Annotated in this window: 52 protein-coding genes and 1 tRNA gene (1 of these 53 running past the window's edge); 19 read left to right on the forward strand and 34 right to left on the reverse strand. The window is 51.8% G+C overall.

Annotation, left to right across the window (positions count from 1 at the left end; all coding sequences use genetic code 11):
* Positions 1-133 precede the first annotated feature (133 nt).
* From tdcA to cyuA, 9 genes are all read left to right on the forward strand, one after another.
* Positions 134-1,072 carry a transcriptional regulator TdcA gene (gene tdcA / locus OQV04_RS00700; RefSeq protein WP_000104211.1) on the forward strand — a complete coding sequence of 313 codons (939 nt, stop codon included), beginning with the start codon at positions 134-136 and terminating at the stop codon, positions 1,070-1,072.
* Positions 1,073-1,170: 98 nt separating this feature from the next.
* The gene (tdcB, locus tag OQV04_RS00705; RefSeq protein ID WP_174784841.1) at positions 1,171-2,160 is read left to right on the forward strand and encodes a bifunctional threonine ammonia-lyase/L-serine ammonia-lyase TdcB; all 990 of its coding nucleotides are present in this window, start codon (positions 1,171-1,173) and stop codon (positions 2,158-2,160) included.
* 21 nt (positions 2,161-2,181) lie between these two features.
* A complete protein-coding gene (gene tdcC / locus OQV04_RS00710) occupies positions 2,182-3,513 on the forward strand; it encodes a threonine/serine transporter TdcC (RefSeq protein ID WP_000107723.1) in 1,332 nt (443 codons plus the stop codon).
* Positions 3,514-3,538: 25 nt separating this feature from the next.
* On the forward strand, positions 3,539-4,747 hold the full coding sequence (tdcD, locus tag OQV04_RS00715) for a propionate kinase (protein ID WP_001397428.1): 1,209 nt from the start codon (positions 3,539-3,541) through the stop codon (positions 4,745-4,747).
* A 33-nt stretch (positions 4,748-4,780) separates the two neighbouring features.
* Positions 4,781-7,075 (forward strand): 2-ketobutyrate formate-lyase/pyruvate formate-lyase, encoded by a 2,295-nt coding sequence (gene tdcE, locus OQV04_RS00720; RefSeq protein ID WP_000861750.1) that lies wholly within the window; start codon positions 4,781-4,783, stop codon positions 7,073-7,075.
* Positions 7,076-7,088: 13 nt separating this feature from the next.
* A complete protein-coding gene (locus OQV04_RS00725) occupies positions 7,089-7,478 on the forward strand; it encodes an enamine/imine deaminase (RefSeq protein ID WP_000719990.1) in 390 nt (129 codons plus the stop codon).
* 71 nt (positions 7,479-7,549) lie between these two features.
* Positions 7,550-8,914, forward strand: a complete 1,365-nt coding sequence (tdcG, locus tag OQV04_RS00730; RefSeq protein ID WP_032288294.1) for an L-serine ammonia-lyase — start codon at positions 7,550-7,552, stop codon at positions 8,912-8,914.
* A gap of 274 nt (positions 8,915-9,188) precedes the next feature.
* A complete protein-coding gene (locus tag OQV04_RS00735; protein ID WP_032281633.1) occupies positions 9,189-10,520 on the forward strand; it encodes an amino acid permease in 1,332 nt (443 codons plus the stop codon).
* 27 nt (positions 10,521-10,547) lie between these two features.
* On the forward strand, positions 10,548-11,858 hold the full coding sequence (cyuA, locus tag OQV04_RS00740; protein WP_000460514.1) for a cysteine desulfidase: 1,311 nt from the start codon (positions 10,548-10,550) through the stop codon (positions 11,856-11,858).
* A 133-nt stretch (positions 11,859-11,991) separates the two neighbouring features.
* Here the strand turns inward: cyuA and yhaL are convergent, their stop codons facing one another.
* Positions 11,992-12,156 carry a protein YhaL gene (gene yhaL / locus OQV04_RS00745; RefSeq protein ID WP_021577985.1) on the reverse strand — a complete coding sequence of 55 codons (165 nt, stop codon included), beginning with the start codon at positions 12,154-12,156 and terminating at the stop codon, positions 11,992-11,994.
* Positions 12,157-12,178: 22 nt separating this feature from the next.
* Entirely contained in the window at positions 12,179-12,880 is a 702-nt protein-coding gene (locus tag OQV04_RS00750; protein ID WP_000633576.1) for a pirin family protein, read from the reverse strand.
* A gap of 104 nt (positions 12,881-12,984) precedes the next feature.
* Here OQV04_RS00750 and yhaJ point away from each other — a divergent pair, with 104 nt between their 5' ends.
* Positions 12,985-13,881, forward strand: a complete 897-nt coding sequence (yhaJ, locus tag OQV04_RS00755; RefSeq protein ID WP_001041009.1) for a DNA-binding transcriptional regulator YhaJ — start codon at positions 12,985-12,987, stop codon at positions 13,879-13,881.
* A 50-nt stretch (positions 13,882-13,931) separates the two neighbouring features.
* Here yhaJ and OQV04_RS00760 read toward each other — a convergent pair whose 3' ends face one another.
* From OQV04_RS00760 to exuT, 13 genes are all read right to left on the reverse strand, one after another.
* A complete protein-coding gene (locus OQV04_RS00760; RefSeq protein ID WP_001198807.1) occupies positions 13,932-14,288 on the reverse strand; it encodes a DUF805 domain-containing protein in 357 nt (118 codons plus the stop codon).
* A 241-nt stretch (positions 14,289-14,529) separates the two neighbouring features.
* Positions 14,530-14,895: a DUF805 domain-containing protein gene (locus tag OQV04_RS00765; RefSeq protein WP_000384145.1), complete on the reverse strand. Its 366-nt coding sequence runs from the start codon at positions 14,893-14,895 to the stop codon at positions 14,530-14,532.
* A gap of 292 nt (positions 14,896-15,187) precedes the next feature.
* Positions 15,188-16,174 carry a glutathionyl-hydroquinone reductase YqjG gene (yqjG, locus tag OQV04_RS00770; protein WP_032281632.1) on the reverse strand — a complete coding sequence of 329 codons (987 nt, stop codon included), beginning with the start codon at positions 16,172-16,174 and terminating at the stop codon, positions 15,188-15,190.
* Positions 16,175-16,243: 69 nt separating this feature from the next.
* On the reverse strand, positions 16,244-16,636 hold the full coding sequence (locus OQV04_RS00775) for a DoxX family protein (protein ID WP_274446666.1): 393 nt from the start codon (positions 16,634-16,636) through the stop codon (positions 16,244-16,246).
* Between the two features lie 185 nt (positions 16,637-16,821).
* Positions 16,822-17,121 carry a YqjK-like family protein gene (locus OQV04_RS00780; RefSeq protein ID WP_000096086.1) on the reverse strand — a complete coding sequence of 100 codons (300 nt, stop codon included), beginning with the start codon at positions 17,119-17,121 and terminating at the stop codon, positions 16,822-16,824.
* Entirely contained in the window at positions 17,111-17,515 is a 405-nt protein-coding gene (locus OQV04_RS00785; RefSeq protein ID WP_000785722.1) for a phage holin family protein, read from the reverse strand. Before OQV04_RS00785 ends, OQV04_RS00780 begins: the two co-directional genes overlap by 11 nt.
* A 2-nt stretch (positions 17,516-17,517) precedes the next feature.
* The gene (locus OQV04_RS00790) at positions 17,518-17,823 is read right to left on the reverse strand and encodes a DUF883 family protein (RefSeq protein WP_000031415.1); all 306 of its coding nucleotides are present in this window, start codon (positions 17,821-17,823) and stop codon (positions 17,518-17,520) included.
* 37 nt (positions 17,824-17,860) lie between these two features.
* Positions 17,861-18,229, reverse strand: a complete 369-nt coding sequence (yqjC, locus tag OQV04_RS00795; RefSeq protein ID WP_032281631.1) for a DUF1090 family protein YqjC — start codon at positions 18,227-18,229, stop codon at positions 17,861-17,863.
* A 146-nt stretch (positions 18,230-18,375) separates the two neighbouring features.
* Positions 18,376-18,759: an EnvZ/OmpR regulon moderator MzrA gene (gene mzrA / locus OQV04_RS00800; RefSeq protein WP_001166761.1), complete on the reverse strand. Its 384-nt coding sequence runs from the start codon at positions 18,757-18,759 to the stop codon at positions 18,376-18,378.
* A 3-nt stretch (positions 18,760-18,762) separates the two neighbouring features.
* Positions 18,763-19,425, reverse strand: coding sequence for a DedA family general envelope maintenance protein YqjA (yqjA, locus tag OQV04_RS00805; RefSeq protein ID WP_000422149.1), 663 nt, complete (start codon positions 19,423-19,425; stop codon positions 18,763-18,765).
* 21 nt (positions 19,426-19,446) lie between these two features.
* Positions 19,447-19,530 carry a protein YqiM gene (gene yqiM, locus OQV04_RS00810; protein WP_211180508.1) on the reverse strand — a complete coding sequence of 28 codons (84 nt, stop codon included), beginning with the start codon at positions 19,528-19,530 and terminating at the stop codon, positions 19,447-19,449.
* Positions 19,531-19,769: 239 nt separating this feature from the next.
* Positions 19,770-20,546, reverse strand: a complete 777-nt coding sequence (exuR, locus tag OQV04_RS00815) for a transcriptional regulator ExuR (RefSeq protein WP_000406488.1) — start codon at positions 20,544-20,546, stop codon at positions 19,770-19,772.
* Positions 20,547-20,675: 129 nt separating this feature from the next.
* Positions 20,676-21,974 (reverse strand): hexuronate transporter ExuT, encoded by a 1,299-nt coding sequence (gene exuT, locus OQV04_RS00820; RefSeq protein ID WP_001226465.1) that lies wholly within the window; start codon positions 21,972-21,974, stop codon positions 20,676-20,678.
* 482 nt (positions 21,975-22,456) lie between these two features.
* Between exuT and uxaC the strand changes: the two genes are divergently transcribed.
* The 3 genes from uxaC (at position 22,457) to OQV04_RS00835 (ending at position 26,005) form a co-directional block, all read left to right on the forward strand.
* A complete protein-coding gene (gene uxaC / locus OQV04_RS00825) occupies positions 22,457-23,869 on the forward strand; it encodes a glucuronate isomerase (protein WP_000187442.1) in 1,413 nt (470 codons plus the stop codon).
* A gap of 14 nt (positions 23,870-23,883) precedes the next feature.
* On the forward strand, positions 23,884-25,371 hold the full coding sequence (uxaA, locus tag OQV04_RS00830) for an altronate dehydratase (protein WP_001199376.1): 1,488 nt from the start codon (positions 23,884-23,886) through the stop codon (positions 25,369-25,371).
* 82 nt (positions 25,372-25,453) lie between these two features.
* Complete coding sequence (locus tag OQV04_RS00835) at positions 25,454-26,005, forward strand: YgjV family protein (protein WP_000128136.1); 552 nt, start codon at positions 25,454-25,456, stop codon at positions 26,003-26,005.
* Positions 26,006-26,009: 4 nt separating this feature from the next.
* Here the strand turns inward: OQV04_RS00835 and sstT are convergent, their stop codons facing one another.
* From sstT to OQV04_RS00860, 5 genes are all read right to left on the reverse strand, one after another.
* Complete coding sequence (sstT, locus tag OQV04_RS00840) at positions 26,010-27,254, reverse strand: serine/threonine transporter SstT (protein ID WP_000211655.1); 1,245 nt, start codon at positions 27,252-27,254, stop codon at positions 26,010-26,012.
* Positions 27,255-27,809: 555 nt separating this feature from the next.
* Positions 27,810-28,775, reverse strand: a complete 966-nt coding sequence (gene alx, locus OQV04_RS00845) for a TerC family membrane protein Alx (protein ID WP_001098805.1) — start codon at positions 28,773-28,775, stop codon at positions 27,810-27,812.
* A 282-nt stretch (positions 28,776-29,057) separates the two neighbouring features.
* On the reverse strand, positions 29,058-30,044 hold the full coding sequence (locus tag OQV04_RS00850; protein WP_032281640.1) for a Gfo/Idh/MocA family protein: 987 nt from the start codon (positions 30,042-30,044) through the stop codon (positions 29,058-29,060).
* 78 nt (positions 30,045-30,122) lie between these two features.
* On the reverse strand, positions 30,123-30,815 hold the full coding sequence (locus tag OQV04_RS00855) for a SanA/YdcF family protein (protein ID WP_032281630.1): 693 nt from the start codon (positions 30,813-30,815) through the stop codon (positions 30,123-30,125).
* Positions 30,816-30,891: 76 nt separating this feature from the next.
* Positions 30,892-31,395, reverse strand: a complete 504-nt coding sequence (locus tag OQV04_RS00860) for a M48 metallopeptidase family protein (RefSeq protein ID WP_001295542.1) — start codon at positions 31,393-31,395, stop codon at positions 30,892-30,894.
* Between the two features lie 84 nt (positions 31,396-31,479).
* Here OQV04_RS00860 and rlmG point away from each other — a divergent pair, with 84 nt between their 5' ends.
* Complete coding sequence (gene rlmG, locus OQV04_RS00865; RefSeq protein WP_024250066.1) at positions 31,480-32,616, forward strand: 23S rRNA (guanine(1835)-N(2))-methyltransferase RlmG; 1,137 nt, start codon at positions 31,480-31,482, stop codon at positions 32,614-32,616.
* Between the two features lie 110 nt (positions 32,617-32,726).
* On the opposite strand, the gene fadH is transcribed toward rlmG, so the two are convergent.
* The 7 genes from fadH to ebgR all read right to left on the reverse strand — a co-directional run bounded on the left by fadH (position 32,727) and on the right by ebgR (position 45,044).
* Complete coding sequence (fadH, locus tag OQV04_RS00870; RefSeq protein ID WP_032288293.1) at positions 32,727-34,745, reverse strand: NADPH-dependent 2,4-dienoyl-CoA reductase; 2,019 nt, start codon at positions 34,743-34,745, stop codon at positions 32,727-32,729.
* Positions 34,746-35,270: 525 nt separating this feature from the next.
* Positions 35,271-37,622 (reverse strand): alpha-glucosidase, encoded by a 2,352-nt coding sequence (gene ygjK / locus OQV04_RS00875; RefSeq protein WP_032281627.1) that lies wholly within the window; start codon positions 37,620-37,622, stop codon positions 35,271-35,273.
* A 16-nt stretch (positions 37,623-37,638) separates the two neighbouring features.
* On the reverse strand, positions 37,639-38,709 hold the full coding sequence (ygjJ, locus tag OQV04_RS00880; protein WP_032281626.1) for a protein YgjJ: 1,071 nt from the start codon (positions 38,707-38,709) through the stop codon (positions 37,639-37,641).
* Between the two features lie 133 nt (positions 38,710-38,842).
* The gene (locus OQV04_RS00885; protein WP_001285446.1) at positions 38,843-40,276 is read right to left on the reverse strand and encodes an amino acid permease; all 1,434 of its coding nucleotides are present in this window, start codon (positions 40,274-40,276) and stop codon (positions 38,843-38,845) included.
* Positions 40,277-40,338: 62 nt separating this feature from the next.
* Entirely contained in the window at positions 40,339-40,788 is a 450-nt protein-coding gene (locus OQV04_RS00890) for a beta-galactosidase subunit beta (RefSeq protein WP_001219954.1), read from the reverse strand.
* Positions 40,785-43,877, reverse strand: a complete 3,093-nt coding sequence (gene ebgA / locus OQV04_RS00895) for a beta-galactosidase subunit alpha (protein ID WP_274446665.1) — start codon at positions 43,875-43,877, stop codon at positions 40,785-40,787. Before ebgA ends, OQV04_RS00890 begins: the two co-directional genes overlap by 4 nt.
* Before the next feature lie 183 nt (positions 43,878-44,060).
* On the reverse strand, positions 44,061-45,044 hold the full coding sequence (gene ebgR / locus OQV04_RS00900) for a transcriptional regulator EbgR (RefSeq protein ID WP_032281624.1): 984 nt from the start codon (positions 45,042-45,044) through the stop codon (positions 44,061-44,063).
* Between the two features lie 218 nt (positions 45,045-45,262).
* Between ebgR and OQV04_RS00905 the strand changes: the two genes are divergently transcribed.
* Positions 45,263-45,595: a tRNA-binding protein gene (locus OQV04_RS00905; RefSeq protein ID WP_000450588.1), complete on the forward strand. Its 333-nt coding sequence runs from the start codon at positions 45,263-45,265 to the stop codon at positions 45,593-45,595.
* Between the two features lie 41 nt (positions 45,596-45,636).
* Here the strand turns inward: OQV04_RS00905 and ygjG are convergent, their stop codons facing one another.
* Positions 45,637-47,016, reverse strand: coding sequence for a putrescine aminotransferase (gene ygjG / locus OQV04_RS00910; protein ID WP_001297164.1), 1,380 nt, complete (start codon positions 47,014-47,016; stop codon positions 45,637-45,639).
* A 417-nt stretch (positions 47,017-47,433) separates the two neighbouring features.
* On the opposite strand from ygjG, the gene aer reads away from it, so the two are divergent.
* Complete coding sequence (aer, locus tag OQV04_RS00915; RefSeq protein WP_032281623.1) at positions 47,434-48,954, forward strand: aerotaxis sensor receptor Aer; 1,521 nt, start codon at positions 47,434-47,436, stop codon at positions 48,952-48,954.
* Positions 48,955-49,060: 106 nt separating this feature from the next.
* Here aer and nfeR read toward each other — a convergent pair whose 3' ends face one another.
* A complete protein-coding gene (nfeR, locus tag OQV04_RS00920) occupies positions 49,061-49,684 on the reverse strand; it encodes a DNA-binding transcriptional regulator NfeR (RefSeq protein ID WP_000018005.1) in 624 nt (207 codons plus the stop codon).
* A gap of 287 nt (positions 49,685-49,971) precedes the next feature.
* On the opposite strand from nfeR, the gene nfeF reads away from it, so the two are divergent.
* Positions 49,972-50,736 carry an NADPH-dependent ferric chelate reductase NfeF gene (gene nfeF, locus OQV04_RS00925; protein ID WP_032281622.1) on the forward strand — a complete coding sequence of 255 codons (765 nt, stop codon included), beginning with the start codon at positions 49,972-49,974 and terminating at the stop codon, positions 50,734-50,736.
* Between the two features lie 53 nt (positions 50,737-50,789).
* Here the strand turns inward: nfeF and OQV04_RS00930 are convergent.
* A tRNA-Ile gene (locus tag OQV04_RS00930) sits at positions 50,790-50,865 on the reverse strand.
* 124 nt (positions 50,866-50,989) lie between these two features.
* Between OQV04_RS00930 and mug the strand changes: the two genes are divergently transcribed.
* Positions 50,990-51,496 (forward strand): G/U mismatch-specific DNA glycosylase, encoded by a 507-nt coding sequence (mug, locus tag OQV04_RS00935; protein WP_032281621.1) that lies wholly within the window; start codon positions 50,990-50,992, stop codon positions 51,494-51,496.
* A 78-nt stretch (positions 51,497-51,574) separates the two neighbouring features.
* On the opposite strand, the gene rpoD is transcribed toward mug, so the two are convergent.
* The 3 genes from rpoD to rpsU form a co-directional block, all read right to left on the reverse strand.
* Positions 51,575-53,416, reverse strand: coding sequence for an RNA polymerase sigma factor RpoD (gene rpoD, locus OQV04_RS00940; RefSeq protein ID WP_000437371.1), 1,842 nt, complete (start codon positions 53,414-53,416; stop codon positions 51,575-51,577).
* Between the two features lie 194 nt (positions 53,417-53,610).
* Entirely contained in the window at positions 53,611-55,356 is a 1,746-nt protein-coding gene (dnaG, locus tag OQV04_RS00945) for a DNA primase (RefSeq protein WP_000918827.1), read from the reverse strand.
* A gap of 110 nt (positions 55,357-55,466) precedes the next feature.
* A complete protein-coding gene (rpsU, locus tag OQV04_RS00950; RefSeq protein WP_001144069.1) occupies positions 55,467-55,682 on the reverse strand; it encodes a 30S ribosomal protein S21 in 216 nt (71 codons plus the stop codon).
* 237 nt (positions 55,683-55,919) lie between these two features.
* Here rpsU and tsaD point away from each other — a divergent pair, with 237 nt between their 5' ends.
* Positions 55,920-56,933: a tRNA (adenosine(37)-N6)-threonylcarbamoyltransferase complex transferase subunit TsaD gene (gene tsaD / locus OQV04_RS00955; RefSeq protein WP_001264365.1), complete on the forward strand. Its 1,014-nt coding sequence runs from the start codon at positions 55,920-55,922 to the stop codon at positions 56,931-56,933.
* A 42-nt stretch (positions 56,934-56,975) separates the two neighbouring features.
* Here the strand turns inward: tsaD and ttdT are convergent, their stop codons facing one another.
* Positions 56,976-57,671 carry the final stretch of an L-tartrate/succinate antiporter gene (ttdT, locus tag OQV04_RS00960; protein ID WP_032288291.1) on the reverse strand. Its footprint extends 768 nt past the window's final position, so 696 of the gene's 1,464 nt are visible here — the last part of the coding sequence; its start codon lies off the right edge, out of view — the gene reads right to left on this strand; its stop codon occupies positions 56,976-56,978.

Here is a 57,671-nt window from a genome sequence, read left to right on the forward strand (position 1 = left end):
TTTAAAGGTATTTAATTGACATGACGATACCCTGGAAAGTATTGAAAGTTAATTTGTGAGTGGTCGCACATATCCTGTTCATTTCATTTTGATACACTTCATGCCGTCAATGAGGTAATTAACGTAGGTCGTTATGAGCACTATTCTTCTTCCGAAAACGCAGCACCTGGTAGTCTTTCAGGAAGTCATTAGAAGTGGTTCTATCGGCTCGGCTGCAAAAGAATTAGGGTTAACTCAACCGGCCGTCAGTAAAATCATTAACGATATTGAAGATTATTTTGGTGTGGAATTAGTGGTGCGGAAAAATACCGGTGTAACATTAACACCTGCCGGTCAATTGTTACTCTCCCGTTCCGAATCCATTACCCGTGAAATGAAAAATATGGTTAATGAGATAAGCGGTATGTCTTCTGAGGCGGTGGTGGAAGTCTCATTTGGTTTTCCTTCATTGATTGGTTTTACTTTTATGTCAGGGATGATCAACAAGTTCAAAGAGGTGTTCCCGAAAGCGCAGGTTTCTATGTATGAAGCGCAACTGTCTTCGTTCTTACCGGCAATCCGCGACGGTCGACTGGATTTTGCGATTGGTACGTTAAGTGCAGAAATGAAGCTTCAGGATTTACATGTTGAGCCGCTGTTCGAGTCCGAGTTTGTGCTGGTAGCCAGTAAGTCCCGAACATGCACCGGCACCACCACGCTGGAGTCGTTGAAGAACGAACAGTGGGTGTTGCCACAAACTAATATGGGGTACTACAGCGAACTGCTTACTACGTTACAAAGAAATGGCATCAGTATTGAAAACATCGTTAAAACCGACTCAGTCGTGACAATTTATAATCTTGTTCTCAATGCTGATTTCTTAACTGTAATTCCTTGTGATATGACGTCACCTTTTGGTTCTAATCAATTTATTACTATTCCGGTTGAAGAAACATTACCTGTGGCACAATATGCCGCGGTATGGTCGAAAAATTATCGTATTAAAAAAGCAGCATCGGTTTTGGTGGAATTAGCCAAAGAGTATTCATCTTATAATGGGTGTAGACGAAGGCAATTAATAGAAGTTGGTTAGTTATTTGTTTTTATTTAAACATAAATAATCCACCTGTCTGTCTTGCAGGTGTCGGTTACGGTTACCTACATATTTAATTCAGGCGAAGAGGTTTTATAATGCATATTACATACGATCTGCCGGTTGCTATTGATGACATTATTGAAGCGAAACAACGACTGGCTGGGCGAATTTATAAAACAGGCATGCCTCGCTCCAACTATTTTAGTGAACGTTGCAAAGGTGAAATATTCCTGAAGTTTGAAAATATGCAGCGTACGGGTTCATTTAAAATTCGTGGCGCATTTAATAAATTAAGTTCACTGACCGATGCGGAAAAACACAAAGGCGTGGTGGCCTGTTCTGCGGGCAACCATGCGCAAGGGGTTTCCCTCTCCTGCGCGATGCTGGGTATCGACGGTAAAGTGGTGATGCCAAAAGGTGCGCCAAAATCCAAAGTAGCGGCAACGTGCGACTACTCCGCAGAAGTCGTTCTGCATGGTGATAACTTCAACGACACTATCGCTAAAGTGAGCGAAATTGTCGAAATGGAAGGCCGTATTTTTATCCCACCTTACGATGATCCGAAAGTGATTGCTGGCCAGGGAACGATTGGTCTGGAAATTATGGAAGATCTCTATGATGTCGATAACGTGATTGTGCCAATTGGTGGTGGCGGTTTAATTGCTGGTATTGCGGTGGCAATTAAATCTATTAACCCGACCATTCGTGTTATTGGCGTACAGTCTGAAAACGTTCACGGCATGGCGGCTTCTTTCCACTCCGGAGAAATAACCACGCACCGAACTACCGGCACCCTGGCGGATGGTTGTGATGTCTCCCGCCCGGGTAATTTAACTTACGAAATCGTTCGTGAATTAGTCGATGACATCGTGCTGGTCAGCGAAGACGAAATCAGAAACAGTATGATTGCCTTAATTCAGCGCAATAAAGTCGTCACCGAAGGCGCAGGCGCTCTGGCATGTGCTGCATTATTAAGCGGTAAATTAGACCAATATATTCAAAACAGAAAAACCGTCAGTATTATTTCCGGCGGCAATATCGATCTTTCTCGCGTCTCTCAAATCACCGGTTTCGTTGACGCTTAATTAATTCGTTGAGGATAGGATATGAGTACTTCAGATAGCATTGTATCCAGCCAGACAAAACAATCGTCCTGGCGTAAATCAGATACCACATGGACGTTAGGCTTGTTTGGTACGGCAATCGGCGCCGGGGTGCTGTTCTTCCCTATCCGCGCAGGTTTTGGCGGACTGATCCCGATTCTTCTGATGTTGGTATTGGCATACCCCATCGCATTTTATTGCCACCGGGCGCTGGCGCGTCTGTGTCTTTCTGGCTCTAACCCTTCCGGCAACATTACGGAAACGGTGGAAGAGCATTTTGGTAAAACTGGCGGCGTGGTTATCACGTTCCTGTACTTCTTCGCGATTTGCCCACTGCTGTGGATTTATGGCGTTACTATTACCAATACCTTTATGACGTTCTGGGAAAACCAGCTCGGCTTTGCACCGCTGAATCGCGGCTTTGTGGCGCTGTTCCTGTTGCTGCTGATGGCTTTCGTCATCTGGTTTGGTAAGGATCTGATGGTTAAAGTGATGAGCTACCTGGTATGGCCGTTTATCGCCAGCCTGGTGCTGATTTCTTTGTCGCTGATCCCTTACTGGAACTCTGCAGTTATCGACCAGGTTGACCTCGGTTCGCTGTCGTTAACCGGTCATGACGGTATCCTGATCACTGTCTGGCTGGGGATTTCCATCATGGTTTTCTCCTTTAACTTCTCGCCAATCGTCTCTTCCTTCGTGGTTTCTAAACGTGAAGAGTATGAGAAAGACTTCGGTCGCGACTTCACCGAACGTAAATGTTCCCAAATCATTTCTCGTGCCAGCATGCTGATGGTTGCAGTGGTGATGTTCTTTGCCTTTAGCTGCCTGTTTACGCTGTCTCCGGCCAACATGGCGGAAGCCAAAGCGCAGAATATTCCAGTGCTTTCTTATCTGGCTAACCACTTTGCGTCCATGACCGGTACCAAAACAACGTTCGCGATTACACTGGAATATGCGGCTTCCATCATCGCACTCGTGGCTATCTTCAAATCTTTCTTCGGTCACTATCTGGGAACGCTGGAAGGTCTGAATGGCCTGGTCCTGAAGTTTGGTTATAAAGGCGACAAAACTAAAGTGTCGCTGGGTAAACTGAACACTATCAGCATGATCTTCATCATGGGCTCCACCTGGGTTGTTGCCTACGCCAACCCGAACATCCTCGACCTGATTGAAGCCATGGGCGCACCGATTATCGCATCCCTGCTGTGCCTGTTGCCGATGTATGCCATCCGTAAAGCGCCGTCTCTGGCGAAATACCGTGGTCGTCTGGATAACGTGTTTGTTACCGTGATTGGTCTGCTGACCATCCTGAACATCGTATACAAACTGTTTTAATCCGTAACTCAGGATGAGAAAAGAGATGAATGAATTTCCGGTTGTTTTGGTTATTAACTGTGGTTCGTCTTCGATTAAGTTTTCCGTACTCGATGCCAGCGACTGTGAAGTATTAATGTCAGGTATTGCCGACGGTATTAACTCGGAAAATGCATTCTTATCCGTAAATGGGGGAGAGCCAGCACCGCTGGCTCACCACAGCTACGAAGGTGCATTGAAGGCAATTGCATTTGAGCTGGAAAAACGGAATTTAAATGACAGTGTGGCCTTAATTGGCCACCGCATCGCTCACGGCGGCAGTATTTTTACCGAGTCCGCCATTATTACCGATGAAGTCATTGATAATATCCGTCGCGTTTCTCCACTGGCACCCCTGCATAATTACGCCAATTTAAGTGGTATTGAATCGGCGCAGCAACTATTCCCGGGCGTAACTCAGGTGGCGGTATTTGATACCAGTTTCCACCAGACGATGGCTCCGGAAGCTTATTTATACGGCCTGCCGTGGAAATATTATGAAGAGTTAGGTGTACGCCGTTATGGTTTCCACGGCACGTCGCACCGCTATGTTTCCCAGCGCGCACATTCTTTGCTGAATCTGGCGGAAGATGACTCCGGCCTGGTTGTGGCGCATCTTGGCAATGGCGCGTCAATCTGCGCAGTTCGCAACGGTCAGAGTGTTGACACCTCAATGGGAATGACGCCGCTGGAAGGCTTGATGATGGGTACCCGCAGTGGCGATGTCGACTTTGGTGCGATGTCCTGGGTCGCCAGCCAAACCAACCAGAGCCTGGGTGACCTGGAACGCGTAGTGAATAAAGAGTCGGGATTATTAGGTATTTCCGGTCTTTCTTCGGATTTACGTGTTCTGGAAAAAGCCTGGCATGAAGGTCACGAACGCGCGCAACTGGCAATTAAAACCTTTGTTCACCGAATTGCCCGTCATATTGCCGGACACGCAGCTTCATTACGTCGGCTGGATGGAATTATATTCACCGGCGGAATAGGAGAGAATTCAAGTTTAATTCGTCGTCTGGTCATGGAACATTTGGCTGTATTAGGCGTAGAGATTGATACAGAAATGAATAATCGATCTAACTCTTTTGGCGAGCGAATTGTTTCCAGTGAAAATGCGCATGTCATTTGCGCCGTTATTCCGACTAACGAAGAAAAAATGATTGCTTTGGATGCCATTCATTTAGGTAAAGTTAACGCGCCCGCAGAATTTGCATAATTTAGTTGAAGTATTGTAGAGAGATTATTTTTCATGAAGGTAGATATTGATACCAGCGATAAGCTGTACGCCGACGCATGGCTTGGCTTTAAAGGTACGGACTGGAAAAGCGAAATTAATGTCCGCGATTTTATTCAACATAACTATACACCTTATGAAGGCGATGAATCTTTTCTCGCCGAAGCGACGCCTGCCACCACGGAATTGTGGGAAAAAGTAATGGAAGGCATCCGTATCGAAAACGCAACCCACGCGCCGGTTGATTTCGATACCAATATTGCCACCACAATTACCGCTCATGATGCGGGATATATTAACCAGCCGCTGGAAAAAATTGTTGGCCTGCAAACGGATGCGCCGTTGAAACGTGCGTTACACCCGTTCGGTGGCATTAATATGATTAAAAGTTCATTCCACGCCTATGGTCGTGAGATGGACAGTGAATTTGAATATCTGTTTACCGATCTGCGTAAAACCCATAACCAGGGCGTATTTGATGTTTACTCACCGGATATGCTGCGCTGCCGTAAATCTGGCGTGCTGACCGGTTTACCAGATGGCTATGGCCGTGGGCGCATTATCGGTGACTATCGCCGCGTAGCGCTGTATGGCATTCGTTATCTGGTGCGTGAACGCGAACTGCAATTTGCCGATCTCCAGTCTCGTCTGGAAAAAGGCGAGGATCTGGAAGCCACCATCCGTCTGCGTGAGGAGCTGGCAGAGCATCGTCATGCGCTGTTGCAGATTCAGGAAATGGCGGCGAAATATGGCTTTGATATCTCTCGCCCGGCGCAGAATGCACAGGAAGCGGTGCAGTGGCTCTACTTCGCTTATCTGGCGGCAGTGAAATCGCAAAATGGCGGCGCGATGTCGCTGGGGCGCACGGCATCGTTCCTCGATATCTACATTGAGCGCGACTTTAAAGCTGGCGTACTCAATGAGCAGCAGGCACAGGAACTGATCGATCACTTCATCATGAAGATCCGTATGGTGCGCTTCTTGCGTACGCCGGAATTTGATTCGCTGTTCTCCGGCGACCCAATCTGGGCGACGGAAGTGATCGGCGGGATGGGGCTGGACGGTCGTACGCTGGTGACCAAAAACTCCTTCCGCTATTTGCACACCCTGCACACTATGGGGCCGGCACCGGAACCTAACCTGACCATTCTTTGGTCGGAAGAATTACCGATTGCCTTCAAAAAATATGCCGCGCAGGTGTCGATCGTCACCTCTTCCTTGCAGTATGAAAACGACGATCTGATGCGTACTGACTTCAACAGCGACGATTACGCGATTGCCTGCTGCGTCAGCCCAATGGTGATTGGTAAGCAAATGCAGTTCTTTGGTGCACGCGCTAACCTGGCGAAAACGCTGCTGTACGCAATTAACGGCGGGGTGGACGAGAAGCTGAAGATTCAGGTCGGGCCGAAAACAGCACCGTTGATGGACGATGTGCTGGATTACGACAAAGTGATGGACAGCCTCGATCACTTCATGGACTGGCTGGCGGTGCAGTACATCAGCGCGCTGAATATCATTCACTACATGCACGACAAGTACAGCTACGAAGCTTCGCTGATGGCGCTGCACGATCGTGATGTCTATCGCACCATGGCGTGCGGCATCGCGGGCCTGTCGGTGGCAACGGACTCCCTGTCTGCGATCAAATATGCCCGCGTGAAACCAATCCGTGACGAAAACGGCCTGGCGGTGGACTTTGAAATCGACGGTGAATATCCGCAGTACGGCAACAACGACGAGCGCGTAGACAGCATTGCCTGCGACCTGGTTGAACGTTTTATGAAGAAAATTAAAGCGCTGCCAACCTATCGCAACGCCGTCCCTACCCAGTCGATTCTGACTATCACTTCTAACGTGGTGTACGGCCAGAAAACCGGTAATACGCCGGACGGTCGTCGCGCCGGAACACCGTTCGCGCCGGGCGCTAACCCGATGCATGGTCGTGACCGCAAAGGTGCCGTGGCCTCATTGACGTCGGTGGCGAAACTGCCGTTCACCTACGCTAAAGACGGGATCTCGTACACCTTCTCAATCGTCCCTGCGGCGCTGGGCAAAGAAGATCCAGTACGTAAAACCAACCTTGTCGGCCTGCTGGATGGGTATTTCCACCACGAAGCGGATGTCGAAGGCGGTCAACACCTCAACGTCAACGTAATGAATCGGGAAATGCTGCTGGATGCCATCGAGCACCCGGAAAAATATCCTAACCTGACAATCCGTGTCTCTGGCTACGCCGTGCGCTTCAACGCACTGACCCGTGAACAGCAGCAGGATGTTATTTCACGTACCTTTACCCAGGCGCTCTGACGCCGGAGGATGTATGAAAAAGATTATCGAAACGCAACGTGCCCCAGGCGCAATCGGCCCTTATGTTCAAGGCGTTGATTTAGGCAGCATGGTCTTCACCTCCGGTCAAATTCCGGTTTGCCCACAGACCGGTGAGATCCCGGCTGATGTGCAAGATCAGGCGCGTTTAAGCCTCGAAAACGTCAAAGCGATCGTGGTTGCTGCCGGGCTGAGCGTGGGCGATATCATCAAGATGACCGTGTTCATCACCGATCTGAATGATTTTGCCACCATCAACGAAGTCTATAAGCAGTTCTTCGATGAGCATCAGGCGACCTACCCGACCCGGAGCTGTGTACAGGTCGCGCGTTTGCCGAAAGATGTGAAGCTGGAAATTGAAGCTATCGCAGTACGTAGTGCGTAAAGCCTCGTGAGCGGGACGGTCGTAAGGTCGTTCCGCTCCACTTCACTGAACGGCAATCCGAGGGTGTGGATATGATTAGTGCATTCGATATTTTCAAAATTGGGATTGGTCCCTCCAGTTCGCATACCGTGGGGCCAATGAATGCCGGAAAAAGTTTTATTGATCGGCTGGAAAGTAGCGGCTTATTAACCGCGACGAGCCATATTGTGGTCGATCTGTACGGGTCGTTGTCACTGACGGGCAAAGGCCATGCCACGGATGTCGCCATCATCATGGGACTGGCAGGAAACAGTCCGCAGGATGTTGTCATTGATGAGATCCCTGCATTTATAGAGTTAGTAACGCGCAGCGGGCGGCTGCCAGTGGCATCTGGTGCGCATATTGTTGATTTTCCTGTAGCAAAGAACATTATCTTCCATCCCGAAATGTTGCCTCGCCATGAGAACGGAATGCGGATCACTGCCTGGAAGGCACAGGAAGAGCTATTAAGTAAAACCTATTACTCTGTCGGCGGCGGGTTTATTGTCGAAGAAGAATACTTCGGCCTGTCGCACGATGTCGAAACGTCCGTACCTTACGATTTCCACTCAGCAGGTGAACTGCTGAAAATGTGTGATTACAACGGCCTGTCTATTTCTGGCCTGATGATGCACAACGAGCTAGCGCTGCGCAGTAAAGCGGAAATTGACGCCGGTTTTGCCCGTATCTGGCAAGTGATGCATGACGGTATTGAACGCGGGATGAACACTGAAGGCGTGCTGCCTGGTCCGCTCAATGTGCCGCGCCGTGCCGTAGCGCTGCGTCGTCAACTGGTTTCCAGCGATAACATCTCTAACGATCCGATGAATGTCATCGACTGGATCAACATGTACGCGCTGGCGGTTAGTGAAGAAAACGCAGCTGGCGGGCGCGTGGTAACGGCACCGACTAACGGTGCGTGCGGCATTATTCCGGCAGTGCTGGCTTATTACGATAAGTTCCGTCGTCCGGTAAACGAGCGGTCAATTGCCCGCTATTTTCTTGCAGCCGGGGCTATTGGCGCGCTGTATAAAATGAACGCCTCCATCTCTGGCGCGGAGGTCGGCTGTCAGGGGGAGATTGGCGTGGCCTGTTCAATGGCGGCGGCAGGGTTAACTGAACTACTGGGCGGCAGTCCGGCGCAGGTATGCAATGCGGCGGAAATCGCGATGGAGCATAACCTTGGACTGACCTGCGATCCGGTTGCCGGACAGGTACAAATCCCGTGCATTGAACGTAATGCCATTAATGCCGTGAAAGCAGTAAACGCCGCGCGGATGGCGATGCGCCGCACCTCGGCACCGCGTGTTTCACTCGATAAAGTGATCGAGACGATGTATGAAACCGGCAAAGATATGAACGATAAATACCGCGAAACATCACGCGGAGGACTGGCCATTAAAGTGGTCTGCGGCTGACATTGCTGTCAGCTTTCATCCTTGGGTGCACAAATGTGCACCTTTTTTTTGTGATCTGCCGCAAATAGAGAATGAATATTCTCTTGCGATTAATTTAGTAGAAAATTCTTATCCATCTCCGTTATTTCAAAGTCTTGATTGTGAAGATTTTCTCTGACCTCGCGCGTATCATTTCTTTATTCTAATAACTCGCCTGCAAAAACGTAGACCGCATATCGCCTTGATGCGGCTCGGAAAAAAATAATAAGCCCTACAAAATATTGAGCGAGAAATTATGGAAATTGCATTGAATAAAGGCGTCATTGCAGACGCTTCGACCCCGGCGGGTCGTGCTGGAATGAGTGAGAGCGAGTGGCGAGAAGCGATCAAATTCGACAGTACTGACACCGGCTGGGTGATTATGAGTATCGGGATGGCGATTGGCGCGGGGATTGTTTTTCTCCCGGTGCAGGTCGGTTTGATGGGATTGTGGGTATTTTTGCTCTCATCGGTGATTGGTTACCCGGCAATGTATCTGTTTCAGCGATTGTTTATTAATACGCTGGCAGAATCACCAGAATGTAAAGATTACCCGAGCGTCATTAGCGGTTATTTAGGTAAAAACTGGGGCATCCTGTTAGGTGCACTCTATTTCGTAATGCTGGTGATTTGGATGTTCGTCTATTCCACCGCCATCACCAACGATAGTGCTTCCTACCTGCATACCTTCGGCGTGACGGAAGGGTTGCTGTCAGACAGTCCCTTTTATGGTCTGGTACTGATTTGCATTCTGGTGGCGATCTCTTCACGCGGCGAGAAATTGTTATTCAAAATTTCGACTGGCATGGTGCTGACCAAGCTGCTGGTGGTCGCGGCGCTGGGCGTGTCGATGGTGGGAATGTGGCATCTGTATAACGTCGGTTCGCTACCGCCGCTGGGGCTGCTGGTGAAAAACGCCATTATTACGCTGCCGTTTACCTTGACGTCGATTCTGTTTATCCAGACGTTAAGCCCGATGGTGATCTCTTATCGCTCGCGGGAAAAATCAATTGAAGTGGCGCGGCATAAAGCATTGCGGGCAATGAATATCGCGTTTGGCATTTTGTTTGTCACAGTCTTTTTCTACGCCGTGTCGTTCACGCTGGCGATGGGACATGACGAAGCGGTAAAAGCCTACGAGCAGAATATTTCCGCGCTGGCGATTGCCGCACAGTTTATTAGCGGTGACGGCGCAGCGTGGGTGAAAGTGGTCAGCGTCATTCTCAATATCTTTGCTGTCATGACTGCATTCTTTGGCGTCTATTTAGGCTTTCGCGAAGCAACGCAAGGGATCGTAATGAACATCCTGCGTCGCAAGATGCCTGCCGAGAAGATTAACGAAAATCTTGTTCAGCGCGGCATCATGATTTTCGCCATTTTGCTGGCCTGGAGCGCCATCGTACTGAACGCACCGGTGTTGAGCTTCACCTCTATCTGTAGCCCGATTTTCGGCATGGTAGGGTGCCTGATCCCGGCGTGGCTGGTTTACAAAGTACCGGCATTGCACAAATACAAAGGGATGTCTCTGTACCTGATTATCGTCACTGGTTTGTTGCTTTGTGTTTCTCCGTTCCTGGCATTTTCTTGATTTACCTGAAATTTTAAGGTTTTTAATATGTTTGATTCGACTTTAAATCCGTTATGGCAGCGTTACATCCTCGCCGTTCAGGAGGAAGTAAAACCGGCGCTGGGATGTACTGAACCGATTTCACTGGCGCTGGCGGCGGCGGTTGCTGCGGCAGAACTGGAAGGTCCGGTTGAACGTGTAGAAGCCTGGGTTTCGCCAAATCTGATGAAGAACGGTCTGGGCGTCACCGTTCCCGGCACGGGAATGGTGGGGCTGCCGATTGCGGCGGCGCTGGGGGCGTTAGGTGGAAATGCCAACGCCGGGCTGGAAGTGCTGAAAGACGCAACTGCGCAGGCAATTGCCGATGCCAAAGCACTGCTGGCGGCGGGGAAAGTCTCCGTTAAGATCCAGGAACCTTGCAATGAAATCCTCTTCTCACGCGCCAAAGTCTGGAACGGTGAGAAGTGGGCGTGTGTCACTATCGTCGGCGGGCATACCAACATTGTGCATATTGAGACGCACGATGGTGTGGTGTTTACCCAGCAGGCGTGTGTGGCAGAGGGCGAGCAAGAGTCTCCGCTGACGGTGCTTTCCAGAACGACGCTGGCTGAGATCCTGAAGTTCGTCAATGAAGTCCCGTTTGCGGCGATCCGCTTTATTCTCGATTCTGCGAAGCTAAATTGTGCGTTATCGCAGGAAGGTTTGAGCGGTAAGTGGGGGCTGCATATTGGCGCGACGCTGGAAAAACAGTGCGCGCGCGGTTTGCTGGCGAAAGATCTCTCTTCATCCATTGTGATTCGTACCAGCGCGGCATCCGATGCGCGTATGGGCGGCGCTACGCTTCCGGCTATGAGTAACTCCGGCTCGGGTAACCAGGGGATCACCGCAACAATGCCTGTGGTGGTGGTAGCAGAACACTTCGGAGCGGATGATGAACGGCTGGCGCGTGCGCTGATGCTTTCTCATTTGAGCGCAATTTACATCCATAACCAGTTACCGCGTTTGTCTGCGCTGTGTGCCGCAACGACCGCAGCAATGGGGGCCGCCGCCGGGATGGCATGGCTGGTGGATGGGCGTTATGAAACCATCTCGATGGCGATCAGCAGTATGATCGGCGATGTCAGCGGCATGATTTGCGATGGTGCGTCGAACAGCTGCGCGATGAAGGTTTCGACCAGTGCTTCGGCTGCGTGGAAAGCGGTGTTAATGGCGCTGGATGATACCGCCGTGACCGGCAATGAAGGGATCGTGGCGCATGATGTTGAGCAGTCGATTGCCAACCTGTGTGCGTTAGCAAGCCATTCGATGCAGCAAACGGATCGGCAGATTATCGAGATTATGGCGAGCAAGGCCAGATAAACGCCAGGTTTTGGGTATCGTGCCGGATGCGATGCTGGCGCATCTTATCCGGCCTACGGGTTGTTTAATTCGTTAATGTTGTTGGATTTTGTAGGCCGGATAAGGCGTTTTCGCCGCATCCGGCAACCTGTCTTTACGCGGTAGCTTCATCCTCGGCTAAACGCGTTTCAGCATCCGCGACGATGGCTTCCAGCTCGCTCAACATCTCTTCATAGCCAAAATTTTTGGCGGTGCGAGCAGGTTCTTTCGCCACCACGGGCTTCGCTGGCTGGCGCTTTTTGGCCGATTTTTTACTCATCATCATCTCCCTGTAAAAACAACTAGACAGGCAAATCTATCAGCAAAGCGCGCAGTGGGGAATCGGCAACCAGCGTAATGTTAGCCTCGTCACGAATAAACGCCCCATCACCGCAGGTCAGCGCCGCTTTCTCTTCATGATGCGTAAGCGCATGAAATTTCCCATGAATCGATTGCAAATACGCGCGTGGCCCATGCAACTGGAAATTCGCACTTTCGCCTTTGTCGAGCACGATATGGTGCAGCCACACTTGCTGGCGTAATTGCAGGCTTCCCATCGCACCCTCTGGCGAGGCGATTAATTGCTGCTTGCCCATATTAAGCGCCAGTTTTTGAATCAGCGGATTCTCTCGCTGCGGGCAGGCGTCCAGCCAAAGCTGCATTCGTGTTAACGGTTTGTCTTTGCTGAGATTGTGTTCGCTGTAGCTGACACCCGGCTGGGTAGAGAGCAGCAACGCCTCACCGGCGCTGGCCTGAACATGATTGCCTTCGCTGTCGCGATACTCTGCTTCTCCATCCAGAATCACATTTAAAATATCGACTTTGGGATAGGTTCGCGGCTGAAAGGCGGCACCTGGGGCCAGCACTTCCTGGTTAAGCACACGCAGGGAGGCATAGCCTAACAATTTCGGGTCGAAGTAGTGTCCAAAGGAAAAAGTATACCGGGCCTGCAACCATCCGTAGTCTGCTTGTCCACACTGCCTGGCAGTTCGGGTAGTAATCATAATTCTTGACCTCTCTTTACTTCCTTTTATGGTAAGGGGCTGGACGCTACATTGTTAGCCAGATATTCTGCCCGGTATGTTCAAATTTCCTGAATGAGAACGAAATGGCCAAAGAAAGGGCATTAACGCTGGAAGCACTACGGGTTATGGATGCGATCGATCGCCGGGGCAGTTTTGCGGCGGCAGCGGATGAGCTGGGACGCGTGCCTTCCGCACTTAGCTACACCATGCAAAAACTGGAAGAAGAGCTGGATGTGGTGCTGTTTGACCGCTCGGGCCATCGCACCAAATTCACCAATGTCGGGAGGATGTTGTTGGAGCGAGGGCGCGTTTTGCTGGAAGCCGCAGATAAACTGACTACTGATGCGGAAGCTCTCGCGCGCGGTTGGGAAACGCATCTCACCATTGTGACCGAAGCGCTGGTACCGACACCTGCCTTTTTCCCGTTAATCGACAAACTGGCGGCAAAAGCCAATACCCAACTGGCAATCATCACAGAAGTGCTGGCGGGGGCGTGGGAACGGCTGGAGCAGGGGCGGGCGGATATTGTTATCGCGCCGGATATGCATTTTCGTTCCTCGTCGGAGATCAACTCGCGCAAGCTCTATACGTTAATGAACGTCTACGTTGCCGCGCCTGATCACCCGATTCATCAGGAGCCGGAACCGTTATCTGAAGTGACGCGTGTGAAATATCGTGGAATTGCGGTGGCGGATACCGCTCGTGAGCGCCCGGTGTTGACTGTACAGCTGCTGGACAAACAGCCGCGCTTAACGGTGAGCACGATTGAAGATAAACGTCAGGCATTACTGGCGGGGCTTGGCGTGGCGACGATGCCGTATCCGATGGTCGAAAAAGATATTGCGGAAGGGCGGTTGCGTGTCGTCAGCCCGGAATCGACCAGCGAGATCGATATTATTATGGCCTGGCGTCGTGACAGTATGGGGGAAGCGAAATCCTGGTGTCTGCGGGAAATTCCCAAACTTTTTAACGGAAAATAATATTTATTATTGTTAATAAAAAGGGGCGAAATATCGCCCCAATTCTAAGATTAATTTGAACCAAACTTCGGATCGTTTCCGTAACGATTGCTGCCAGAAGTACCTTCTGTGCAGAAAAAAACCAGAAGCACGAGCCAACCAATAAACGGAACAAAAAAGAGCAAGGCCCAGGCACCTGAACGGTCGGTATCGTGTAAGCGACGGATAGCAAGCGCAAGGACGGGAAGGAAGGTTGCCAGCAAATAAAGCATAGACAGATATGGAAGCTCCAGACCTAAAATCAATTGAATGACATTGATAATAGCGCCGACGATGGCGTTAATCAGAGTAAACATCCAGTACTCTTTACGACGTGCGCGACCAGAGAAACCAACATAATTTTTTAATACGGATAAATACCACTGCATAAAAACATCCCTTTAATTAAAAGTGACGAAAGTCTATTCCGGGTATTGTGTAAATGCTATTCGTATCTTTCTTTTTCGGATGTTATAAAGGTTTTGATATTTAAGATAAATACATGGTTATTTTTTATAGGTAATTTATATAACGACATTGAAATATTTTAAATAAACATTAGTAAATTATTCATTCATCAACATGATGATAAAAGCCGGATGAGTCAGACATCCGGCGAGCAGATTTGTTTTAAGGTTCCAGTTTTGGATCAGGTCCAAAGCGGTTTTCGCCTGGCGTACCCGCCTGGCAGTTAAAGACGATGATAATAAGCCAGCCGATAAACGGGATTAAGAATAGCAGTGCCCACCACGCCGAGCGGTCGGTGTCGTGCAGGCGGCGGAACTGAACTGCCCACCACGGTAAAAACACCAGAATACCGTAGATTGTCGTCAGGATGCCTTCGCCACCAGCGCGTTGCCAGCCTAACATTTTATCCAGCAGCCCCAGCACGAACGTAAAGATGATGTTGACCAGAATAAACATCCAGTACTCTTTGCGCCGCGCACGACCCCGGAAACCGACATAATTTTTTAGTACTTTCAGATACCAGTCCATTTTTGCCTCAATTTTGCTCAATCACTTGTTTTTAAAGCAGCAAATTAAGAATAGACGTGAATGAAATGGCAGTAAATATTCGTTCAAGGAATTAATAAAGTGCTGTGAAGGCGCGCTAAGACTGATGACAAGCGCAAAATCGCCAGATGCGCTACGCTTATCTGGCCTGCGCGGTCATTGCAACATATTGAATATAAATGTTTTGTAGGTTTGATAAGGCGTTCATGCCGCATCCGACATGAACAACATGCACTTAGCTAATTATCAGAGGCACCTCGTAAGGTGCCTTTTTTTAACCGAAGCGAACATCTCGTCCATGCGGTTCATCGAGATCCTGCCACGGACCAATTGAAATAATCCCCGTAGGGTTGATGGTCTTATGGCTGCGGAAGTAATGATTACGGATGTGATCGAAATTGACTGTTTCGGCAATTCCCGGCATCTGGTAGATATCACGCAGGAAGCCATACAGATTAAGGTAATCGCTGATGCGGTGCTTATCACACTTGAAGTGGGTCACATACACTGGATCAAAACGGACCAGCGTGGTCCACAGGCGAATATCGGCTTCGGTTAGCTGGTTGCCGGTCAGGTAACGATGCTGACCTAAAATCTGTTCCAGTCGCGCCAGCGATTCAAACACTTTCTCCACCGCTTCGTCGTAGGCTTGCTGGCTGGTGGCAAAACCAGCTTTATACACGCCGTTGTTAACGGTGTCATAAATCCAGCCGTTAAGTTCGTCAATTTTCGTTTGCAGGGCTGGTGGGTAGTAATCACCCGCTTTCGCGCCCAGCGCATCAAACGCGGTATTAAACATGCGGATGATTTCTGCTGATTCGTTGCTGACGATGGTGTGGTTCTTTTTGTCCCACAGCACGGGAACAGTAACTCGTCCGCTGTAGTGTGGATCGGCGTGGAGATAAAGCTGATACAAAAATTCATGTTGATAGAGCTTGTCTCCGGTTGCTCCCGGAAAACTATCATCAAAGGTCCAGCCGTTTTCCAGCATCAGCGGGTTCACTACGGAAACGGAAATAAACGGTTCCAGTCCTTTGAGTTTGCGCATGATCAGCGTGCGGTGCGCCCACGGGCAGGCGAGTGAAACATAGAGATGATAACGATCTTTCTCTGCGATAAAACCGCCTGTGCCAGTGGGGCCAGGAGCGCCATCGGCAGTGAGCCAGTTACGAAATGCGGAAGCTGAACGTTGAAATTTACCGCCGGTAGATTTGGTATCGTACCAGGTGTCATGCCAGACGCCGTCAATCAGTTGACCCATTTTTCTCTCCTCCAATAGCAAAAACGAGGAGCTTCCTCCTCGTTTTTTATCGTTAAGTATAGCGCGTGCTTACCACTTTTTACTCAGCAGGCGGTCGATGCTATACGCGCCCGGACCGGTAATTGCCAGCAGCAAGAATCCGCCAGAAATTGTCAGGTTTTTCATGAACATCAGCGAGTTAACGCCTTCAGCAAAGTTGCTGTGAAATAAAAATGCCGTCAGCAGCGTAAAGCCCGCAGTAAACAGGGCAGTGGTGCGAGTCAGGAAACCGAACAGGATTGCCAGACCACCACCAAACTCAAGCAGAATCACCAGCGGCAGCATAAAACCCGGGACGCCCATCGCTTCCATATATTGTTGGGTACCCGCGTAACCAGTAATTTTTCCCCAGCCTGCGGTAATAAACAGAATCGGCATTAAAATGCGCGCTACCAGTACACCAACATCTTCTAATTTTTTCATCATACTCTCCACTGCGCCACTCAGGCTGCTGATTGTTTTTTTGTGCAAGGGCGCGGTATTAGCGTCGTTGCTGTCGATGGAGAGAATCATAAACGTGGTGAATGATGATTGTTAGCAAGGAAAACTGTCAAAAATCTTCAAAAAATTTGATGGGTAAGGCCGGAATGGCTCCGGCCAGAGGGAAGTTAACCGCGAAGCTGTTGCTGCTTGAGGGTCGTTTTAACCAGACGCCAGGCGCTCCATACGCCAAAACCGCGTCTGGCCCAGCGGACCAGCATATTAGGATGGCGAATCGTCCAGATCGCCATCACGCTACTGCCAACCAGCGCCCAGGAGCGCAGACTTAGCAGCATATTCCAGCGACGATCGTAAGCGCCTGTTGCCTCCAGCCATTCACGACGACTGGCAGAAAGATCCAGCCGTTGTTGCTGGATCTGGCTAAGCAGTTGCGCCTTACGTCGTTCACGTTCGACTTTACTGCTCACGGGACTCCTCCTCGAGCAGCTGCCGATCGTTTGCCAGCTCATGGCGTGTATGGCGCAGCAAGGTGGATTTACGCGATTTACGTAACGTCCAGATACCGCCAATCAGTGCCAGTAGCAGCAACACCACGGTGGTGGCAATCATCGCATTCAGGCGATATTGCGGATCAACCGCCCAAATAATTAGCACCATCAGGCTCATAAGACCAAATGCAGCGAAAAGCATCGTCAGGCCCAGCATCAGTAAAAGTTGAAAGAGATTCGCTTTTTCCTCTTCCAGCTCCACCACCGCCAGCCGCAGACGTGTTTCCACCATTTCAACCATGATGGAAACAATTCGCTGCCCGATGCCCAGAACGCTTTTACCGGGCCCTTGCGCGTGATGAGTGTCCGCCATAATTAACGACGCGACAGCAGAACGCCGAGCACTACACCGATTGCAGCGCCAATGCCCACGCCCGTCCATGGATTTTCACGCACATACTCATCGGCACGCGCCGCCGCGACACGGGTTTGTTTGGCGATGGCATCACCGGTTTCACCCAGGCGATAACGGCTCTGTTTCAGTGCCTGCTCCGCTTTGCTACGAATCTTACTCAACTCTTCTTTCGACTTCTCGCCAGATGAGCTAAGCACCTCTTCCAGCGTATCGGAAAGGGATTTCAACTCAGCACGCAGATGTTCCGTAGTGTGTTCTTTCGACATAGTTTTCTCCAGGTGAGTAAGTAGTGACTATTGTGAGTTAGTAGTCGCGCGCTTCCAGCATTTTCAGCTCTTCCTGCGCTTCTGCCAGTTTCCGTTCGCGTTTGGCAATCTTATCGGCATCGCCTTTTTGCTTCGCCTCGGCTAAATCTTGCTGGCGTTCCGCCACCTCATCTTTCTGCTTTGCGATTTTCTTCTGATGATCGGCACGCAGCTGGCTATCTGAACAGTTGGCCCGGACTTCACTCAGGGCTTTATTCAGACCGTCAATACGATTCTGGTTTTGGTGTTTTTCGGCATAGCTGATCTCCTTAAGGATATTTTGCTCCTTTTCCTGACACAGGGTAGTGGCATAACTACCAGCACTAAGAGCAAAAAGAGAAACAGCTAAAGCGATGCGGTATTTCATTCTTGAACCTTCCATTGTGATTCGGACCTATTACAAAGGAACGATTGTCCAGACAACGAAGCGGTAGTGTTAACCACCGCCTCATTAATCATAGACAGTTACGGTGAAATCACCAAAGTGAGTGATCTGTTTCGGATAACAGGAAGTTATCCGAAGCGATGAGAGTTATCCCGTAGCCGGGTCAGCCACTGCATAGCCTGACTGTTATTGTCCTGCTGCGCAATGATGTAGCCTTGGGGCAATGTTCTGTCGAGGACCGCTTTTGCAGCGGCGCTCTGGTCGCTGGAGTCAAAGGTAATTAACAGAGTGTCGTTTTTGGGGGTGATACTTTTGAAAGGAATGCCATGAGCGTCAAGGTGATGCCAGATTGAAAAACCGTCTGGCATCGTTGTGCCTTGATGAACGGCACGAATCGCCAGCGTAGACTCTTGCTGGCGAACCGCGGACCAGGCCAGCAACAGCGTGCCGACCAGAAGTAAAACAGCGCCGGACCAGGCTAGCTGGCGAAGCGACATGCGAGGTATTTGCATCCCTTACCCCCGATTTCCATATTTCTTTTTCCATAACACGACCAGAGAACCTGCCAGGCCAAACACCAGCAGCACCACCGGGAGCAGCATCAGGCATGACATCAGCTGGTCCTCGTACTTTAAAAATACCGGCGTTTTGCCGAGCATGTAACCCAGAGTTGTCAGGATCAATACCCACAGCAGACCGCTCATCCAGTTGAAAAACTGAAAGCGCGCGTTATTCAGCCCTGATAACCCGGCAATCGTCGGCAGCAGTGTTCTGACAAACGCAATAAAGCGACCAATTAACAGCGCCGATAAACCGTGTTTATGAAAAAGATGGTGTGCGCGTTGATGATAATGCGCGGGTAAATGAGATAGCCAGTTTTGTACGGTGCGGGTATTGCCCAGCCATCGCCCCTGAATATAGCTGACCCAGCAGCCGAGGCTGGCGGCAACGGTCAGCAGCAGAATCGTTTGCGGATAGCCCATCGCGCCTTTCGCAATCAACACGCCGACCAATACCAGTAAACTGTCGCCCGGTAAAAAGGCCGCCGGAAGCAAGCCGTTTTCAAGGAACAAAATTACAAACAAGACAAAATACAACATGCCAATCATCGATGGATTGGCCAGGGTTTCAAAATCCTGCGCCCACAGGGCTTGCAGCAATTGGGTCAAAAGTTCCATTCATTATTCCTGGTGAATCGGTTAACGCCACGCTGGTTTTAAAAGATGCACTACCGCAATGTTATTGCTGTTTTGGTATGTTCTGCGGGTTTGATACATCAACACAGCCTGAACTATTCCCTGTTAAATCGTGAGATAAGAAAGCATTCAAAAACATAAATTCAAATTGAATCTAATTGTAACAAAGGTCAACGTTGTTCGTTATCAAAATTACATGTCCGTGGAGTCTGATTTTGCTGAATGCAGGGGAGGGTGGCGAGAGGATTTACACAGGCTGACACTTTATACTTTTCGCTTACCGACGAGACAAACAGGCGCATTGCAGCGCCTGTCGGACAGGAATTTCATTTACTGCCGCTGGTGGCTGTATCGAGATGCACCACCGGGTTTTCGGCGAATAGATAGCGGTCGGCATTGAACTCGAAGTCGTCGCTGGTTTCGTTGAATAACATGATCTTGGTGTTTTCCAGGTGCTGCCACATTGCCAGCTTAGCAGCATGAGGATCTTTGCGAATCAGCGCCTTGAGGATTTGATCGTGGTCATCACACCAGTTATCGACGGTACGGGAATCAATGTGTTCGTGCAGTTTTTTCCAGTACGGGTTATGGCTACGCTGGGTCCACATTTTTTCAACGATAGCCGCCAGGGCGGAGTTCTGCGTCGCCAGGGCTACCTGAATATGGAACTGCAAATCCCACTCGGAATCACGGAAGCATTGTTCGCCGCGCGCCTGCTCCTGGATGGCCATCAGTTTCATGATGTCCTGTTTCGTTACCTGAGTTGCTGCGAACTCGGCAATATTACTTTCGATGAGTTGGCGAGCCTGGAGTAACTCAAACGGACCGTAATTGGCGAATTCCATATTATTGTCCGCCGCCTGCTGATGGCGCGGCTGGTTGGAAACCACGTGAATACCTGAACCTTTACGCACTTCGACATAGCCTTCAACTTCCAGCATGATGATGGCTTCACGAACTACCGTACGGCTGACGTTCTTTTCATCGGCAATAAAGCGCTCAGCAGGCAGTTTATCACCCACCAGATAGACGCCCTGTTCGATGCGCTCTTTCAGGTCAGCGGCAAGTTGTTGATACAAACGGCGTGGTTCAGTGATTTCCATATGCGCTCCAGGCATGATACGGCAGACTATATTTGTTATACCACTTTTGCGAGTTTAGCTCTACTCGCAGTGATGAAAAAGCCGCCTGAGAAGGCGGCTTTGAAGGGAAACTAAAACTTACACGAAGCGTTAATGTTGCGGTGCGGGATCGTTATGTGTTTCCTGCGCCACCTCAATCGCCGGTTTGTTCTGCAATACGGTCCAGATAACCAGCGCACCCAGCAGGTCAAATACTGCCAGAACTGCGAACAGCGGGCTGAAGCCGATGGTGTCAGCCAGTGCACCGACAACCAGCGCAAACAGCGTACTTGCCAGCCATGCGGACATCCCGGTTAAACCGTTCGCCGTTGCCACTTCGTTACGACCAAACACGTCGGAAGAGAGCGTAATCAGCGCGCCAGACAGTGCCTGGTGGGCAAAACCACCGATACACAGCAGCATAATTGCGACATACGGGTTGGTGAACAGGCCGATCATACCCGGGCCAATCATCAGCACTGCACCCAGCGTTACGACCATCTTACGGGAAACGATCAGGTTCACACCAAACCAACGCTGGAACAGCGGCGGCAGGTAACCACCGAGGATACAACCGAGGTCAGCAAACAGCATCGGCATCCAGGCGAACATCGCGATCTCTTTCAGGTTAAAGCCGTAAACTTTAAACATGAACAGCGGGATCCACGCGTTAAAAGTACCCCAGGCCGGTTCTGCCAGGAAACGCGGCAGCGCGATACCCCAGAACTGACGGTTACGCAGGATCTGACCAACGGACATTTTCTTCGCCGTGCTCACCTGGTGCTGGGCTTCCTGACCATTAATAATATAGTCGCGTTCTTCATCGGTCAGATGCTTCTGGTCGCGCGGATGTTTATAGAAAATCAGCCATGCCATTGCCCAGATAAAGCTCAATGCACCGGAGATGATAAATGCCATCTGCCAGCTGTGCATCACGATTGCCCATACCACCAGCGGCGGCGCAATCATCGCACCAATCGAAGAACCTACGTTAAAATAGCCTACTGCGATGGAACGCTCTTTCGCCGGGAACCATTCGGAGCTGGCTTTCAGACCCGCCGGGATCATCGCTGCTTCCGCGGCACCGACCGCACCACGAGCAACAGCCAGGCCACCCCAGCTACCTGCCAGCGCGGTTGCACCACAGAACACGGCCCACAGCACAGCAAACATTGCATAACCGATTTTCGTACCCAGCACATCCAGTACATAACCCGCTACCGGTTGCATGACCGTATAAGCAGCAGAATAGGCTGCGATGATATAGGAATACTGTTGGGTGGAGATGTTTAACTCTTCCATCAGAGTTGGCGCAGCTGCCGCCACAGTGTTACGCGTCAGGTAACCAAGCACGGTGCCGAGCGTCACCAGTGCGATCATATACCAACGTAACCCTTTAATTTTACGCATGTAAAACCTCATCGTTTTGTTATATCCGCAGGAAGCGCGGCCATCATCCCGCCAGAGGCTGAAGATGTTAGTTACGACCGGGTAACCGAAAAAAAACCGGCACGCCCCGAACGTTGCCATGAAAGTTTCGTGCTAATTCGGCTTCCGTACCGGTTAACCCGATTCATCTAACAAATGAGTGAATCGGCAATTTGCATTCCGTCGACTTATGATTTGCGACGGCAGAAAGATAACTTGTCATACAACTTTAAAAGGTGAGAGCCATCACAAATGTGCGAATATTTGTAGGGACATTACCTGACGACAGTGAGGCCAGTACTGGCGCGGCCTGCAGCGAGATTTACCACTTTAAGAGTAATTTTTTTAACTACGTTTATTGATCTAACTCACGAAAATATCTTCGGACTCTGGAAATTGGTGTGATAACTTTGTCAGCATCGCACCATAAGCAAGCTAGCTCACTCGTTGAGAGGAAGACGAAAATGACTCCGTTTATGACTGAAGATTTCCTGTTAGATACCGAATTTGCCCGCCGTCTGTATCACGACTACGCAAAAGACCAGCCGATTTTCGATTACCATTGCCATTTGCCGCCGCAGCAGATTGCTGAAGACTATCGTTTTAAAAACCTGTATGACATCTGGTTGAAGGGCGATCACTACAAATGGCGCGCTATGCGTACCAACGGTGTGGCTGAGCGTCTGTGTACTGGTGATGCGTCTGACCGTGAAAAATTTGACGCCTGGGCGGCGACTGTTCCGCACACTATCGGCAACCCGTTATACCACTGGACGCACCTCGAACTGCGTCGTCCGTTTGGTATCACTGGCAAATTGCTTTCTCCGTCAACTGCCGATGAAATCTGGAACGAATGTAACGAACTGCTGGCGCAGGATAACTTCTCCGCGCGCGGCATCATGCAGCAGATGAACGTGAAAATGGTCGGCACCACCGATGACCCGATCGATTCTCTGGAGCATCACGCAGAGATCGCCAAAGACGGCTCTTTCACCATCAAAGTGCTGCCGAGCTGGCGTCCGGACAAAGCCTTTAACATCGAACAGGCGACCTTTAACGACTACATGGCGAAGCTGGGCGAAGTTTCCGATACCGACATTCGCCGCTTTGCTGACCTGCAAACTGCCTTGACCAAACGTCTGGATCACTTCGCCGCTCACGGCTGTAAAGTGTCTGACCACGCGCTGGATGTGGTGATGTTTGCTGAAGCGAACGAAGCGGAACTGGACAGCATTCTGGCGCGTCGTCTGGCTGGCGAAACCCTGAGCGAGCACGAAGTGGCACAGTTCAAAACTGCGGTACTGGTGTTCCTTGGTGCCGAATATGCACGTCGCGGCTGGGTACAGCAGTACCACATTGGCGCGCTGCGTAATAACAACCTGCGTCAGTTCAAACTGCTGGGGCCGGATGTAGGCTTTGACTCCATCAACGACCGTCCGATGGCGGAAGAGCTGTCTAAGCTGCTGAGCAAGCAGAACGAAGAAAACCTGCTGCCGAAAACCATTCTCTACTGCCTGAACCCGCGCGATAACGAAGTGCTGGGCACCATGATCGGTAACTTCCAGGGCGAAGGTATGCCGGGCAAAATGCAGTTCGGTTCCGGCTGGTGGTTTAACGATCAGAAAGACGGTATGGAACGTCAGATGACCCAACTGGCGCAGCTCGGTTTGCTGAGCCGCTTTGTCGGTATGCTGACTGACAGCCGTAGCTTCCTGTCATACACCCGTCACGAATACTTCCGCCGCATTCTGTGCCAGATGATTGGTCGCTGGGTGGAAGCGGGCGAAGCACCGGCGGACATCAACCTGCTGGGTGAGATGGTGAAAAATATTTGCTTTAACAATGCGCGTGACTACTTCGCCATTGAACTGAACTAAGGTCTGGGGTTGATATGCAATACATCAAGATCCATGCGCTGGATAACGTCGCGGTCGCTTTAGCGGATTTGGCTGAAGGCACAGAAGTCAGTGTCGATAACCAGACTGTTACGCTGCGCCAGGATGTTGCTCGTGGACATAAATTTGCGTTAACGGATATCGCAAAAGGGGCCAACGTCATCAAATATGGCCTGCCGATTGGTTATGCATTGGCGGATATTGCGGCGGGGGAACACGTTCACGCCCACAATACGCGCACGAATCTGAGCGATCTGGATCAGTATCGCTATCAACCTGATTTTCAGGATCTGCCTGCGCAAGCGGCAGATCGTGAAGTGCAGATCTATCGTCGCGCTAACGGCGATGTCGGGGTGCGTAACGAGCTGTGGATCCTGCCAACCGTGGGCTGTGTCAACGGCATCGCGCGGCAGATCCAGAACCGTTTTCTGAAAGAGACCAACAACGCTGAAGGTACCGACGGCGTGTTCCTCTTCAGCCACACCTACGGCTGCTCACAGCTGGGCGACGATCACATTAATACCCGCACCATGCTGCAAAACATGGTGCGCCACCCGAACGCAGGCGCAGTGCTGGTGATTGGCCTGGGCTGTGAAAACAACCAGGTTGCCGCATTCCGTGAAACGCTGGGCGATATCGATCCTGAACGCGTTCATTTCATGATCTGCCAACAGCAGGATGATGAGATCGAGGCCGGGATCGAGCATTTGCATCAGTTGTATAACGTGATGCGCAACGATAAACGCGAGCCAGGCAAACTCAGCGAACTGAAGTTTGGTCTGGAGTGCGGTGGTTCTGACGGTCTTTCTGGTATTACTGCTAACCCGATGCTGGGGCGTTTCTCTGACTACGTGATTGCTAACGGCGGTACTACCGTACTGACCGAAGTGCCGGAGATGTTTGGCGCAGAGCAGTTGCTGATGGACCATTGCCGCGACGAAGCAACGTTTGAAAAACTGGTCACCATGGTCAACGACTTCAAACAGTACTTTATTGCCCATGACCAGCCGATCTACGAAAACCCATCACCGGGGAACAAAGCGGGCGGTATCACCACGCTGGAAGACAAATCACTTGGCTGTACCCAGAAAGCGGGTTCCAGTGTCGTGGTTGACGTGCTGCGTTACGGCGAGCGTCTGAAAACGCCAGGGCTGAACTTGTTAAGTGCGCCGGGTAACGATGCCGTAGCGACCAGCGCCCTGGCGGGTGCGGGCTGCCATATGGTGCTGTTCAGTACTGGTCGTGGCACGCCGTATGGTGGATTTGTGCCGACGGTGAAAATCGCCACCAACAGTGAACTGGCGGCGAAGAAAAAACACTGGATCGACTTTGACGCGGGTCAGCTGATCCACGGTAAAGCGATGCCGCAGTTGCTGGAAGAATTTATCGACACCATCGTTGAGTTTGCCAACGGTAAGCAAACCTGTAACGAGCGTAACGACTTCCGCGAACTGGCGATCTTCAAAAGCGGCGTAACGCTATAAAGTCGAAATGAGTTGTTAATAAAAAACGGCGTTTCATAATGTGAAGCGCCGTTTGTTTTTCCATACCTGCTAAGGATTTATCATGACCGCGTATTGGCTGGCCCAGGGCGTGGGTGTCATCGCCTTTCTGATTGGTATCACAACATTTTTCAATCGTGACGAACGTCGCTTCAAAAAGCAGCTTTCGGTCTATAGCGCCGTTATTGGCGTACATTTTTTTCTTCTGGGCACCTATCCCGCTGGTGCCAGTGCCATCCTTAATGCCATTCGTACATTGATTACCTTACGCACGCGCAGCTTATGGGTAATGGCGATTTTTATTGTGCTGACTGGCGGAATTGGCCTCGCGAAGTTCCATCATCCTGTCGAACTATTGCCGGTTATCGGTACGATTGTCAGTACCTGGGCGCTGTTCCGCTGTAAAGGGCTCACCATGCGCTGCGTGATGTGGTTTTCAACGTGTTGCTGGGTGATTCACAACTTCTGGGCGGGGTCGATAGGCGGCACGATGATTGAGGGTAGTTTTCTGCTTATGAATGGCCTGAATATCATTCGTTTCTGGCGGATGCAGAAAAGGGGAATTGATCCGTTTAAAGTAGAGAAAACCCCTCCCGCCATAGACGAAAGGGGTTAAACAATTAATTACGCAGGGCGCTATTTGCCAGACGATCGTCTTCTGCCTGGCAAGCTGCCGCAGTGAATAGCACGTCAGTTGAAGAGTTCAGCGCGGTTTCGCAAGAGTCCTGCAATACGCCGATGATAAAGCCGACGGCAACCACCTGCATGGCGATATCGTTCGAAATACCGAACATATTACAGGCCAGTGGGATCAGCAGCAGAGACCCCCCCGCCACGCCGGATGCGCCACAGGCACACAGAGAAGCCACTACGCTCAACAGCAGCGCTGTGGGCAGATCGACCGGGATACCCAGCGTATTAACCGCAGCCAGCGTCAACACGGTAATGGTGATTGCTGCGCCTGCCATATTGATGGTGGCACCCAGCGGAATAGAAACGGAATAGGTATCGCGATCCAGATTCAGCTTTTCACACAGCGCCATATTCACCGGAATGTTCGCCGCAGAGCTGCGGGTGAAGAAGGCATACACGCCGCTTTCGCGCAGGCACAGCAGCACCAGCGGGAACGGGTTACGACGAATTTTCCACCACACCAGCAATGGGTTAACCACCAGCGCCACCAGTAACATACAGCCAACCAGCACGACCAGCAGTTGCGCGTAGCCCCACAGTGTGGAGAAACCGGTGGTTGCCAGGGTAGAAGAAACCAGCCCAAAAATACCGATCGGTGCGAAGCGAATGACCAGTTTCACCATAAAGGTGACGGCATTCGACATATCGTTGACCAGGTTTTTGGTGGTTTCGTTACCGTGACGCAGTGCGAAACCGAGGCCAATTGCCCACACCAGGATCCCGATGTAGTTACCTTTCAGCAGCGCGTCAATGGGGTTGGAAACCATGCTCATTACTAGTCCGCGCATCACTTCGACAATGCCTGACGGCGGCGAAATATCACCCGCGCTACTGGACAAGTGCAGGGTAGAAGGGAAGGCAAAGCTGAAGACTACTGCGGCCAGAGCTGCAGAGAAGGTGCCCAGCAGATAGAGGAACAAAATAGGACGGATATTGGTTTTCTGCCCGTGCTGGTGGTTAGCAATAGATGCCATTACCAGCATCAGCACCAGGATGGGGGCAACAGCTTTCAGTGCGCCGACGAACAAAGTACCTAACAGACCAACAGCTTCCGCCGCGGGTTTTGAGATCCATGCCAGAAGAATCCCCAGAACAAGGCCGACCAGGATTTGTTTTACCAGGCTGCCATGAGCCAGACGCCGGAATAGCCCCGGTGAACGTTGCGTAGTCATTTTTCGATCCTTTCATTGTGTTGTCGCACATCCCTGGTGCGTTCTGTCGACGCATCTTTCAGGATGTAACAAAGTGTTTGCAAGGTCGAGTATAAGGAAAGTTACAGCTTCGGGAAGCGAAAAATGCTGGATTTTAAAGGGAGGTCATGTTTTGCAACTTAATGGTTACATTTATTTGACATAAACAGAGGGAAGGACTGGCTACTAAGGCTGATTAGATAACATATGGGCAAAACTATTTGGAATATGAGAACGGTTGCGCTCCTTTAATGTGTTATGCCATATAAAGTCACTGGCGCAGGGAGCGCGCAGGGGGCGGCCAATCGCCGCCGCCCCTTGCACCCCCAGGCTCTGGCGAACAAAATCGCCGCTGCGCGGTTCCCTCAGCTTATCCCTTGCGGCTACCGGGTCGGGCGCAAGGGAACGCTTCGGCGATTTTGACGCCACCAACACCCGTGCGGTCTTTTTGTAAAGAGCTATAAGCCGATTACATAATTAATAGCTCACCTTTGTCTGGAATGAGTTATCTCTAGTAATGGCTTAATATACAGCGGATCATTCTCCCCGCTGCTTATCATGCCGATAATTCACCCAGGCGTTGATAATAAACGTCATCACCAGGATGCCAAACACCACGCCCAGCGAGACGGCGATTGGAATATGGTAGAAGTCGACAATCAGCATCTTGATACCGATAAACACCAGAATCACCGCCAGGCCATATTTGAGCATCGAGAAACGCTCTGCTACGCCCGCCAGCAGGAAATACATCGCACGCAGGCCGAGGATCGCAAACAGGTTTGAGGTCAGCACAATGAACGGGTCAGTGGTCACGGCGAAGATAGCCGGAATGCTATCCACGGCAAAAATCACGTCGCTCAATTCCACCAGAATCAGTACCAGCATCAGCGGTGTGGCGTACAGCAATCCATTCTTACGCACAAAGAAATGCTCATTGTCGATGGTGTCGGTCATACGCAAATGACCGCGTAGCCAGCGCACCAGCGGCTTGTCGCCAATGCCTGATTCATCTTCATGGGCGAGCGCCATCTTCACGCCGGTAAATAGCAGGAAGGCACCGAAGATATACAGGATCCAGTCGAACTGCGAAATCAGCCAGCTGCCTGTGAAGATCATGATGGTACGCAGAACAATCGCCCCGAGCACGCCATACACCAGCACGCGACGTTGTAATGCCGCCGGAACGGAGAAATAGCTGAACAACATCAGCCAGACAAAGACGTTATCGACCGCCAGCGATTTCTCAATCAGATAACCCGTGAGAAAGGCCAGTGCCTGTGGATCGGCAACGGCGCGACCTTCGGTTTGCACCAGATACCACCAGAAAGCGGCGTTAAACAGTAACGACAGCGTCACCCAGACCAGCGACCAGGCCGCAGCCTGTTTCATGGTCATGGCATGTGCCCCACGACGCCCCTGCAACAACAGGTCGATAGCCAGCATAATGGCGACAACAACAGCGAATCCGCCCCATAGCAACGGCGTGCCGACAGTATTCATAGAAGTTCCTTACACATAAAAAAACGGCCAACGTCGGAAGACGTCAGCCGCTGCTTTTTATGCATAGACCTCGCCTTCCGGCAAGGTCTCACTTACAACAAAAAAGGAATACGTCTGCGTATTCCTTTCGGGTTGCCCGGTGACCGGATGTGGTTTTTCACACATCGTAATGACGATCAACCGGCAATGAAGTTACTCCCCTTTGCAGGTAACAAAGTATGACAGACCATTCAGCCAGTCAATGGTCTGTTACATACCTTTTACACTGTTTTACTTTGGCAATTATAGTTTTACGCTATCTGCCGGAAAAATCACCCCAGTCTGGCGGCGGATCTCGGTCAGCAGTTTGGCGGTGATGCGACTGACCGCCAGCCCTGGATGATCCACCAGATGCTCATCCACCAGGGTAGCGAACAGCTCTGCTTCGTAGAGCATGGTATTAATATGCTGCGGCTGGGTGAGATCCTGCATCTGGCTGCCACGCGGCACGAAGCACACTTTCTGGCATTCAGACAGTTTTTCAATCACCAGCGATCCCGCTTCGCCCTGAATCTCGCTTGCCAGGACAGAATCACTGACCTTTGAGTGCTGCAAGGTGACGCTGAAATCACCGTAATCCATCACCACCACGCCGTGGGCATCTACACCACTTGCCAGTAAACTGGCGGTTGCCTGCACGCTTTTCGGCTCACCAAATAACGCTACCGCCGACGCCAGGCAGTAAAAGCCGATATCCATAATTGAACCGTTAGAGAATGCCGGATTAAAGGTGTTGGGATTCTCACCATCCAGGTAACGTTGATACCGCGAGGAATACTGGCAATAGTTGAAAAAGACTTTCCGCAGTTTGCCTACTTTCGGCAGCGCCTGGCGCAGCAAATGAAAGTTCGGCAGGCTGGCTGTTTTAAATGCCTCAAACAGCACCACCTGATTTTCCCGCGCACAGGCAATGGCGGCATCCACTTCCGCCAGATTCGACGCCAGCGGTTTCTCGCAAATCACATGAATTTTGTGACTAAGGAAAAGTTGTGCCTGGGAAAAGTGCAGGGAATTCGGGCTGGCAATATACACCGCGTCAATGGCATCGCTTTCCGCCATCGCTTCCAGCGAGGTAAACAGATGCTCGACAGAAAAATCATTGGCGAAGTGCTGAGCCTGCTCAAGGCTGCGGGAATAAACGGCGGTTAACTTGTATTTACCGCTCTCATGGGCGGCCTCGACGAACTGGCGAGTGATCCAGTTCGTACCAATCACAGCGAAACGTATCATAACGCGTGGATACTCCATAAAGGGATTCTGTCGTCAATGTAGCACGCCTTTTTCATCTTCGACGTGCGCAGATACGCATTATTCTTTCGCCGGACAGCCATGCTCACTAAACGGCCCAATCATGATCAATGGCCCGAGATATTTCGGCTGGCGATGGAGGATTTTGGCGTCAATCACCGCGCTGACACGAGCGAGTTTCTCCCGCAGTTGAGTATAAAAACCATGCTTCATATTGAGGTCTGGCGCGTTAAACCCGATAGCGTCGATACCGTACTGTTTTGCCAGCCAGATGGCGCGTTGGTTATGAAATTCTTGCGAGATAATGGTGATATGGTTTTCCCCAAACACCTTTTTGGCACGCACCACTGAATCAAGCGTTGAGAATCCGGCATAGTCGCAGAAGATCACTTTCGCCGGTACGCCTTTAGCGATCAAAGCCTGCTGCATACCTGATGCTTCATCGTAATTTTTACGTCCGTTATCGCCACTTACCAGCAGCCATTTCACTTTTCCGGCGTGGTACAACGCTGCTGCGGTATCAATACGTCGGGTAAAGTAGCGATTACCCGGTCTGGCCCCCAGCAATAAGCCCACGTTACGCGCCGGAACGACGTTGACGTCGCTCCAGGTCAGCTGTTTGCTGGCGTTGACCATTACGCGATCGGCGATAAAAATGGTCGCTCCTGCCACAAGTAACAGTAAGCAGGCAATCTTTAGAGTCCGGCGAGAAAAACAAATACGGAGAAGAAGGCGGGCAAATGCGCGCAGCATGGTCGTTATCCTTAACGAAAGGGGGGAGGTCGATTTTAGGCGCTAAAGAAAGAAAAGATAACGCCTGACATCATTTTCAGATTTTGTCCTGCCCAAGCGACAACTGGGTTAGCCACAGTCGGGTGTCGAACTCAAGCTGGTGGTACTGGGGTTCCATATGACAGCACAACTGGTAAAACGCTTTGTTATGCTCTTTCTCCTTCAGGTGCGCCAGCTCGTGCACCACGATCATGCGCAAAAACGGTTCCGGCGCGTTGCGAAACACGGTAGCGACGCGGATCTCTGCTTTTGCTTTCAGCTTGCCGCCCTGCACACGAGAAACAGCGGTATGTAACCCGAGCGCGTTTTTTAGCACATGGATCTTATTGTCATACATCACTTTATTGATCGGCGGGGCATTACGCAGAAACTGATTTTTCAGATCCTGAGTATATTGCCAGAGGGCTTTATCGGTGGCGTAGTCGTGTGTTCCCGGATAGCGTTTTGCCAGCACATCGCCCAGACGCTGTTCGTTAATCAGTGTTCGCACCTGGGAAAGTAGCTGCTCGGGATAACCCTGAAGATAAGTAAGATTGCTCATAACCGCCCACGAAAAAGAGAAAAAGGGTATACTCACGCACCCTTTTCAGGGGCAATGTCGAAATTTTATCATTCAGGAGGGCCGATGAGCCACTTAGACAACGGTTTCCGTTCACTGACACTACAACGTTTTCCGGCGACGGATGACGTTAACCCGCTACAGGCGTGGGAAGCGGCGGATGAATATTTGCTGCAACAGTTGGACGACACAGAAATCCGCGGCCCGGTGTTGATCCTGAATGATGCCTTTGGTGCGTTAAGCTGCGCGCTGGCGGAACATAAGCCGTACAGCATTGGCGACTCATACATCAGTGAACTGGCGACGCGCGAGAATTTACGCCTCAACGGGATTGATGAGTCGAGCGTGAAGTTTCTCGACAGCACCGCCGACTACCCGCAACAGCCGGGTGTTGTGCTGATCAAAGTGCCGAAAACACTGGCATTGCTGGAACAGCAACTGCGTGCGCTGCGCAAAGTGGTCACGTCGGATACACGTATTATTGCCGGTGCCAAAGCCCGTGACATTCACACTTCCACGCTGGAACTGTTCGAAAAAGTGCTCGGCCCGACCACCACCACGCTGGCATGGAAAAAAGCGCGCCTGATTAATTGCACTTTCAATGAACCGCCGCTGGCCGATGCGCCGCAGACCGTTAGCTGGAAGCTGGAAGGTACTGACTGGACTATCCACAACCATGCGAATGTCTTCTCCCGCACCGGGCTGGATATTGGCGCGCGCTTCTTTATACAGCATCTGCCAGAGAATCTCGAAGGTGAGATTGTCGATCTCGGTTGCGGTAATGGCGTTATTGGTCTGACGCTGCTTGATAAAAATCCGCAGGCGAAAGTGGTGTTTGTCGATGAATCACCGATGGCGGTTGCTTCCAGCCGTTTGAACGTTGAAACCAACATGCCAGAGGCGTTGGATCGCTGCGAGTTTATGATCAACAACGCGCTCTCCGGAGTGGAGCCTTTCCGCTTTAATGCTGTGCTCTGCAACCCGCCGTTTCATCAGCAACATGCGCTGACCGATAACGTCGCCTGGGAGATGTTCCACCACGCCCGCCGCTGCCTGAAAATCAACGGCGAACTGTATATCGTTGCCAACCGTCACCTGGATTACTTCCATAAACTGAAGAAGATTTTCGGCAACTGCACCACTATTGCGACGAATAATAAATTTGTGGTGCTGAAAGCGGTGAAGCTCGGGCGTCGTCGATAAGGTTGAGAACAACCTGCCGGATGCGGCGTGAACGCCTTATCCAGCCTACGTTCAGAACGTTACCCGTAGGCCGAATAAGATGCGTTGCATCCGGAGCTTCAAATAACGATTTAAATCTCCAGCGCCAGCCGTGTTCCCTGGGCAATTGCCCGTCGTGCGTCCAGCTCCATAGCCACATCGCAGCCGCCAATTAAATGCACCGTTTTCCCGCTATCAATCAGCGGCTGCGCCAGCGCGCGGTTTGGCTCTTGCCCTGCGCAGATCACCACATTGTCCACTGCTAATACCTGCGTTTCGCCGTTGATCACCACATGCAGCCCGTCATCGTCGATCTTCTGGTAACTTACGCCAGGGATCATTTTCACGCCGCGCGAGAGCAGGGTGGTGCGATGGATCCAGCCGGTGGTTTTGCCTAACCCCTGTCCCGGTTTGCTGGCTTTGCGCTGGAGCATCACAATCTGCCGTGGGCTACGAGGGATCTGCATTCCCTGCGGGCTTAAGCCACCAGCCTGTTGTAGGCTGCTGTCGATCCCCCACTCATTACAGAACCCGGCGATATTCTGGCTGGTGGATTCGCCCGGCTGACTTAAATACATCGCCGTGTCAAAGCCAATCCCACCACAACCCATGATGGCAACTTTGTTGCCCACCGGCGCTTTGTCGCGCAGTACATCGAGATAACTCAATACCTTCGGATGATCGATCCCGTCGATGGGCGGAGTGCGCGGCACGATCCCACTGGCGAGGATCGTTTCATCGAACGCCTGTAACTGATCCGCCGTCACGGTGTGATTGAGTTTTAGCGTCACGCCCGTCACTTCGATCATCCGGTGGTAATAGCGCAGCGTTTCGTAAAACTCCTCTTTGCCGGGGATCTGTTTGGCGATATTAAACTGCCCGCCGATCTCGCTGTGGGCATCAAACAATGTTACCTGATGCCCACGCGCCGCCGCGTTAATGGCAAACGCCAGCCCAGCAGGTCCCGCACCGACCACCGCCAGATTTTTTTTCTGCACGGCGGGAAGGATTAGCATTTTGGTTTCGTGGCAGGCGCGAGGATTCACCAGGCACGAGGTGACCTTGCCAACGAAGATCTGATCGAGACACGCCTGGTTGCAGCCAATGCAGGTGTTGATCTCATCGGCTCGCCCTGATTGCGCTTTTGACAGCAGCTCCGCATCCGCAAGAAACGGTCGCGCCATCGATACCATATCGGCATCGCCGCGCGAGAGAATATCGTCGGCAACCTGCGGATCGTTAATCCGGTTGGTGGTTACCAGCGGCAGCGAGACGTGGTTTTTCAGTTTGCGCGTGACCCAGCTAAATGCGCCGCGCGGCACGGGCGTGGCAATGGTCGGAATACGTGCTTCATGCCAGCCAATGCCGGTGTTGATAATGGTCGCGCCCGCCGCTTCAATGGCCTGCGCCAGCTCTACCGTTTCGGCAAAAGTCCCGCCGCCTTCGACCAGGTCGAGCATCGACAGTCGGTAGATAATAATGAAGTCGTTGCCAACGCGTTCGCGTACCGCACTCACCACTTCAACGGCAAACCGCATCCGGTTGTGGTAATCGCCGCCCCACTGGTCACTGCGCTGATTGGTGCGCAGCGTCAGAAATTCGTTGATCAAATACCCTTCGGAACCCATCACCTCTACACCGTCGTATCCTGCCTCCCGTGCCAGTTGCGCGCAGTGGGCGAAATCGTCGATCAGTTGCAGGATCTCTTCATGGGTGAGTTCGTGAGGAATGAAACGGTTGATGGGGGCCTGCAATGCGGACGGTGCGACCAGATGCGGTTGGTAGCTGTAGCGCCCGGTATGCAAAATTTGCAGGGCTATTTTGCCGCCTTCCTGATGTACGGCTTCGGTAATGGTGCGATGGTGTGGGATCTGGCTGGCGTCATTGAGCATTGCGCCGCCTTCCATGCCAACGCCTGTTAAATCTGGTGCAATGCCGCCGCTAACAATCAGCGCCACGCCGTGACGGGCGCGTTCGGCATAAAACGCTGCCAGCCGTTCAGCACCGTCCGGGTATTCCTCCAGCCCGGTGTGCATTGAACCCATCAACACGCGGTTTTTTAACGTGGTAAAACCTAAATCCAGCGGGGCGAACAGCGACGGGTAGCTCATAAAATTGTTCACTATGTAAAATAATTGTTATGTGGTCGGATGAGTTCTAATTTAGCCGTCGCCGGAGAAAAGGGAAAAGGGGAGTGCGGGGTTTGTGATGGGATTCAAAAAGAATACGCCCGGTGGTAACGCCGGATGCGACGCTTGCCGGGCCCTATCCGACCTGGGGGATTGCACATGTAGGGCGGATAAGGCGTTCACGCCGCATCCGCCAGTGGCGAGGTGCAGACGCCGGATGCGACGCTTGTCGGGTCTTATCCAGCCTACGGGAACGAACATGTAGGGCGGATAAGGCGTTCACGCCGCATCCGCCAGTGGCGAGGTGCAGATGCCGGATGCGACGCTTGTCGCGTCTTATCCAGCCTACGGGAACGAACATGTAGGGCGGATAAGGCGTTCACGCCGCATCCGCCGGTGGCGAGGTGCAGATGCCGGATGCGACGCTTGTCGCGTCTTATCCAGCCTACGGGAACGAATATGTAGGGCGGATAAGGCGTTTACGCCGCATCCGCCAGCCGTTGCAAATTATTGCTTACGGAAAAAATCGTTATACAACATATACAAATGCGCGGCACTCCAGGAGAAATTTGGTGCGCCTTGCTGCGCGCCAGTCAGCGGGTTGTAATTCTCCTGAATTGGGCCATCGGCGGTTAATCCTTTGGCATGCCGGAAGAACGTATCCGCCAGCTTCAGGGCATCATCGCGATAACCGTAACGCTCCATCCCTTTCAGACCAAACCAGAACTGATCCACCCATACGCGCCCGCGCCAGTAGATATCCGCGCCAAAGGCCGGGTTGGTTAACGCTGCCGTTCCCAGCGGGACAAAGGTGTTGAACTCTTTAGGATCGAGCATCACCTTCACCACCGCGTCGGCATTGGCCTGCGTTGCCGCACCGTTAAACAGCGGCGACCAGCCTTCCGGCCCTTTACCGCGCTCAACAATCGGTTTGCCCGCGCAGCCGTTCGCCAGCGGTTTATCTTCAATACGTACGTCATAGAAGTACTGCGTAGCCGGGTCGAACATACAGGTGTTGATGTAGTCCGCGAGCTGCTGTGCCAACTGGCGATAGCGCTTAGCCTCTTCCGGTTTACCGAGAATCGTCGCCATCTCCGCCAGATAATGGTTATCGCTGTACATATAGCTGGCCTGATCCACCGACTCCTGCAATAGCGAGTACCCCAGCAACGTTCCGTCCTGACTGCGGTTTTCGGCGAATTTCACCGTCCAGTCGCTACGTTTGCCGCCGCTTGCGACATATTTATCCAGCTGTTCTTTGTCGATAAACCCAAAGACGGCGGCATCATCACGCCCCGATTCCCACGATGCAGCAACCTGTGCCGGAATTTCCAGACTGTCGTACTGGCCTTTCTCCACCACGCGGGCGTAGTTGTTCAGCCCAGACTGCGTCTCTTCTTTGTCGCTTTTCTTCACCGTAAACAGCATCTCGCCGCTCTCAGTGTTGTGGGCTTTGTCGCGGGTCGCGCCATATTCCTGCACGCCGTTGCCGTTGTGATCGCGGTTACGTAACCACCAGTCGTGATAGGCCACCAGTTTCGGGTACATCTCTGCCACCCAGGTTTTATCCTGGGTGACGTTGTACACTTCCATCACCGACCAGGCGGCAAGGCTGGGTTTGGTATTTCGTTCGTTCCAGTTGCCACCATCGCCACCACGCTCGGGGCTAAGATTCCACGCTATCAGGTCGGGGACAAAGCCCACATCCTGCGGACGCACGCTGTCGCCAGGCTGGATCTGCCAGGAGAAGACCGCGCGGATATTCTCTTTGGCGATGTCCGGATTGAAATGCGCCATCGCAAACGCCTGCTTCCAGGTATCCCACGGCCAGGTCTGATTGCCGGAGAACCAGCGCCCGGTCACCGACGGCGTGACGGTGTTGTATTTCACCGCGCCGCCAGGCGAGCGCCAGTTACCGTTGAGCGTTTCGATCGCTTTCACCGCGACGCGCGTCTGTTCCGGCGTCGCATCCGGATTGGTTAACCCTTTCTTCAGATACTCTTCCCAGCGTTGCTGCGAGGCGGTGAGATAAAACGCCGGACGCGCCAGAATATCGCGGATCTGCATTTGCTCTTTGCTAACTTCCTGAGCGGTCAGCAGATGGGAATAGGTGGTATAGAGCGTCGTCGAACCGTTGATATGCGCCTTACTGGTAAAGCGATTACCGTTGATTTCAGTCTGCACCGGCAGGGATTTATGCACCTGATATTCCGATTCACCGGAGGTCAGCAGATCCCAAGTGGCGCGCACTTTGCCAAAGGTGACTTTCAGGCCATCACGGGTGGCGCTGATTTTGCGCTGGTAGTCAGGGTATTCGCCAGCAATGGTTTTATCGGAAAGCGGTTTCCCTTCTTTCGCTTCCAGTTTTTCCAGCAGTTCGCCATCCCACACCAGATCCAGCGGTTTATTGCTGATGATTTTAGTTTCCAGTAGTGACGTGCGCGGCGTGGCGAAGCGCAGAGTCATTTCGACCTGCACATCTTTTGCTGTCAGTTTTTGCACCAGCGCGCCGGGAATACTGTATGCCTCCAGCGTGAAGTCGACTTTCTTGCCGTCCTGCCAGACGGTCAGTCGGTCGAAATTGCTGGCCATAAAGTTGATGTACTCTTCCGTCAGCAGCGCAACGCCTGGAAAACCGCCCATGGTGTTAGGGCCGTCTGGCAACAGATGACCATGCCAGGCTCCGAGATCGAAAAACGGATTAAAACGCTGGTGATCGTCGTAATCGTAATCCTTCATGTACTGCGGCGCGCCAGTACGGTTAATCACGTTTTTATAATTGTCGGCGTCAGCGGCATGGGCGGAAAAACTTATCAGCAGAGCGCAGGTTACTGGCGTTAAAATAGTTTTTATTTTCATGAAATTACAGTCCTTATTACCAGTAGAAATATTGCATCAGGAAGATTTGGTCGCTGGGATCGTTAGAGGCATTTTTCATGTAGAAGCGGCTATCAAAAGCCGTTGCGAAACGTCCGCCGCCGTATTCGTACCAGATACCAAACTGCATGAAAGAGGTGGTTTCATCGTCAGCGTGGTCAGGGCGATGTTTGGCGTAGGTGTAAGCGGTGGAGAGATAAACGCCCTTTAATGCTTCATACATGGCGCTCACCATCATCCCACTTTCACTTCCCGGTACGTCCAGCCCGTCGGCGCGTCCGGTATGGTGCCAGGCGCGAGCGGCAAAGTTAGGGGTAAGCAGGCCCGTGAGATAGAGTTGTCCTGTGCCGTCGGTGATTTCCAGACCGTTCATCCAGGTGATACCTTCGGCAAGGTCATACTGGATGTAACCGTTCATCATTGCCGGATAGGTGTATTTGTCGTCGTAGCGATCGTACTTGCCAAAATGTAGCCATGCTTTGCTTTCGTCATGATGTCCGGCAGGTGTGGCGGTGACGCTATAACGAAAGTTGCCGCTTAAGTTCTGCACCTTCAGCGCGGTCATAATGTCGCGGGTATTGGGAATGACGTAGCCCAGATCGGGTGTGAAGTCGCCCCACCATTGTAGGTCATCCAGCGAGGAATCCTGACGCAGACTGAGCATGATTTCGGTGCCATCATTGGTACGATAACCGCCATAGAAACGGTTAATCCCACCTTCGAAACCACCCCAGCTATGGTCAGGCACCCAGGCATTACCGTCGTGGTCGGCCTGCACGGTCCAGCCTTCGCCGTAAATCAGGCCGAACCAGGAGCCGTACTTCATCTCCAGGCCACCTTCAATATAGGTGCCGTCGCTGTATTTATGTTTATTCTCACCCTCTAAATCCATATATCCACCAAGCCCTAATTCGCCGTAAAAACGAAATGAAGGAGAAGATGTCGAGGTAATTGCGGGTGTTTTTGTGTCGTCATGTTCTGCCGGACGTGCTTCTTCTCCTGCCGCAGAAAAGGCGTAGCAAAACGGCAGAGCAAGTAATGCTCTGCATGGTGCAGTGATTAATTTCATTGTGTTAATCCATGAGCTAAAGAAAAAGTACAACCTTTTATCGTTGTAATTATAAAAATATAAAGGCAGAAACTATTTTCCCTCTCCTCATCCAGGAAGAGGGAAAATGCCTGCTCATTTTTTATTATTCTGCTTAATCAACATTGCTGGCTGGCGTCGCTTCAATATGGCGCTCTTCAGCCGTTAATCCCTTTATATATTTACTGTATTTCCACCACGCAAAGCCAAGGAAGATAACAATACCGCCGACGTTATAAAAAATGATGGTCAGAATATTCGCGCCAGTCGGGAATGTCGAAGCGACAAACCCTACGGCAAATATCGCAATCAGCATTGAAACAACGATAATACCGGTGCGGCGGGAGCCCATACGGAAATCGCGTGGCAGGTGATCTAATTTGGCGCGTAAATTCAGGTAAGCCAGCATGATGAATAACGGCGGAAGCATGGACGCTGCGGCGGTCATATTAATAATAGTATTCATCAGATCCTGCACGGTATTGGAACCGAGCATCGGGATAATCATCAGCGGGATGACGATCAGGAACTGGATCCACGCTGCGCGCGCCGGAACGCCGTTTTCGTTAAGTTCGACGGTTTTCTTACCAAAGATGCCTTCCGGGATTTCGGAGAAGAAAATTTTCACCGGCGTTGCGGTCCACATCAGCAGGGAACCGAACATTGCGGTAAAGGACACCAGACCGACAAAGCGATTCATTAACGCTTCCGGTAGACCAAAATACGCCGCCATGCCGTGGAATACCTGCACCGATCCGCCGGTAAATTTCAACTCTTTGCTGCTGACGAAGACGTTAATCAGCACCGAGGAGACGGAATATAGTACGCCGATAAAAATCCCGGCGAGGATGATCACTTTAACGAACGATTTCGAACCGCCTTTGACGTCGTTAACGTACACCGCGACGGACTCTGCGCCACCTGCGGCCATAAAGATCCAGGTGGTAACGCCGAGGAACGCCCAGTTGAAGTTCGGGATCATCGCGTCAACGGTGATCGGATCGGCAGGCTGTACGCCGCCAACCAGTGCCGTACCTGCCAGTAAAATGTAGGAGAGCGTTAACAGCAGCATCAGCGTTGAAGTGACGGAGGTAATTGGCCCCAGCATTTTCGCCCCGTTGGTGGAAACCCAGGTAGAGAAGGCGAACAGCACCATACTGATAATGGTGGTGGCAACCGGCGTCATAATATATTCGTAGCCGAGGAAGGCATACGAAGCATAAGCAATAACGCGCGGCAACAGCGAGGTGAAAAAGAACAGGTTTACGAACCAGTAGGTATAGGCAGTAATAAATGCCCAACGTCCGCCCAGCGAACTTTTTACCCACGCGTAGACACCGGCTTCTGAGTTTTTATTTAACGAAACAAATTCTGCGATGATCAGACAGAAGGGAATAAAATAAAAAATCGTCGCGAGGAAAAACATCGGTGCCGAGGCCAGTCCAAGCTCAATATTATTATTGATAACGTTGTTAAAGCTGTAAACGGCGGCAAAAGTCAGCGAGAGCAAGCCGAATTTGCCGATTGTATTACGTTTGGTATCAGACATAACACATCTCCGAAAATGAGTAGGGTAGCGGTGGCGGCAAACTCCTTTTGCCGCCGTAGTTGTTATTTGTTATGGAAATAACCATCTTCGATGGTGACTTTGAGAACCACTTTTTTGACCGCGTTATTGCAGATAAACCGATATGCTTCATGGATATCGCAAATAACGATTTGCCCTTCGTGGACCTCTACGGTTTCTCCGCAGCCTTTTAAATATTCGCGGTCAGTTTCGTCACGATAATATTCCACTACCTGTAATGTCTCTTTCGGCGCATATTCAATTTTTTGCTGCCCTTGCAGGTAGTAATGCACTTCAAAATAGCGTCGATGCCCGGTAAATAGCGCATCGGTCGCGGAGTCTGTCTCCACGCGGTAAGTCAATGAGTCACCGATGGAGTGGGCGACGCCAGGCTGAATGTTGTCGATATTTTCAATCGCTTCAACGCAGCGTTGCCACTTCTTACCAGAGGCGTAAATCTGGCGGAACTGTTCTAAGTTATCGATGATCCTCATTGCTTATTCTCGCTGTGCAAATTCGTGGAAAAGAACCCTGCGCCGAACTCATACGACGCCAGGCTTTGCGCGGTAGCTTCTCCGCCAGAAACCGGCAGCAACGTAAAGCCGTAGCTGAAGTCACGGAACCAGACGCGCCAGGAGTCCAGCACCTCGCTGCCCCAGGAGTTTGAGCCGAGGCCAAGCAGCTGGTGGTCGAGATTCAGTGTGATGTCATCGCTGCGCTGCAGCTCGTTACAGTGCTGGGCAGCGTGGATGTTTTCCTGGGTATAGTGCCAGGCGCTGAAGTTAATTGGGCGCTGCGGAACCACCAGCAGACCGTTGCCGTGGCGGTTAGTCAGTGCCGTCCAGCGGACATGCTGACGGTTACCGTTGTTCTGCGGGAAGGGATAGTTCTCGAACATGGCATCGACGGTGCTGCGCCAGATATCGATGATGTTAGCCTGCTGGCTGTCGGCGTAGTTTTCGCCCGGTCCACGACCGTAATACGCCACCTGATCGTATTCGCCGTTAATCCCCATGGTGAAACCGATGCACGGAATGATGTGCGGATAGTCGCCGTAACGCTCGCCGGAAAGCGCCACGTTAACCTGGCCATCTGCAGCGATGCGCCAGATGTAGGTGCAGCGCATCCCGAAGTCAAACACCGGCGGTGCTATAACCGTGCGGCTGATGATCAACACTTCACCATCGCACTGTTCTACGGCAAAGTCGCGCAGATGTTCCTGCATGATCTGCAAATGATTCGGTTGCCACAACCCTTCGTACTCCTGCTTGTGGTTGTCGATCATCGGCTTGAAGAAGTTGATCTTTGGCTCGCGGGTCAGCAGCGACTCGCCATTCACCTGCCAGGATGTTGGTTTGCCACTCATTTTTGAGAAGGTGATCGCGAAGTTGTAGCCGCGAACGGTGCAGCTCAAACGATCGTCCTCCAGCGTCAGCGGACGCGCATTATTTGGTGCGAAAGGCACTGGCTGCGCGGTGTTTTCCTTCAGCGGGAACTGATAAGTGGCTATAGGGTGTCCGGCTTCGCTGTAGCGGGTGCGGGAATCTTTGGTCACCATAATGTTGAGGAACGCTTCGCGGGCGTCCAGCTGCGGCAGCGTGATCTGCAAGGGGGCTTCGCTGTTCGGCGCAACGTCGCGCAGTTTAATCTGCTGCGTCGCGAGCGTTTCACCTTCGGCGCGCACCTCTGCGTGCAGGGTGTAGTCATCAAGCGTGGTAAACCACAGTTTATTTTCGACTTTCAGCTCGCCGCGAGTCAGATCCAGCGCGTGGATTTTTACCGGCGCGATAACCTGTTTGTACTCTTTCAGGCCTGGTCCCGGCGTCTGATCGGAATAGATCAAACCATCAAGACAGAAGTTATAGTTGTTGGGATAGTCGCCGTAGTCGCCGCCGAATTTATACCAGACATTGCCGTTGTCATCCTGCGCCTGGATCCCGTGGTCGCACCACTCCCAAACATAATGTCCCTGAATACAATCGTGCTTATAGAAGACGTTCTGGTACTCCGTCAGCCCGCCCGGTCCGTTCCCCATCGCATGAGCATATTCACAGATGATGCGCGGCTTCGGATGCGGGTATTCACCAAACTCATTCATCAGCGGCACGCGGGTGTACATGGTGGAAATAATATCGACCACTTCAGCATCGCGATCTTCTTCGTAATGCACCAGTCGCGTGTCATCCAGCGCCTTCGCTGCGTGGTACATCGCGCGGATGTTACAGCCATAGCCGGATTCATTGCCCAGCGACCAGATGATGATCGACGGATGGTTTTTCTGCGCGTGAATATGGCGAACAATGCGCTCGACGTAGACTTTTTCCCACTGCGGATCGTCGGTAATACGGCTGATATCGCCGACATTAGCAAAGCCGTGCGATTCGACGTCGGTTTCCGCCATCACAAACAAGCCGTAGATATCACACAGTTCGTAAAAACGCGGATCGTTCGGGTAGTGAGCGGTACGCACGGAGTTGATGTTGTGCTGCTTCATCAACTGGAGATCTTTCTCGACGCGATCCATTCCAACGGCGCGGCCTTTGCGATGATCGTTGTCGTGACGGTTGACGCCGTGCAGCATCACATAACGGTTATTGATCCAGAACAGACCGTCGCGCACTTTGATATCACGGAAGCCAACGCGTTGTGGTACCACTTCCAGAACGTTGCCGTTGGCGTCTTTCAGCGTCATGACCAGATGGTAAAGATAAGGGGATTCTGCTGACCATTGCTGCGGCTGTTCGACAGTAAAAGCAAAGCTGGCGCTGGTCAGTTTTTCAATTGCCAAATGATCAATGGCGCTGCTGTGCACCACGCTTTCGCCATCAAACAGGGTATATTCCAGCGTCGTGACGACAGGGGAGGCGGCGAGATTTTCCAGCACCACTTCGCAGGAAAGCGTGGCATCGCAATAGGCTTCGTCAAAGTCGGTACGAACGGTGAAATCGTTAATATGTGTTAGTTGTTTTCCGATCAGATAAACATCGCGGAAGATCCCCGCCGACCACCACATATCCTGGTCTTCCACGTAGGTAGAGTCCGCCCACTGCATCACGCGCACACACAACAGGTTGTCGCCGGTTTTAACCATCGCGCTGATGTCAAACTCTGCGGTCAGGCGACTGCCCTTGCTGAAACCCACATACTGACCGTTAACGTAGACTTCAAAATAGGTTTCGACGCCGTCAAATTTAATCAGCGTCTGTTTACCCTGCCAGCCGTCACTGAGGGTGAAAATACGTTGATAGGCACCGGTTGGGTTATCGCTGGGAACAAACGGCACATCGATGGGGAACGGAAAACCTTCGTCGGTATATTGCAGTTTGCCGTGACCTTCCATTTGCCACATGGCGGGGACGGTAATATGCCCCCAGTCAGCCATTAACTTAGAGGTGAAGGCTTCTGGCACTTGCAGCGGATGGTCAAAAAAGTGGAAATTCCACTGACCGCTTAAGGGCAGAAACAGGCTGCTCGTTTCGCGGGCAAAGGTACGCGCCTGCGCAACAGAATCATATGAAAAAAAGTACGCACGCGGCGCAAGTCGGTTTTCGTGGGTGAGCTGAATGTTTTCCCAGCGATTCATAGGGCCTCCCGGTAGAGAGAAATCGGAACCATTCATGGTGATGGTAGTTTGTGTAATTGCTGGGGAGTTTAGTAAAATTTTTACTAAAAAGTAGCGGGTAAATGCATTTACTTTAACTGGATCACGAAAATAAACGGCAGCACTGCCCGGCAAAAACGATTGCCGGACAGTGTGTAAGGGGATTTAACGGGTCGTGCCGCGCAGTTTTAATTTGCTGGGAACGAAGACTAACAGCGGCAGCGCGCGACCATCGCGGGCTTTTTCATACACCAGGTTTACGCCCTGGCTTCCCATCATTTCGGAATGGATGCGCACGGTGGAGAGCGGCGGAAAGGTAAATCGCGCGGTGGGGATATCGTTAACGCTGATAAGCGAAATATCCTGTGGGATGTTCAGGCCACGTTCATGAATTGCCCGCAGTATGCCGATAGCAATGGAATCGGAAGCAACAAACAGTGCCTTCGGATAGTCTTCCCGCGCCAGCATCTGTTTTGCCAGTTCATAACCCGACGAACTGGAAAAACCGCCGCGCCAGATATCCTCTTCGCGTACTACTTGTTTCAGACGGCCATATTCCGCAAAGGCGACCTCACGAATATCCGCCTTGCCAGGCTCATCTTCACCGCCAATAAAACCAATGCGATTAACGCCCTGGTTGATATAGAAGTCGATGATTTCTTTACTGATGCGTGCCAGATCGATATCCACCGCATCGTAACCGCTGCCGGGTTCGTGAAAGTCGATAAAACAGATATTGTCGGTCAACGCACAGGCGGCGGCGCGCAGGGCGGGCGTGGGTTTGCCGACAATTAAAATACCGGTGACGTTTTTAATGTCTGGTAATCCGCTGTGTTCATAACAGTTGGTCAGTTCGATTGCCAGCTTTTCGCACTGAGTTTCAATGCCGTGGCGGATCGCCAGATAGTAAGGATCGTTGATCTCCAGCTCCTGCTGGTAGCTGTAGATAGCCAGAATATGGTGTTGGTTGACTGCGCCTGTCTGTAGTTTACGGGCGCTACTGGTCTTGTACTCCAGCTTTTCGGCGATCTCGAGAATGCGATGTTTCGTCTCTTCTTTCACATTCAATGTCGGATCGTCATTTAAGACCCTGGATACTGTCGCCAGGGATACGCCAGCTTCGATTGCGATGTCTTTTAGTGTTGCCATGTTTACCTTTTTTACTTTCCCTGATGTGCGCTTCCATTGTAGAGGAAGTGCTTATCGGGTCACCTGTTTTCAGTAAATAAAGCGCGTTTCTTTGACGCTGTAACGGTAACACAGCGGCTTACGAATGTGATCACGCCTGCATTCTCCATTTTTAGCCTACAGGATTGAGAAAAACTTTTGCTATAGTTTAGTAAAATTTTACTCGAAGGGAGGAAGCAATGGAAACCGTGGCTTACGCTGATTTTGCACGTCTGGAAATGCGCGTCGGAAAGATTGTGGAAGTGAAACGCCATGAAAACGCCGACAAGCTGTACATCGTACAGGTTGATGTGGGGGAAAAAACACTGCAAACCGTGACCAGCCTGGTGCCGTACTACAGCGAAGAAGAGTTGATGGGAAAAACGGTGGTGGTCTTATGCAATCTGCAAAAAGCGAAAATGCGTGGTGAAACGTCGGAATGCATGCTGTTGTGTGCGGAAACCGATGACGGCAGTGAAAGCGTGCTGTTAACGCCGGAGCGGATGATGCCTGCGGGCGTACGTATCGTATAAAAAGATCGGATGGCGACGTCGTATCGCCATCCGATTTGATACTACGCTTCTTCGACACTTACTCGCATGGCCGCCAGCGCCTTACGCGCCGCTTTGATCACCAGTTCACACTGTTCAATGGTCAGTGTCAGTGGCGGTTCAATGCGGATCGTTTTGGCGTTATTGAGCGTTCCGGCCACCAGTACGCGCTGGCGGAACATCTCGCTGGCAAAGTTATAGCCGATTTCGTTATCAACAAACTCAATCGCCATCAACATCCCTTTACCACGCGCTTCCTGTACCAGATCGGGATATTCCCGCGCCAGTTGACGGAAACCGTCCAGCAACATATCGCCTTTTTGCTCAGCCTGAGCCGGTAAGTTCTGCTCCAGCAACACATTGATGGTCGCCAGCGCCGCCGCACAGGCCAGCGGGTTGCCGCCAAAGGTGGTGGTATGCAGGAACGGGTTGTCGAACAGAACTGAGAACACCTCTTCAGTGGCGATGGTTGCGCCAATCGGCATCACACCGCCGCCGAGGGCTTTTGCCAGGCACAGGATGTCCGGCTGTACGTTCTCATGTTCGCAGGCGAACATCTTGCCCGTGCGCCCCATGCCCGTTTGTACTTCATCGAGGATCATCAGTGCGCCGAACTCATCGCACAGCTTACGCACGGCGGTGAGATAGCCCGGCGGCGGCAGAATTACGCCACCTTCGCCCTGAATCGGTTCGAGGATCACCGCGGCCACATCATCACCGGTTTTTTTGCACTCATTAAGAGCCGTGCGCATGGCTTCGATATTGCCAAACGGCACATGACGGAACCCTGGCAGCAGTGGCATAAACGGTTTGCGGAAGGTCGATTTCGCCGTGGCCGACAGCGCGCCAAGTGATTTACCGTGGAACGCGCCGCTGGTGGCAATAAAAGTAAATTTGCCGCGCGGCGACTGATAAGCCTTCGCCAGCTTCAGCGCCGCTTCAACGGACTCGGTGCCGCTATTACAGAAGAAGCTGTATTTCAGTTTACCGGGCGTTAGCGCAGCAAGGGTTTTCGCCAGCATCGCCCGTAACGGATCGAGTAGCTCCTGGCTGTGCAGTGGTTGTTTCGCAAGTTGATTCTGTACGGCGGAAACCACAACTGGATTACGGTGCCCCACGTTGAAAATTCCAAAACCTCCCAGGCAGTCGATAAACTCCTGTCCCTGGGTGTCGACAAGCGTATTTAAACCTCCCGCTTGCCACTCTACGGCTCCGTAATCCCCGCCGGCGGTAACAGATTTGCGATACTCTAAAAACCCCGGATTGACATGCTCTTTGAAGTATTCAATCACCTCTCGGTTAAGTGCTTTCATCTCCTCATGATCCAGCGTTCGCTTTTCAATGAGATTCAGGGCGTGGGCGCTGCACGCTAAAGCCGATGCGCTCGAAGGTAACCTGTTCAAAATATGCTCCGGAGGCTCGCGTATCACATGATACCGATTTAAGTATTGCAGGGATTGCGCCACTCCGGCTGCGATCGCGAAAATCGGGATAAACACAAATGTGGTTATCATTTGCGCAATATTTAATGCTATTTGTTAACATCCGTTGTTATTTTGCACGGTTTTTGTCGGGTATGGATTTGATAATTGCTGCGCAAATGCACGTTTTCAGGGCAATAATTGCCTGATTTTTGGGCAAGATAATTAACGTTTTCGTATAGTAACAGAGTGAAAGTATTTTAAATCAACGAATTAGATTTGTGCTTTAATCGCAAATTGCGATCTAAATCAAATTAATCGGTTAAAGATAACCGCAGCGGGGCCGACATAAACTCTGACAAGAAGTTAACAACCATATAACCTGCACAGGACGCGAACATGTCTTCTCATCCGTATGTCACCCAGCAAAATACCCCGCTGGCGGACGATACCACTCTGATGTCCACTACCGATCTGCAAAGCTATATCACTCATGCTAATGACACTTTTGTGCAGGTGAGCGGCTATACCTTGCAAGAGTTACAGGGGCAGCCGCACAACATGGTGCGTCACCCGGATATGCCAAAAGCGGCGTTTGCGGATATGTGGTTCACCCTGAAAAAAGGGGAGCCCTGGAGCGGCATCGTGAAAAATCGCCGCAAAAATGGTGACCATTATTGGGTGCGGGCCAATGCGGTACCGATGGTGCGCGAGGGAAAAATCAGTGGCTATATGTCGATTCGTACCCGGGCGACGGATGAAGAGATCGCGGCGGTGGAGCCGCTGTACAAAGCGCTGAACGCCGGACGTACCGGTAAGCGTATTCATAAAGGCCTGGTGGTGCGTAAAGGCTGGCTGGGTAAACTGCCTTCATTACCGCTTCGCTGGCGGGCGCGTGGAGTGATGACCCTGATGTTTATCTTGCTGGCGGCCATGCTTTGGTTTGTTGCTGCCCCGGTGGTGACGTATATCCTCTGTGCGTTAGTGGTATTGTTGGCAAGCGCCTGTTTTGAATGGCAGATTGTCCGCCCGATAGAAAATGTCGCCCGTCAGGCACTGAAGGTGGCGACCGGAGAGCGTAATAGTGTTGAGCATCTGAATCGCAGCGATGAGCTGGGGCTGACATTACGCGCGGTAGGGCAGCTTGGCCTGATGTGCCGTTGGCTAATTAACGATGTCTCAAGCCAGGTGTCCAGTGTCAGAAACGGCAGTGAGACGCTGGCGAAAGGCACCGATGAACTGAACGAACATACCCAGCAGACAGTTGATAACGTTCAGCAAACGGTGGCGACCATGAACCAAATGGCGGCGTCGGTGAAACAGAACTCTGCCACAGCGTCGGCTGCCGATAAACTGTCAATCACCGCCAGTAATGCGGCAGTGCAGGGCGGGGAGGCGATGACCACGGTGATCAAGACAATGGACGATATCGCCGACAGTACCCAGCGCATTGGCACCATTACTTCGCTGATTAACGATATTGCGTTTCAGACCAATATTCTGGCCCTGAATGCGGCGGTGGAAGCGGCGCGTGCCGGCGAACAGGGCAAAGGTTTTGCAGTGGTGGCGGGGGAAGTGCGTCATTTAGCCAGCCGCAGCGCCAATGCTGCCAACGATATTCGCAAGCTGATTGATGCCAGTGCTGATAAGGTGCAATCCGGTTCGCAGCAGGTACACGCCGCCGGACGTACGATGGAAGATATTGTGGCACAGGTGAAAAACGTCACCCAATTGATCGCCCAGATTAGCCATTCAACGCTGGAACAGACCGATGGGCTTTCCAGCCTGACCCGTGCAGTGGATGAGCTTAACCTCATCACCCAGAAAAATGCCGAGCTGGTGGAAGAGAGTGCGCAGGTGTCGGCGATGGTGAAACACCGCGCCAGCCGACTGGAAGACGCGGTGACGGTGCTGCATTAATCGGTATGCCGGATCCGGTATTTGATACACGATGCCTGATGCGATGCTGGCGCATCTTATCAGGCCTACGGGGTGTGTAGGGTACGCCGCATCCGGCAATCGGTGATTAATCCAGTTGCGTAATATCAAAAGCGGCGCGGTCGATCACCGCAATGATCTTTTTTATTTGTGCATCAGTGATATCGCTCTGGTTGACGCGTAAATCCAGCACCGCTTTAAAATTATCCAGCGCCCGCTTCATTTGCGGGTTCTGGCGCAGCGCAGCACCAACGCAACGCGCTTTGATGCGTTCTTCAATCATCTCCACCTGTTCGCGGTTTTCTTCCAGCCACTGCGCGCCTTGTTCGGTCAGCGCAATCTGCTTCTTACCTCCTTCCTCTTCGCGGATGGTAATCAGCGACTGCTCCTGCAGAAAATCCAGCGTCGGGTAGATGACGCCCGGGCTTGGGGTGTAATTCCCCTGGGTTAGATTCTCAATCGCTTTAATCAATTCGTAACCGTGGCTGTCATCGCGCGAGAGAATATCCAGAATCACCAGACGCAATTCACCGTGACCAAAGAAACGTTGCCGACGACCGCCGCCGCGACCGTGGCGACCACCGCAACATTGACCGTGTTCATGCTGGTGACCGTGTCCGCAGTGCTCGTGTTCTGACTTCTCACCTTTGCAGCAGCCCTCATGGCGTGGCTGGCCTTCATGTTTACAACACCCTTCGTGATGATGGCTCATATCAGCCTCCTTTTGCTTAATTAGATATATCTAATTTATATCTGATATGAGCACTCTTGCAAGAATAAAAATGATTTTTAAATGTGGACTCATCTCACACGTAGGCCGGATAAGGCGTTCACGCCGCATCCGGCGTTGAGTAATGATGCCTGAGAAGAGGCGGTTCGTCTTATCAGACTCTAGACATATCAGTTCTACAAATCGCTTGCATTTATCATGATTAACAATCATTATCATTTGCGAAAATTATTTAGATATATCTGATTACCATCACGAAGGCGATAACAATGAATAACTCCCCCCGCTACCCGCAGCGCGTTCTCAATGATCTGCGGTTCCGTGAACTGACTGTGCTACGCGTTGAGCGTATCAGCGCCGGTTTTCAGCGCATTGTCCTTGGCGGCGAGGCGCTGGACGGTTTTACATCGCGCGGCTTTGACGATCACAGCAAACTCTTCTTTCCTCAACCTGACGCTCACTTTGTGCCGCCAACGGTAACGGAAGAGGGCATCGTCTGGCCGGAAGGACCACGCCCACCGTCGCGTGACTATACGCCACTGTATGACGAACTACGCCATGAACTAGCGATTGATTTCTTTATTCACGAAGACGGCGTCGCCAGTAGCTGGGCAATGCAGGCCCAACCGGGCGATAAACTTACGGTGGCAGGTCCGCGCGGTTCGCTGGTGGTGCCGGAAGATTACGCGTATCAGCTGTATGTCTGCGATGAATCCGGAATGCCCGCATTGCGCCGCCGCCTGGAAACGTTGAGCAAACTTGCCGTTAAACCGCAAGTTAGTGCGCTGGTTAGCGTGCGGGATAACGCCTGTCAGGATTATCTCGCGCACCTTGATGGTTTTAATATCGAATGGCTGGCACATGATGAGCAGGCGGTAGATGCGCGTCTGGCGCAGATGCAAATCCCTGCCGATGATTACTTCATCTGGATAACCGGCGAAGGTAAAGTCGTTAAGAATTTAAGCCGCCGCTTTGAAGCGGAACAGTATGACCCACAGCGGGTACGTGCAGCGGCTTACTGGCACGCAAAGTAACTGATATATAAAAAGAAAAAGGCTGACGATTTCTCGTCAGCCTTTGCTATATCTGGTGGCCCCTGCTGGACTTGAACCAGCGACCAAGCGATTATGAGTCGCCTGCTCTAACCACTGAGCTAAGGGGCCATGGTAGCGGATTATAAAGTAACTCCGTGTCGCAATCCAGCCATTACCGCGCGCCTGCTGTTTTTATAAACAATGTATTTTCAATCCGTTATACTTTTCCTGGTGATGTTAGAAAGGAGTAAATATGGTTGAGGATATTTTGGCTCCAGGGTTACGGGTCGTGTTTTGCGGTATCAACCCTGGGCTTTCATCCGCCGGGACTGGTTTTCCCTTTGCTCATCCGGCAAATCGCTTCTGGAAGGTGATATATCAGGCCGGGTTTACCGACCGTCAGTTGAAGCCGCAGGAGGCACAGCATCTGCTGGATTATCGTTGTGGCGTCACCAAACTGGTAGACCGTCCAACGGTGAAAGCCAATGAAATTTCAAAGCAAGAGCTACACGCAGGTGGGCGTAAGCTGATTGAAAAAATTGAAGATTATCAGCCGCAAGCGTTGGCGATTCTGGGCAAACAAGCATATGAACAGGGATTCAGCCAGCGCGGTGCACAGTGGGGGAAACAAACGCTCAGCATTGGTTCGACGCAGATTTGGGTGCTGCCAAATCCCAGCGGTTTAAGTCGCGTTTCACTGGAGAAACTGGTTGAAGCGTATCGCGAGCTGGACCAGGCGCTGGTGGTGCGTGGGCGATAAAAAACGCCACCGAAAAGGTGGCGTTTGTGCAAAGGGACAGGTGCCGGGTGCGGCGTAACGCCTGATCCAGCCTACCGATTAATCGTCCAGGAAGCTACGCAGCACTTCAGAGCGGCTCGGGTGACGCAGTTTACGCAGCGCCTTCGCTTCGATCTGACGGATACGTTCGCGGGTAACGTCGAACTGTTTACCCACTTCTTCCAGCGTGTGGTCGGTGTTCATATCGATACCGAAACGCATACGCAGAACTTTCGCTTCACGCGCGGTCAGGCCAGCCAGCACGTCGTGTGTTGCCGCACGCAGGCTTTCGGTGGTCGCAGAATCCAGCGGCAGCTCGAGGGTGGTATCCTCGATGAAATCCCCCAGATGCGAATCTTCATCATCACCAATCGGCGTTTCCATGGAGATTGGCTCTTTGGCGATCTTCAGCACTTTGCGGATCTTGTCTTCCGGCATCAGCATCCGTTCAGCCAGCTCTTCCGGCGTCGGCTCGCGGCCCATCTCTTGCAGCATCTGGCGAGAAATACGGTTGAGCTTGTTGATAGTCTCAATCATATGCACCGGAATACGGATGGTGCGCGCCTGATCCGCGATAGAGCGGGTGATCGCCTGACGGATCCACCAGGTTGCGTAGGTGGAGAATTTGTAACCACGGCGGTATTCGAACTTATCAACCGCTTTCATCAGACCGATGTTGCCTTCCTGAATCAGGTCAAGGAACTGCAAGCCACGGTTGGTGTATTTCTTGGCGATAGAAATAACCAGACGTAAGTTCGCTTCAACCATCTCTTTTTTCGCACGGCGGGCTTTCGCTTCACCGATAGACATACGACGGTTGATATCTTTAACCTGCTCGATGGTCAGGCCGGTTTCTTCTTCAATCTGCTGCAGTTTCTGCAGGGCGCGATGCACTTCTTCAGAGACATCGTGCAGTTTTTCCGACCACGGCTTGTTCATCGCAATTGCCGCGTTGAACCAGGTATCGCTGGTTTCGTTGCCGGTAAACAGAGTAATGAAGTTTTTCTTCGGCATTTTGCACTGCTCAACGCAGAGCTTCATGATCAGACGTTCTTGCGTACGAACGCGGTCCATCATGACGCGCATGCTGTTGACCAGGTAGTCAAACTGCTTCGGCACCAGGCGGAACTGTTTGAATACTTCAGACAGTTTCAGGATCTCTTCCTGAGCGGCAGCGTGACTGCGACCTTTCGCTTTGATGGTGTCACGCGTTACAACGTACTGAGCGCGCAGTTCCGCAAATTTTTCGCGAGCCAGTTCCGGGTCGATGCTGTTGTCATCATCGGCGCTGTCGTCATCGCCATCTTCTTCGTCTTCATCTTCGTCATCGTCCAGATCTTCCTGGGAAAGCTCAGAACCGACGTGAGTGGCGGTAGGTGCCAGATCTTCTTCTGCGTTCGGGTCAACAAAGCCGGTGATCAGATCGGACAGACGCGCTTCTTCTGCTTCAACACGATCGTACTGTTCCAGCAGATAGGTGATCGCTTCCGGATATTCAGCAACGGAGCATTGAACCTGGTTGATCCCGTCTTCAATACGCTTAGCGATGTCAATTTCGCCTTCGCGGGTCAACAGTTCAACGGTGCCCATTTCACGCATGTACATGCGTACCGGGTCAGTCGTGCGCCCGATTTCAGATTCCACGCTGGAAAGCACCTGCGCGGCGGCTTCGGCAGCATCTTCGTCCGCGGTGTTTTCAGCCAGCATCAGATCATCGGCATCCGGTGCTTCTTCCATCACCTGAATGCCCATGTCGTTGATCATTTGGATGATGTCTTCGATCTGATCTGAATCGACGATATCTTCCGGCAGATGGTCATTGACCTCGGCATAGGTCAGATAGCCTTGCTCCTTACCACGGGTGACAAGAAGTTTCAGCTGTGACTGCGGGTTTTGCTCCATAAGACGGTATCCACACTTATTTCATGAGGTTGGTGTTGGGCGATTGACCCGATGTCCTTCAGCCGTTAACGCTGAAATCCAACGGTTGTTTACCGCCAACGATAATTACGAGGGCGTACTTATATATTTGCCGCTGCCTCTCAGTGCGGCTGTCGGGGGCTTCCCGATCGCTCTTCGGCACTTAAGCCGTTAAATCACTTTTTCGCCAGCTCCTGGTTTAATGTCCAGAGCTCCAGGCGTTCTTCGTTGCTTAAACCATGCGTGCGCTCACGAGCGATTAACTCTTCCTGGCGCAGTTCAAGCAGCGAATCAAACATATGGTTGAGTGAGTCGGTGAAGGTTTGCTCAGCAATATTCTTATCTGCTATATCGTCCCACATCGACAGTTTTTCAAGGGTGGCAGCATTATTTGTACCACGGTAGTGCTCTAAAAGTTGCCCGGTGGTCAGACCTGGCTGGGAGAGACAAGTGTTGACCAGTTCTCTGAATAAGCCAAGTCCAGGGAGCTTATTTTCATCCAGATTCTCAAGCGGCGGGACCAGCGTCGCTAATTCTGGATTTTGCACCAGCAACCCTATAAGTATACGCATGGTCGTGCGTTTTAGCTGCGGAACAGGGCGAGAAACGCCGCTCTCTGCCGCTTTTGGCATTAATCGTTCAAGCTGGCTGTCATCAAGTATGCCTAATTTGTTGCCTAATTCCTGACGAAGATATATTCGCAGCGTTTCGCCCGGCACTTGCGATATCAATGGCAGTGCCAGCGTACTCAAACGTGCGCGCCCGTCAGGGGTACTCAGATCAACTTGCGGCATCAGGCTGTTAAACAGAAATGCGGAAAGCGGCATCGCCTGCTCCATCCGCGCTTCAAACGCTTCTTTACCTTCTTTTCGTACCAGCGTGTCAGGGTCTTCGCCATCAGGCAAAAACATAAAGCGTAGCTGACGGCCGTCTGTCATGTAAGGCAGCGCCGTTTCCAGTGCTCGCCAGGCGGCATCGCGGCCTGCACGGTCGCCGTCATAACAGCAAATGACATTGTTGGTCGCGCGGAACAACAGTTGTATGTGATCGGCGGTGGTTGACGTACCTAACGACGCAACGGCGTAATTAATGCCGTATTGCGCCAGCGCCACCACGTCCATATAGCCTTCGACCACAAGCAGACGATTGGGTTCAGCGTTATCCTGCTGCGCTTCATAAAGACCGTAAAGCTGGCGGCCTTTATGGAAAATGTCTGTTTCCGGCGAGTTCAGGTATTTGGGGGTATCGTTGCCCAGCACGCGCCCGCCAAAACCAATCACCCGACCGCGTTTATCGCGAATGGGGAACATCACCCGCTCGCGGAAACGATCGTAACTGCGTCCCTGATCGTTAGTGACCAACATCCCCGCATCAATCAATGACTGGCGATTTTCTGGATTGCCGCCAAACCGCTTCAGGACGTTGTCCCAGCCGGGGGGCGCAAAACCAATCGCAAAGCGAGCGATAACCTCGTGGCTTAATCCGCGTTTTTCCAGATACTGGCGCGCAGACGTGGCAACAGGTTGCTGTAAAGATTGTTGGTAAAACGTATTCAGACCGTCCATCAACTGATAAAGCGTTTGCCGCTGATGGCGCTCGATCTGGCTGGGGCCGCTACCTGCTTCAAATGGCACTTCAAGATTGTGCATTGCCGCCAGCTCTTCGACCGTTTCGACGAACTCAAGCTTGTCGTAGTTCATCAGGAAGTCGATCGCGTTGCCGTGCGCGCCACATCCAAAGCAGTGGTAAAACTGTTTCTCACCGTTAACGGTGAAGGACGGGGTTTTCTCGTTGTGGAATGGACAACACGCGTGGAAATTCTTGCCCTGCTTTTTCAGCTTCACACGGGCATCGATCAGATCGACGATGTCAGTGCGTGCCAGCAGATCATTAATGAATACGCGTGGGATTCGTCCAGCCATAGGCCCCGATTTTTAGCAATTCATAAACGAAAATAAGCCGCGCATTCCTTTCGGAAGCACGGCCTTACAACTACAACTCGGTCTGATCGGAGAGCAACGCTCTCGGGGAATTAGTACAGACGAGTGCGGCGTGCGTTTTCGCGAGCCAGTTTCTTCGCGTGACGTTTCACTGCAGAAGCTTTAGCGCGCTTACGTTCGGTAGTCGGTTTTTCATAGAACTCACGACGACGAACTTCCGCCAGAACACCTGCTTTTTCGCAGGAACGCTTGAAGCGACGCAGAGCTACGTCGAACGGCTCGTTTTCACGTACTTTAATTACCGGCATGTGCCTCTCACCTTTGATTAATTCGGTTTGCCGCTGGCATCAACGCCAGCTTATTTCAAAATGGTGCGGAATTTTACTGCAATTGCTGCTGCTTTGTAAAGCACCGCGGCCTTTTTTGAAAGGGACTTTTATAAGGGTGAGGAGTATACACGAGGCTTTCTCCAGGGGCGAACAAAGTTTTACATCAACCCGCATTGGTCCTACACTGCGCGGTAATAAAGCGAGGTAAAACAAGTCATGCGTGTACTGGGTATTGAAACTTCCTGCGATGAAACCGGCATCGCCATTTACGACGATGAAAAAGGTTTGTTAGCCAACCAATTGTATAGTCAGGTGAAATTGCACGCTGACTACGGGGGCGTTGTGCCTGAGCTGGCCTCCCGCGATCATGTGCGTAAAACCGTACCGTTGATCCAGGCGGCGCTAAAGGAGTCTGGTTTAACGGCAAAAGACATTGATGCTGTGGCCTATACCGCAGGCCCTGGATTAGTCGGCGCACTGCTGGTTGGCGCGACCGTGGGGCGTTCTCTGGCGTTTGCCTGGAACGTTCCGGCGATCCCTGTACACCATATGGAAGGGCATCTGTTAGCGCCGATGCTGGAAGATAACCCGCCGGAATTTCCGTTTGTCGCGCTGCTGGTTTCCGGCGGGCATACGCAGTTAATCAGCGTGACTGGCATTGGTCAGTACGAACTGCTCGGTGAGTCTATCGATGATGCTGCTGGTGAAGCGTTTGATAAAACCGCGAAGCTGCTGGGGCTGGATTATCCTGGCGGACCGTTACTGTCGAAAATGGCGGCTCAGGGTACTGCCGGGCGCTTTGTTTTCCCGCGTCCGATGACCGACCGTCCGGGGCTGGATTTCAGCTTTTCTGGTCTGAAAACCTTTGCGGCGAACACGATTCGTGACAACGGCACCGACGACCAGACGCGTGCTGATATCGCCCGCGCCTTTGAAGATGCGGTGGTCGATACGCTGATGATTAAGTGCAAGCGGGCGCTGGATCAGACGGGCTTTAAGCGACTGGTCATGGCGGGCGGCGTGAGTGCTAACCGTACGTTACGGGCGAAGCTGGCTGAAATGATGAAAAAACGCCGCGGCGAAGTGTTCTACGCGCGTCCGGAATTTTGTACTGATAACGGCGCGATGATCGCCTATGCCGGAATGGTGCGGTTTAAAGCAGGCGCGACGGCGGATCTCGGCGTTAGCGTGCGTCCGCGCTGGCCGCTGGCGGAGTTACCGGCTGCGTAAAACTATTGGGTGCCGGAGAGCAATTTCCGGCACCGTCCTCACTTAAAGCAACACCACGGGCATCCACAGTAAGCCGGTAATCACCAGCAACACGAGGAATATCAGCCCAAAAATCGCCCCCAGTCGCCAGTAATCCGCCGTTGGCAGATAACCACTACCGTAGTAAATCGGACTGGGTCCGGTGGCGTATGGTGTAAGAATGCTCCCCAGACCAATTGCCGCGCCAACCATCAGGCAGAACACCGGCAGCGGGATTTCCGGCATCGCCAGCGCGGCGGCGATCATCATCGGTGCGAGAGCGGAGGTATACGCCGTGGCGCTGGCGAAAAAGTAGCGCAGTAGATAAAACACCACAATCAACGCCACCATCACCATCGTTGGCGAATAACCGCTTAAGCTGCCTGCTAACAGTTTGCCAAACCAGCTAATAAAACCGGTGTTGTTGAGTCCGGTCGCGAGGGTGATAAGCGAGGCCAGCCAGAAGAAAACGTTCCACGCCGCTTTATTACTGACAATATCGTCCCAACTGATAATGCGCAGAAGCAGCATCAGCGCCACCACGCTGTAACCGACCATCGCGGCATCGATATAATCACCGCCGAAAATCCACAGCACCAGCGCGCCTACCATCAGCCCCAGCATCCGTTTTTCACGCGAACAGAGCGGGCCCATTGCCTGCAGTTCCTTCTCTGCCCAGCGCGGCACCTGATCGCCTGACTTCAGTACAGGCGGGTACAG

The organism is Escherichia sp. Lx600-2 (genome assembly GCF_036662595.1).
In the GTDB taxonomy this organism is placed as follows: domain Bacteria; phylum Pseudomonadota; class Gammaproteobacteria; order Enterobacterales; family Enterobacteriaceae; genus Escherichia; species Escherichia coli.

Excerpts from the sequence above, each read along its gene's own strand:
- tdcA (WP_000104211.1), top strand. The coding sequence starts at position 134 with ATGAGCACTATTCTTCTTCCGAAAACGCAGCACCTGGTAGTCTTTCAG.
- tdcB (WP_174784841.1), top strand. The coding sequence starts at position 1,171 with ATGCATATTACATACGATCTGCCGGTTGCTATTGATGACATTATTGAA.
- tdcC (WP_000107723.1), top strand. The coding sequence starts at position 2,182 with ATGAGTACTTCAGATAGCATTGTATCCAGCCAGACAAAACAATCGTCC.
- tdcD (WP_001397428.1), top strand. The coding sequence starts at position 3,539 with ATGAATGAATTTCCGGTTGTTTTGGTTATTAACTGTGGTTCGTCTTCG.
- tdcE (WP_000861750.1), top strand. The coding sequence starts at position 4,781 with ATGAAGGTAGATATTGATACCAGCGATAAGCTGTACGCCGACGCATGG.
- OQV04_RS00725 (WP_000719990.1), top strand. The coding sequence starts at position 7,089 with ATGAAAAAGATTATCGAAACGCAACGTGCCCCAGGCGCAATCGGCCCT.
- tdcG (WP_032288294.1), top strand. The coding sequence starts at position 7,550 with ATGATTAGTGCATTCGATATTTTCAAAATTGGGATTGGTCCCTCCAGT.
- OQV04_RS00735 (WP_032281633.1), top strand. The coding sequence starts at position 9,189 with ATGGAAATTGCATTGAATAAAGGCGTCATTGCAGACGCTTCGACCCCG.
- cyuA (WP_000460514.1), top strand. The coding sequence starts at position 10,548 with ATGTTTGATTCGACTTTAAATCCGTTATGGCAGCGTTACATCCTCGCC.
- yhaL (WP_021577985.1), bottom strand. The coding sequence starts at position 12,156 with ATGAGTAAAAAATCGGCCAAAAAGCGCCAGCCAGCGAAGCCCGTGGTG.
- OQV04_RS00750 (WP_000633576.1), bottom strand. The coding sequence starts at position 12,880 with ATGATTACTACCCGAACTGCCAGGCAGTGTGGACAAGCAGACTACGGA.
- yhaJ (WP_001041009.1), top strand. The coding sequence starts at position 12,985 with ATGGCCAAAGAAAGGGCATTAACGCTGGAAGCACTACGGGTTATGGAT.
- OQV04_RS00760 (WP_001198807.1), bottom strand. The coding sequence starts at position 14,288 with ATGCAGTGGTATTTATCCGTATTAAAAAATTATGTTGGTTTCTCTGGT.
- OQV04_RS00765 (WP_000384145.1), bottom strand. The coding sequence starts at position 14,895 with ATGGACTGGTATCTGAAAGTACTAAAAAATTATGTCGGTTTCCGGGGT.
- yqjG (WP_032281632.1), bottom strand. The coding sequence starts at position 16,174 with ATGGGTCAACTGATTGACGGCGTCTGGCATGACACCTGGTACGATACC.
- OQV04_RS00775 (WP_274446666.1), bottom strand. The coding sequence starts at position 16,636 with ATGAAAAAATTAGAAGATGTTGGTGTACTGGTAGCGCGCATTTTAATG.
- OQV04_RS00785 (WP_000785722.1), bottom strand. The coding sequence starts at position 17,515 with ATGGCGGACACTCATCACGCGCAAGGGCCCGGTAAAAGCGTTCTGGGC.
- OQV04_RS00790 (WP_000031415.1), bottom strand. The coding sequence starts at position 17,823 with ATGTCGAAAGAACACACTACGGAACATCTGCGTGCTGAGTTGAAATCC.
- yqjC (WP_032281631.1), bottom strand. The coding sequence starts at position 18,229 with ATGAAATACCGCATCGCTTTAGCTGTTTCTCTTTTTGCTCTTAGTGCT.
- mzrA (WP_001166761.1), bottom strand. The coding sequence starts at position 18,759 with ATGCAAATACCTCGCATGTCGCTTCGCCAGCTAGCCTGGTCCGGCGCT.
- yqjA (WP_000422149.1), bottom strand. The coding sequence starts at position 19,425 with ATGGAACTTTTGACCCAATTGCTGCAAGCCCTGTGGGCGCAGGATTTT.
- exuR (WP_000406488.1), bottom strand. The coding sequence starts at position 20,546 with ATGGAAATCACTGAACCACGCCGTTTGTATCAACAACTTGCCGCTGAC.
- exuT (WP_001226465.1), bottom strand. The coding sequence starts at position 21,974 with ATGCGTAAAATTAAAGGGTTACGTTGGTATATGATCGCACTGGTGACG.
- uxaC (WP_000187442.1), top strand. The coding sequence starts at position 22,457 with ATGACTCCGTTTATGACTGAAGATTTCCTGTTAGATACCGAATTTGCC.
- uxaA (WP_001199376.1), top strand. The coding sequence starts at position 23,884 with ATGCAATACATCAAGATCCATGCGCTGGATAACGTCGCGGTCGCTTTA.
- OQV04_RS00835 (WP_000128136.1), top strand. The coding sequence starts at position 25,454 with ATGACCGCGTATTGGCTGGCCCAGGGCGTGGGTGTCATCGCCTTTCTG.
- sstT (WP_000211655.1), bottom strand. The coding sequence starts at position 27,254 with ATGACTACGCAACGTTCACCGGGGCTATTCCGGCGTCTGGCTCATGGC.
- alx (WP_001098805.1), bottom strand. The coding sequence starts at position 28,775 with ATGAATACTGTCGGCACGCCGTTGCTATGGGGCGGATTCGCTGTTGTT.
- OQV04_RS00850 (WP_032281640.1), bottom strand. The coding sequence starts at position 30,044 with ATGATACGTTTCGCTGTGATTGGTACGAACTGGATCACTCGCCAGTTC.
- OQV04_RS00855 (WP_032281630.1), bottom strand. The coding sequence starts at position 30,815 with ATGCTGCGCGCATTTGCCCGCCTTCTTCTCCGTATTTGTTTTTCTCGC.
- OQV04_RS00860 (WP_001295542.1), bottom strand. The coding sequence starts at position 31,395 with ATGAGCAATCTTACTTATCTTCAGGGTTATCCCGAGCAGCTACTTTCC.
- rlmG (WP_024250066.1), top strand. The coding sequence starts at position 31,480 with ATGAGCCACTTAGACAACGGTTTCCGTTCACTGACACTACAACGTTTT.
- fadH (WP_032288293.1), bottom strand. The coding sequence starts at position 34,745 with ATGAGCTACCCGTCGCTGTTCGCCCCGCTGGATTTAGGTTTTACCACG.
- ygjK (WP_032281627.1), bottom strand. The coding sequence starts at position 37,622 with ATGAAAATAAAAACTATTTTAACGCCAGTAACCTGCGCTCTGCTGATA.
- ygjJ (WP_032281626.1), bottom strand. The coding sequence starts at position 38,709 with ATGAAATTAATCACTGCACCATGCAGAGCATTACTTGCTCTGCCGTTT.
- OQV04_RS00885 (WP_001285446.1), bottom strand. The coding sequence starts at position 40,276 with ATGTCTGATACCAAACGTAATACAATCGGCAAATTCGGCTTGCTCTCG.
- OQV04_RS00890 (WP_001219954.1), bottom strand. The coding sequence starts at position 40,788 with ATGAGGATCATCGATAACTTAGAACAGTTCCGCCAGATTTACGCCTCT.
- ebgA (WP_274446665.1), bottom strand. The coding sequence starts at position 43,877 with ATGAATCGCTGGGAAAACATTCAGCTCACCCACGAAAACCGACTTGCG.
- ebgR (WP_032281624.1), bottom strand. The coding sequence starts at position 45,044 with ATGGCAACACTAAAAGACATCGCAATCGAAGCTGGCGTATCCCTGGCG.
- OQV04_RS00905 (WP_000450588.1), top strand. The coding sequence starts at position 45,263 with ATGGAAACCGTGGCTTACGCTGATTTTGCACGTCTGGAAATGCGCGTC.
- aer (WP_032281623.1), top strand. The coding sequence starts at position 47,434 with ATGTCTTCTCATCCGTATGTCACCCAGCAAAATACCCCGCTGGCGGAC.
- nfeR (WP_000018005.1), bottom strand. The coding sequence starts at position 49,684 with ATGAGCCATCATCACGAAGGGTGTTGTAAACATGAAGGCCAGCCACGC.
- nfeF (WP_032281622.1), top strand. The coding sequence starts at position 49,972 with ATGAATAACTCCCCCCGCTACCCGCAGCGCGTTCTCAATGATCTGCGG.
- mug (WP_032281621.1), top strand. The coding sequence starts at position 50,990 with ATGGTTGAGGATATTTTGGCTCCAGGGTTACGGGTCGTGTTTTGCGGT.
- rpoD (WP_000437371.1), bottom strand. The coding sequence starts at position 53,416 with ATGGAGCAAAACCCGCAGTCACAGCTGAAACTTCTTGTCACCCGTGGT.
- dnaG (WP_000918827.1), bottom strand. The coding sequence starts at position 55,356 with ATGGCTGGACGAATCCCACGCGTATTCATTAATGATCTGCTGGCACGC.
- rpsU (WP_001144069.1), bottom strand. The coding sequence starts at position 55,682 with ATGCCGGTAATTAAAGTACGTGAAAACGAGCCGTTCGACGTAGCTCTG.
- tsaD (WP_001264365.1), top strand. The coding sequence starts at position 55,920 with ATGCGTGTACTGGGTATTGAAACTTCCTGCGATGAAACCGGCATCGCC.